This window comes from Gemmobacter aquarius (assembly GCF_003060865.1).
Taxonomy (GTDB): domain Bacteria; phylum Pseudomonadota; class Alphaproteobacteria; order Rhodobacterales; family Rhodobacteraceae; genus Paragemmobacter; species Paragemmobacter aquarius.
Genome location: NZ_CP028918.1, coordinates 461,988 through 517,249 on the forward strand (window position 1 = coordinate 461,988; position 55,262 = coordinate 517,249).

Sequence of the window (55,262 nt, forward strand, 5' to 3'; positions counted from 1 at the left end):
CTTCCGCCCCTTTCAGTGTCACCGGGAAGCGAGCCATCCTTGCGCATCGAACCGATAGCGCTTTTGTAGATCTTGGTCCCGCTGGAAAGGAATTTCTGTTTTCCGGTGATCACGCCATAGGCGGCGCTCAGAGCACCGAACTGGTATTTCTTGTTGTCGGTTTTCCAGCTTCGGATCTTGTCGGTCTTTCCCAGCCTGTCGATAATGCTGCCTGCCCAAATCTCAAAGATGTCTCTTTCCTGTTCGGTGAAAGCCGAACGGTTCTGCCCATAGGCAACGATGGCAGGAAAGAGCGTCTCCATCGTATGATATATAACGCTTGGTGGACGATCACGGCCGCTAGACCAGTTCGATGGCCAAGACAAGGCATTGCTGTTGGCCGCAGTCATCAGCGCAGCGTGAAGTTTCTCCCGGGCATCTGCCGATTGCTTTGCGTTTGAGCCAAGCCGCATCACCGCTTCGGCCCAGGCCTTCATGGCATCGGTAACTGGATCAGGTGTGTTCGCGGTGTACGCATCGGGCACGTTTACCACGACTGGAAGTGTGCCGACGCGCGTCAGGGACAGCGAACAGCCCGATCCGCTTGCCCCTGACAACAACGGCGAGGCGCCCGCAGGCTGTACCAGAAGCAGCGCGACGAAAAGACTGGTTACAGTTTTCTTCATACCCACCCCCACAACTCATACGTGCAACACGGTGCCGGATCGATCCCTTTTTGTCAAGTTGCGTCACAGTTGCTGTGGCGGGCCGTAACCTGCCTTTACTGCGATGAACAATTGGCTGCCCCAGCGTCCTGTCTGGCAATCAACGGCGGGGCGCGGGGAAGAGTGGTTACTGGTGGCGCAGGGCGTCGATCGGGTCGAGGCGGGCGGCGCGGCGGGCGGGGAAGTAGCCGAAGATCACGCCGATCAGCGCGGAAAAGCAGAAGGCGAGGGCGACGACCGAGGCTTGGGGGGCGAAGGGGATGGCCATGAATTGCGAGGCCGCGAAGGCGAGTGCGAGGCCCGCGCCGATGCCGATGACGCCGCCGAGGATGGAGAGGACCACGGCCTCGACGAGGAACTGGGTCAGGACTTGCGCCGAGGTGGCGCCGACGGCGAGGCGGATCCCGATCTCGCGCGTGCGTTCGGTGACGGAGACCAGCATGATGTTCATGATGCCGATCCCGCCGACCAGCAGCGACACGGCGGCGACCGAGGAGAGGAGCCCCGTCAGCACCGAGTTGATCGAGGTGAGCATCGAGGCGATTTCCGCCATGTTGGTCACGCTGAAATTGTCATCCCGCCCGATGGCGATGCGGCGGCGTTCGCGCATCAGGTTTTCGATCTCGCGGATGCCACGGTCGGAGGTGACGGATTTCCTGAGCGCCACGGTGATGCGTTCGACGTCGTCGCTGCCTTCGAGCCGTTTTTGCACGGTGCGGATCGGCATGAGGACGATGTCATCCTGATCCTGACCGAAGGAGCCTGCGCCCTTGGGGGCGAGAAGGCCGATCACGGTGCAGGAGACGGATTTGACGCGGAGTGTCTGACCGATGGGGTCGGTCGCGCCGAAGAGCGCCTTGCGGACCGTTTCGCCAAGGATGCAGACCGGCGAGCCGCCGCGTTCTTCGGCTTCGGTGAAGCTGCGGCCCCGGGTGAGGGGCCAGTTGCCGGCGGCGAGGTAACCGGCGGTCGAGCCCGTGACCTGGGTCGAATGGTTGGCGCTGCCGAAGACGACGGTTGCCGTGGTGGTGGTCGTGGGGGCGACCGCTGCGGCGACGGTCAGGGCTTCTAGCGCCTCGGCATCGCGCAGGGTGAACTGGGGGGCAGGCTCGCGCGGGCCGGGGCCCATGGTCTGGCGGCCCGGGCGCAGGACGAGGACATTGGTGCCGAGGCTGGCGACATTGGCCGAGACCTGCGCCGAGGAGCCTTGGCCCACGGTGACCATGGCGATGACGGCGGCGACGCCGATCACGACGCCCAGCACGGTGAGGAACGAGCGCAGCTTGTTGCGGGTGATGGCGCGGGCGGCGAGGCGGACGGTTTCCCACAGCATCAGGCGTGCTCGCGTTTCGATGGGGCGACGGGTTCGTCGCGGGTTATGCGGCCATCGGTAAAGACGATCAGGCGGCGGGCATAGGCGGCGATGTCGTCTTCGTGTGTGACCATGACGATGGTGATGCCTTCGTCGCGGTTCAGGGTCTGGAGAAGCTGCATGATCTCGTGGCTGCGGTGGCTGTCGAGGTTGCCTGTGGGTTCATCGGCAAGGATCACGCTGGGGTTTGCCGCAAGCGCGCGGGCGATGGCGACACGCTGTTGCTGGCCACCGGAAAGCTGGCTGGGGTCGTGGTGGTCGCGGCCCGTAAGGCCGACCTTTGCCAGCGCGGCATGGGCAAGCGGCAGGCGCTGTGCGGGAGGCAGGCCCTTGTAGATGAGCGGGAGTTCGACATTTTCCAAGGCGGTGGTGCGGGGCAGCAGGTTGAAGCCCTGAAACACGAAGCCGAGGTAATTGCGCCGGATCAGGGCGCGCTGGTCGTTGTCGAGGTGCTGGAGTTCGGTGCCCTTGAAGCGGAAGGTGCCGGTGGTGGGGCGGTCGAGGCAGCCGATGATGTTCATGGCGGTGGATTTGCCCGAGCCGGACGGGCCCATGATGGCGACGAATTCGCCCTTGGCTATCGAAAGGTCGACGCCGTTCAGGGCGCGGACTTCGGCCTCGCCTTTGCCATAGCTGCGGGTGACGCCGGAAAGCTGGATCAGCGGGGTCATTCGGCGGCACTTTGGTCGGTGATTGCGGCGTCGCCTTCGGCAAGCCCTTCGCCGGTCACCGCTGTCTGGCGGCCATCGCTTTCGCCGGGGATGACGGGCATGGCGACCGGCGCGCCGTTTCGCAAGACCCACACCGTTTTGCCGTCGGCCGTGACCGAGGGGCCGGACGGACCGCGGCGCGGCATGATGAGGCCAAGCAGCCCGCTGCCGCCGCGGCTTTCGCGGGCAGCTTGTGGCGGGGCATAGCGCAGGGCGGCGTTGGGGACGATCAGGCTGTCGGCCACCTTTGCGACGGTGATCGTGGCGGTGGCGGTCATGCCGGGGCGAAGAGCGCCGTCGGGGTTTTCAACCGTCAGCACGGCCTTGTAGGTCACCACGTTGTCGGTGGTTTCGGGGGCGTAGCGCACCTGCGCGATGCGGGCGGGAAAGCTGCGGCCGGGGAAGGCGTCGACGGTGAAGGTGGCCTCGTTTCCCGGTGCGATGCGGCCGATGTCGGCTTCGTCGATGTCGACTTGCAGGTCCATCTTGGACAGGTCGCCCGCGAGGGTGAAAAGGACGGGCGCGTTCAGCGACGAGGCGACGATCTGGCCCACCTCGGCGGTGCGCGACAGCACGATGCCGTCGATGGGTGCGCGGATGACCGAGTTTTCGAGATCGGCCTTGGCCAGTTCGAGGTTGGCCTCGGCCACGGTCAGGTCGGCGCGGGCGATTTCTACGGCGGCCTGACTGCGCTGGAACTCGGCGTCGGTCGAGATGAAGTCGCGGCGCGCGGTGATGCCACGCTTTTCGAGCTGCTGTTGCAGCTTGTAGGTTTCGGCGGTTTCGGTCGCGGTTGCTTCGGCCTGGCGCAGGCGGGCGCGGGCGGCTGTCACGCTGGCTGTGGCATTGGCGACCTGCGCGCGGGTCTTGGTGTCGTCGAGGCGGGCGAGGGTCTGGCCCGTGGTGACGCGGTCGTTGAAATCGGCATCGACTGCGACGAGCGTGCCCGACAGTTCGGAGGACAGATCGACCTTGGTCGTGGGCTGCACGGTTCCGGTGGCGGTGACGGTCACGGTCAGCGCGCCGCGAATGACGGGTTGGCTGTCATAGGTGACGGTGGGACCGGCGTCTTGCCTGCCTATCCACCAAGCGGCACCTGCAAGCAGGATGAACGCCGCGACCGCGATCCGGACCCAGGGCCTGCGTCCTGTGCCCGATCCGGCGATCAGGCGGGAGATGTCGGTGGAATCGTCGGTCATCGGGGTCCGTTCCTGAGGCGAGGCGGTAGGTTTTACGCAGCGATCCATATCATTCCGTCGCGACATGGGGTGTTTTTTCGCGGCGACAAAGGCAGGGGCCGCAAAAGGCGGGGTTCTCGCAGGGTTGTGAGGGGCGATTCTGCCGTTTGCCAAGGGGTGCGGGGGACGAAGTTCGCTTCGCGCGGGAGCCGCGCGGGAGCCGCGCGGGAGTCGCGCGGGAGTCGCGCGGGCGTGCAGGGGGCGTGCAGGCAGGATGCGGGCAGGGGCAAGGCGAAGATTTTCAGGATAAAAATCTTCGGATTGCGGGGCGGGATGGTTCGCAACAAAACTGTCATAAATCTATTACGCAAGCGACATAGACCGCGCCTAGACATGCTGCAAAGTGCCCAGTGCGCTGCGCCGGACCTTTGTGGAGTGAACCATGACCGCATTGAAGCATACCCTCTCGGCGCTGGCTGTTCTGGCTGCTGCGGGGGCGGCTGTGGCAGACGAAACGGTCATGGGGCCGCTGGAATAACAACCTTGCAGGGGGTGGCGATGCGCCGCGCCCTGTTCCCTTTAAGCAGGACGTGACATGACGGTCGGTCTTTTATCGCTGGTTTTGCTGGGGCTTGCTGCCCTTGGTTTCATTATGGGACGCCAGAGGGCGGTTCTTTCGGTCAAGGGTGACACGCGCGAATTGCATTCGCTGCCCACCTATTACGGGGCGACTGTCGCCTTGTTCACCGCTGTTCCGGCCTTTGCGCTTATGCTGGTCTGGCTGCTGGTCCAGCCCGTGCTGATCGAGGCGCATGTGACCGGGATGATCCTGCCCGAGGATATCGGGGCCGGATCGACGCGCGATCTTGTCATGTCGGACGTGCGGCGTATCGCCGGGGGCGTCGATGTGCTGGTGGCGCGTGGTACGCCCGAGGACGAGGTGGCGCGGCTGGTGGCCGATCCGGCGGCGCTGAAGACGCGCCTTGCGGATGCGGGCGTGGCGCTTGCCGCAGACGTCAGCCCGCATGTGGCCGAGGCCGCCGCGGTTTACCGGGCCGAGGTGGCGACGGGGCGCGGCTGGCTGTCGGTTTCTGCGCTGGGGTTGGCGGTTGCGGGGTTCCTGCTTGCCGCGATGCGGGTGACGCCCGCGTTCCGGGCGCGCAATGTCGTCGAGGGTTTCGTAAAGGTGCTGTTGATCGGTGCGTCTTCGGTCGCGATCCTGACGACCTTGGGCATCATTCTGAGCCTTGTGTTCGAAAGCTGGCACTTCTTCCGGCTTTATCCGGCCAAGGATTTCTTCTTTTCGCTGACATGGGCACCGAAATTCGGGGGCGGGTCCGATCTGGGGATCTGGCCGCTGCTTTGGGGCACGCTTTACGTGTCTTTCATCGCGCTTGTCGTGGCGGTGCCTGTCGGGCTGATGGCGGCGATCTACCTGTCGGAATATGCCAGCGGCCGGGTGCGGAGTGTCGCAAAGCCCGCGCTGGAAATCCTCGCCGGTATTCCGTCGATCGTTTACGGATTGTTCGCGCTGATGACGGTGGGGCCGTTCCTGCGCGACTGGTTCGCGCAGCCCTTGGGTCTGGGCGAGTCGTCGTCGAGCGTGATGACGGCGGGCGTGGTGATGGGGATCATGCTGATCCCTTATGTGTCTTCGTTGTCCGATGACATCATCAACGCGGTGCCGCAGGCGCTGCGCGACGGGTCTTATGCGATCGGTGCCACGCAGTCGGAAACGGTCAAGCAGGTGGTTTTCCCCGCCGCTTTGCCGGGGATCGTGGGGGCTGTGCTGATGGCGGCAAGCCGTGCGATCGGCGAGACGATGATCGTGGTTCTGGGGGCGGGGGCGGCTGCGAAGCTGAGCCTGAACCCGTTCGAGGCGATGACCACGGTGACGGTGAAGATCGTCAGCCAGTTGACCGGCGACACCGAGTTTGCCAGCCCCGAGACGCTGGTGGCTTTTGCGCTGGGCTTGACCTTGTTCGTCTTTACGCTGGGGCTGAACGTACTGGCGCTGGCGATCGTGCGGAAATATCGGGAGCAATACGAATGACCGCTGTGGATTTCGAGGGGCGCAAGCCGTCACTGCTGGAGCCGGACGCCCGCACCAAGGCGCGCAACGCGGCCGAGAAGCGGTTCCGTATGCTGGGTGTCGCCGCTGTCGGCTTGGGGATGCTGGCGCTTGTCTTCCTGCTGGCCTCGGTTCTGGGGAACGGGTTGTCGTCGTTCCGGCAGACGCATATCGAAATGGCGATCCCGCTGGACGAGGCCAAGCTCGACAAGTCGGGGGCGCGCGATCTTGCGGCGATGGCGAAGGTTACGACGGTCGGCTATGGCAAGCTGATCGAAGGTGCGCTGCAGAAGATGCTGGAAGACCGCGGGGTCGATACCGGCGGGATGAAGCCCAAGGATTTGATGGGCCTGCTGTCGAAGGAAGCCGCCGCCGACCTGCGCGATACGGTGCTGGCAAACCCCGATCTTATCGGCACCACGCTGACCTTCAACGCCATGGCGAACGGTCGGGTAGACGGCTATTTCAAGGGCCGCGTCACGATGGAAAGTGCGGCGCGCGACAGCAACATCAGCCCCGAGCAGTTGGTGGTCGCGCAGCGCATGGCAGATGCGGGTGTGATCAAGACGGGGTTCAACTGGAAGTTCCTGACCAATCCGGATGCGTCCGAGTTGCGGCCGGAAAGCGCGGGGCTGGGTGTCGCGATCCTTGGGTCGGCCTATATGATGATGATCGTGCTGGTGCTTTCGTTGCCCATCGGGGTGGCCGCGTCGATCTATCTGGAAGAACTCGCGCCGAAGAACCGCTGGACCGATCTTATCGAGATCAACATAGCCAATCTGGCCGCCGTGCCGTCTATCGTGTTCGGCATCCTTGCGCTGGCCTTGTTCATCAACTTCCTTGGCCTGCCGCAATCGGCGCCTATCGTGGGGGGGCTTGTGCTGACGCTGATGACGCTGCCCACCATCATCATCGCCACGCGGGCCAGCCTGAAGGCCGTGCCGCCCAGTATCCGCGATGCGGCGCTGGGGGTGGGGGCGTCGAAGATGCAGTCGATTTTCCATCACGTCCTGCCGCTTGCCATGCCGGGGATCTTGACGGGGACCATTCTGGGCCTTGCTCGGGCGCTGGGCGAGAGTGCGCCGCTTTTGCTGATCGGGATGGTGGCTTTCGTGAAGGACTATCCTTCGTCGCCGCCGGAAGGGTTCTTCGATCCGGCAAGCGCCTTGCCGGTGCAGGTGTATAGCTGGACACAACGGGCCGATCCGGCCTTTGCGGAACGGGCATCGGGTGCGATCATCGTGCTTTTGGTGTTCCTTTTGACGATGAATGCCGTGGCGATCATCCTGCGTCGCCGTTTCGAGCGCCGCTGGTAAGGGGATATGATATGAACGACATGCGATTGACGGAGAGAGCCGTGAGTGAAAAATCCAAGATGTCGGCCCGCGCAGTGGACGTCTATTACGGGACCAACCATGCGTTGAAGAATGTCGATGTCGAGATCCTCGACAAGACCGTGACGGCGTTCATCGGGCCTTCGGGCTGCGGAAAGTCGACGTTCTTGCGTTGCCTGAACCGGATGAACGACACCGTGGCAAGCGCGCGGGTCGAGGGGTTGATCGAGATGGACGGGCAGGACATCTATGATGCCCGCGTGGACCCGGTGCAGTTGCGCGCCAAGGTGGGGATGGTGTTTCAAAAGCCGAACCCGTTCCCCAAATCGATCTACGACAACGTGGCTTACGGGCCGAAGATTCACGGCCTGACGCGGACCAAGGCCGAGTTGGACGAGGTTGTCGAAAGCTCGCTTCGCAAGGCGGCGCTGTGGAACGAGGTCAAGGACCGTCTGACGGCGGCCGGCACCGGGCTTTCGGGCGGGCAGCAGCAGCGTTTGTGCATCGCGCGGGCGGTTGCGACCAGCCCTGAGGTGCTTTTGATGGACGAGCCGTGTTCGGCGCTTGACCCGATCGCCACGGCGCAGGTCGAGGAGTTGATCAGCGAGTTGCGGTCGCAGTTTTCGGTGGTGATCGTGACGCACTCGATGCAGCAGGCCGCTCGGGTCAGCCAGCGGACGGCGTTCTTCCACCTCGGGTCGCTGGTCGAATATGGCGAGACGGGGACGATCTTTACCGCGCCGAAAGATCCGCGCACGGAATCATATATCAGCGGCCGGATCGGCTGAGGGGAAAAGACATGGCGAACACTCATATCCTTTCGGCATTCGACCGTGATCTGGAAGCAGTGCAGGCGCATGTGATGCGGATGGGCGGACTGGTCGAGGCGGCGCTGCTGGATGCGGCGGATGCGCTGGACAACCGCGACGAGGAACTGGCGCAGCGGGTGCGCGCCGGTGACAAGGCGATCGACGCGCTGGAGCAGGATATCCAGACCGAATGTGCGCGGCTGATCGCGCTGCGCGCGCCGATTGCGGGCGATTTGCGGACCGTGCTGACGGTGATGCGGATCGCCGCAGCCTTGGAGCGGGCGGGCGATTATGCTAAGAACCTTGCCAAGCGGGCGGCGGTCCTGTCGCAGATGTCGCCGCTTGGCGCGTCGACCGGATCGGTCAAGCGGATGGCGCGGGCGGTGGTGGTGCTGCTGAAGGATGCGCTGGACGCGTATATCGCGCGCGATGCGGTGGTGGCCGAGGATATCCGCCAGCGCGACCACGAGATCGACCAGATGTATAACGCGCTGTTCCGCGAATTGCTGACGCATATGATGGAAGATCCGCGCAATATCACGGCGGCGATGCATCTGCATTTCATCGCCAAGAACATAGAACGCGTGGGCGACCATGCCACCGGCATCGCCGAGCAGGTGATCTATCTGGTGTCGGGCGCGATGCCCGGAGACGAGCGGCCCAAGGCCGAGGCCGTTCAAGGCATGGGGGCGCGCGGCTGATGGCTGCGCCCTCGGTGACGCATCCGCGGGTGCTGCTGGTCGAGGATGAACCGGCGCAACGCGAGGTGCTGGCCTATAACCTCGAGGCCGAGGGTTTCGACGTGACGCAGGCCGACAATGGCGAGGATGCGCTTTTGCTGGTCGAAGAGGACGCGCCCGACATGATCATCCTGGACTGGATGATGCCGAAGGTTTCGGGGATAGAGGTGTGCCGCCGCCTGAAGCTGCGCCCCGAGACGCGGGGGATACCGATCATCATCCTGTCGGCTCGGGCCGAAGAGGTGGACCGTGTGCGCGGGTTGGAAACGGGGGCGGATGACTATGTGATCAAGCCCTATTCCATGGTCGAGCTGATGGCACGGGCACGGGCGCAGATAAGGCGGGTGCGGCCTTCGACCGTTGGGGTGGTGCTGGAGTTCGGCGACATCCGGCTGGACGCCGAGACGCATCGGGTGTTCCGGGGCGATACCGTGCTGAAGCTGGGGCCGACCGAGTTCAGGCTGCTGGCGGCATTCATGGAAAAAGCGGGCAAGGTCTGGACGCGCGAGCAGTTGCTCGACCGGGTCTGGGGGCGCGACATCTATGTCGATACGCGCACGGTCGACGTGCATGTGGGCCGCCTGCGCAAGGCGCTGGTGGCGAACGGGGCAAGCGATCCTATCCGCACGGTGCGCGGGGCAGGCTATGCACTGGGCTAGGGCTGTGCGCTGGGCTAGGGCTGTGAGCGCAGGTTGACCGAAAGCAAGTTCGGGCGCGTCTGTTCGGCGGGGGCCTGCCGAAAGGAAATCGCTGACACCTATGACGCAAGTCGGAAGGGGTGCGGGCTGTTGACCGCAGGCTTGGCCGGGCCTTAACGTATAAAGGTTGTGCGGGCCTGTGTGGTTCGCCTGTGATGGGCCAGCTTGCCCGATTTCTTGCCTGTCAGTTTTCTTCCGTTGGTTGATCCGGTCCAGAGCGACCCGAAACTTTATCGCATCGCAAGGGTATCCCGCCGTGCAGAGAGCAACGCGCGACGAGAGACGTGCATTTTTGGCAACGCGTATCGGCAGCATTGTGTTGCCGCTTCTTGCGGCTGTCATCTGGGGCGTCATCGCCTATCGTGCAGAGGTCGACACGACGCGGCGCCATGCGGTCGACAATGCCGTGCTGGTCGGCCAGTACCTCGAACGGATGATCCAGACCCAGACCGTTATCCACTCAGCCGTGCGGGTGCGGGCCGAGACCGAGGATTTCGGGTTTTTGCGGAGCCGGCGATTTCACGAGTTTCTGGCGGGCCTCGAAAAGAACAACGTGTCGATGCGCGGGGTGGCGGTGATCGGGACCGACGGGACATTCGTCTCGACCAGCAGGGCCTTTCCGATCGACGGGCGTTTCGGGCCACGGGCCTATCTGGATGCGATTGCGGGCGGGTCCGAATTGTTCATCGACCGGATCAAGCTGGAGCTACGCAAGGAGGATGCTTTCGTCGTGGCTTCGCCTTTGCAGATGCCGGACGGGCGGGTGCTGGTGATCGTCTCGGCGGTGGACAGCAAGCTGATCGGGGATTTCCTGAAAGGGATCGCGACACGGACGGGCGACATCGCTTCGGTGATGCGCGAGGACGGGTTGCTGATGATCCGCAATGTGCCGTCCGAGCCGATGATGCTGCCGCCTGACGCAGGCGTGCGAAAGGCGATCAAGGTCGATCCGGTGCGGGGCTGGATGACGACCGTGGCGGCGACGGACGGGATCGAACGGCTTTACGCCTATCACAAGATGGGCGATCTGCCGCTTTATGCCAATTTCGGCACGCCGACTGCGGCGGTGACGACGACATGGCTCAAGCGGGCGCTGCCGGTCTGGGTGCTGTTCGCCGCCATCGGGCTGTTTGCCGCGCTGACCGCGAACCGCCTGCGCCAGCGCATGGCGCAGCGGTTCGAACTGGAAACCGCGCATCGGCGGGTGGAGGCGGCGGAGAAACTGGCGGACGAGCGGATCAGGCTGATGCGCGAGACGAACCATCGGGTGAAGAACAATCTGTCGCTGATCGTTTCGTTGATCAACATGCAGATGCGCGGCAAGGCCGGGATCGACGGCAACGAATTGAAGGCGCGGATCGGAGCGATCAGCCGCGTGCATGACCTGATGTATCAGGCGGCCGACGGGGTGCATGTGGATTTTTCCGAAACGCTGCGCGAGATTGCCTACAGCCCCGCCATCGTGCCGCGCGAGCATGGAATTTCGGTGATCTGCGAGACCGAGACGGGGATCGTGCTGGGGCCGGAGACGACGACTCCGCTGGCGATCATCGCGGCCGAATTGCTGACCAACGCGGTAAAACACGCGTTTCAGGGGCGCAGTGCCGGAACCATCCGTGTGCGGCTGAACCGCAAGGGCGAGACGGGACTGATGGAGGTCAGCGACGATGGCGTGGGCCTGCCCGAGGTGGCGCCGCGCCGGTCGGGGGCTGCGATCATCGACGCGCTGGTGCAACAGATCGGGGGAGAGATTTCGCGCGATAGCGGGGCCGAGGATATGAGCGGCGAGGGACGCGGCACCTTTGGCTTGCGGATGCGCGTGAGTTTTCCTCTGCCCGCCGCGTAACGCGTGTCTAGGGGGCGGGTTTCGGCTGGGGGGCTTTGACCTTGGCCGGTGAAACTGGCATGTCGGCAGCAATGGAAATTCGTTGCGGAGGGCTTGGGCCATGCTGACCGGAAAACATCTTATCGCCGGAGACTGGGTTTCGGGGCCGGGACGGTTCAAGTCCTCGCCCGCAGCGGGCGAGGGGTTCGAGTTCTCGAGCGCGTCGGTCGCCGAGGTGGACCGTGCGGTGAAGGCGGCGGAAGAGGCCTATTGGTCCTATTCCGCGCTGACGCGGGAAGAGCGGGCGGTGTTTCTGGAACGCATCGCCGACGAGATCGAGGCGCGGGGCGCCGATCTGACCGCCACGGGAAGCGCCGAGACGGGCCTGCCCACCGCGCGGCTGGATGGCGAGCGCGGGCGCACGACGGGGCAGTTGCGGCTGTTTGCCAGCCATATCCGCAAGGACGATTTCCTTGACCTGCGCCATGACGCAGCACTTCCCGACCGTAAGCCGCTGCCGCGCCCCGACATCCGCATGATGCAGCGGCCCGTGGGGCCGGTGGCGGTGTTCGGCGCGTCGAACTTCCCGCTCGCGTTTTCGACGGCGGGCGGCGATACGGCGTCGGCTTTGGCGGCGGGTTGCCCTGTGGTGGTCAAGGGCCATCCGGCGCATCCGGGAACCGGCGAGATCGTAGCGCAAGCCATCGACGCGGCGATCAGGGCCTTGGGCCTGCATCCGGGGGTGTTCTCGCTGGTGCAGGGGGTTGGCAACGATCTGGGGGCGGCGCTGGTGCAGCATCCGCTGATTACGGCGGTCGGGTTCACCGGGTCGCTGGGTGGCGGGCGGGCGCTGTTCGATCTGTGCGCGCAGCGTGCGGTGCCGATCCCGTTCTATGGCGAGTTGGGGTCGGTCAACCCGATGTTCGTGCTGCCCGCCGCTGCGGCGGCGCGGGGGGCTGCGATCGCTGCCGGCTGGGCCGGTTCGCTGACCATGGGGGCGGGACAGTTCTGCACCAATCCGGGGTTGGTTCTGGTGATGGAGGGGGCCGAGGGCGATGCCTTCGTCGCTGCTGCCAAGGATGCGGTCGCGGCCATCGGCCCGCAGGTGATGCTGACCGAAGGGATCGCCACGGCCTACCGCCAAGGGGCCGAGCGGATCGGGGCTGCCAAGGGGGTGCGGGCCGTGCTGACCAGCATGTGCGACCGCCGCAACGCCTCGCCTTATGTGTTCGAGGTGTCGGGTGACGATTGGCTGGCCGACCATACGCTGGGCCATGAGGTGTTCGGCCCCTTGGGCGTGATCGTGCGGTTGCGCGACGAGGCGCAACTGTTCGCGGTGGCGCGCGGGCTTGAGGGGCAGTTGACCTGCACCTTGCAGATGGACGAACCCGACACGGGCCTTGCGCGGCGACTGATGCCGGTTCTGGAGCGCAAGGCCGGGCGTATCCTTGCCAACGGCTTTCCGACGGGGGTCGAAGTGAGCGAGGCGATGGTGCATGGCGGGCCCTATCCGGCATCGACCAACTTTGGCGCGACAAGCGTGGGGACGATGGCGATCCGGCGCTGGCTGCGGCCTGTCGCCTTCCAGAACCTGCCCGAGGCGCTGTTGCCCGACGCGTTGCGGTGAGAGCGCGGCTTACAGCGCTATACGAAGGCGAGAGCCGCGCTGCGGTGCGGTTCCGCTACGGGTTGTTGCTGTTCGATCTGGCGACGGTGGTCTTCATCGTCGCCACATCATTCATGGCGCGCAGCTTCTGGATCGAGGTGGTCGATGTCGCGCTGGGCGTGCTGATCGCCGTCGAGTTCGCGTCGCGGATCCTTGCGGCGCGCGACCGGCGGGGCGAGGTCTTGTCGGTGGCAGGGATTGCCGATCTGGTGGTCATCATCTCGCTTCTGGCACCGCTGGCAGGCGAGGGGTTGGCCTTTCTGCGGGTGGCGCGGATGTTCCGGTTGACGCGCTCGCCCTTGGTCTTGCGGCGGTTGCGGCAGGATTGGGGGTTTTTCCGCCAGAACGAGCAATCGGTCGTGGCGGGGGTGAACCTTGCCATCTTCGTTTTCGTGATGACGGGGCTGGTCTATGAGACTCAGGTCGCCCGCAATCCCGATGTTCGCAACTATGCCGATGCGCTTTACTTTACCGTGACCACGCTGACGACGACGGGGTTTGGCGACATCACCCTGACCGGCACGGACGGGCGGCTGTTGTCGGTGCTGGTGATGATCTTCGGCGTGTCTTTGTTCATCCGCCTGATACAGGTTCTGGTGCGCCCGCCCAAGGTCGAGCACAAATGCCCGACCTGCGGCTTGCTGCGCCACGATTACGACGCGGTGCATTGCAAGGCCTGCGGCACGGTCCTGAACATCGAGGACGAGGGCGCGGTGTAGACCACCCCGATTTTTCTGCGAAAAATCACGCCCGTGCCTGACGGTCCGGTGCGGGTGTCGGCGCAAGAAAAGGGGGCCGTCTGCCCAGCCCTTACAGGTAAATATTGACGCGTAGATATGTCGTCCGGTAGGCGAAATGAGGGTTGGCAACGGCGCGTCGGACCCTCTTGGCGCACACAATAGGTAGCGCAAGTGCCGCATCTTGTTGACAGCACCCTAGGGAACGACCGCTCGCAGTTTTGTGCGACGCCATTCGAAGCAAAGGCCCGGTTCAATCAGCCAGCACGACCGCAGGTGCCGCTCTGGACAGAAAACGGTTGTTCAACGGACAGAGAACAGGCGATCCTGTCTTCAGACGTCTGGCCACTTGGGGAATGTCAGATACCTTTTGGTCTGCTGTTTATTGGCGAGGTAGGCTTTGGCTATCAGAGACAGCGAGCGACGCCGCCTTTTCTTTATCGGTGTGCTGCATATGTTTGCAGCGATTCTGATCCTCGTGATCTGTCTGCTTTTGTTTAGAGTCGAAGCGTTCCACTCATCGATGGGCGCGAAGATATTTCCTCCGCTCCTTTTTCTGAGCGGGTTATTCTTCTACAGAGCTTATGGAAGAATAAGGCGCTTTCTTCACATATCGGAACAAAAACAGACTGAACACAACACGTGAACTAGGCCGATCTCAACCGTAACGCTGGAGCGAATCTTTGTGTATTGGCTTGCTTCCGTTAGCGAGCGTCAAGTTGGATCATGGTGGGACAATGAAAATGTTGACACCCCCCAGACGTAGGCTGGCATCAACATTTATCGCAGTGGGCTTGGCCGTCTGCCTCCCTCTTGGCCGTGCCGGCCAATTCACCCCCCGAAGATATTTGGGCAAGCGTGAAAAGGAATGGGGCCTGCTTTCATGCTCGTTCAAATATCCTCGGGGGGAGGGCCGCTTGCGGCCCGTGGGGGCCAGACAGCCCCCTGCGCCGTTGTCAGTGTTCGTCTTTCAGCAGCAGGAAAAGCGCGAGGATGGACAGGGCGATCCCGATCAGGATCGTCGCGGGGGGTGCCGCGCGGCCCAGCGCGATTTCCCACAGGATGACCCAGCTGGGCACGAGGTAGGTATAGGCCATGACCTTGGCTGCGGGCAGGCGCATCGTGGCGTATTGCACAAGGACGAAGGTGGCAGCACTTGCCGCGATGGCGATATAGACCAGCGTGATCCAGACGATGGCGGGCAGGCCTGCCCAATCCGTCACGGTCAGGTCGTGCCAGCCGAGCAGGGTCAACAGCGCCCAGCCCGCCACCATCATGCCGAAGGTGAAGGTGACGGCAGCCTCGCCCCGGTTCAGTTTACGCACGAGCGCGGCGTAAAGCGCATGGGCCATGCAGCCCCAGAAGAAGATGAATTCGCCCCTGCCGATGTGAAAATTCAGCAGCGCGTGCAGGTCGGCGCGGAAGATGACCCAGAGCGCGCCTGCCCCGCCTATGGCGAGGGCGAGTGCCATGCGGGGCGTGACGCGCTGGCGCAGCGTGAACCAGCCGAAGCCTGCTGCCATGGCGGGGGTCAGGGTGAAGACGGCGGCCGAAGACACTGGCGCCGCCGTCTTCAACCCTTCGAACATCGCGACGAAATAGGTCGCCATCAATCCGCCAAGGACAAGGTAGCGCCAGGGTGCCTGCAAGGCCTGACGGTTCAGGCGGCGCAAGGCTGCGGCTGCCGCGCCCACGATTGCGCCCGCCAGCAGGAAACGCACCGAGGTGAGGGCAAGGGGCGAGATGAAAGGTGCAGCCATCGAGCCGAGGCTGAAGGAGCCTGCGACAAGGGCCGAGAAGCTGAGCATGGCCAGATGGCCGCGCTGCGGGTCGGTCAGGATCAAAACGGATGGCCTTGGTTCAGGGTCACAGGGTCCAGCTTTTGGCGGCGTCTTTCAGGACGGTGAGGAAGGCCTGGACCTTGCGGGTGCGGTGCAGATCGACATGGGTGACGATCCAGAGTGGCGCGTCCCATTCCGGTCGGGGGGGCAGGACCTCGACCAGATCGGGGTCCTTCTGGGCCTTGAAGGCCGACAGGAACCCGATGCCGAGGCCTGAACGGATCGCCGATTCGAGAGCTGCCGGTTCGGTGGCGCGGTAGGTCAGGGATTCGGGCGGGGTGATGCCGCGCAGCCAGCGATAGAAGGGGGCGCGGCTTTCGGCCGAATCCGTCACGACGAAATGATGGGCGGAAAACTCGGCCTCGGACTGCGGCAGGCCATAGCGTTCGGCATAGCTGCGGGTGGCGTATAGGCCGGTCCTGATGCGGGCGAGCGGTTGGGCGACGTTGTCGGGTTCTTCCGGCGCGGCACCGGCGCGGATGGCCACATGCGCTTCGCCGTAGTCGAGGCGGAAGACACGCATGTCGGTCAGGAAGCGCAGGATGACATTGGGATGCAGCGTCTGGAACTGGCCCATGACCGGCATCAAAAGGTCCGAGAGGCCGACGATCGATGTCACGACCAATTCGCCCGCGACGGTTTCGCCGTGCCCTTTGATACGGTTGGCAAGCTGGGCAAATTGCTCGTCGGTGGTTTGGGCGACGGTAAGCAGGTCATTGCCTGCCTCGGTCGGGGTATAGCCGCGGGCGTGGCGCTGGAAGAGGCGTGTGCCCAATCGCTTTTCCAGCGCGTCGATATGGCGGATCACGGTGGCGTGGTGAACCCCCAGCACATCCGCCGCGCCCGAGACGGTACCGAGACGGGCGACCTGAAAGGCGGTGCGGATTTCATCCCATGTGTCGATGGTCATCACTTGTGCGCCTGTGAACATGTCCGACGCTATCTGGCCATAAGGCGCGCGGGCTTGCAAGTGCGGCTGCGGCTGGTTTGCGGACTTCCGGCGGTGCGGCAGGGGGGCTGTCTGCCCCCCACGGCGCGTGCCGCGCCTCCCCCCGAGAGTATTTCCTGCCAAGTGTGAAAGGCATGACCGGCTGCTGTTTCACCCTTGCCGAAATACTCGTCTTTACAGCGGCGGGCGCGACGGAACAGGACGGGCGGCCTGTTCGGTTTTATGAAACGGGCAGGGGTCGGGCGCGATTTTTCGCAGAAAAATCGGAGTGGGCGTGGGGGTGACGCTTGCGGGCGGGGGGCTTGGCTTGACACGCGCGGGGGATGGGCGTAGGGGCTGGCGGTAATTCCCGGGGGCATGTTCGCTTCCGGTCCCTTGGCTTTTGCCGGGATCGCCATCTGCCAGCGCGTTGCGCCCGCAGGTGCCTTTTCCTATTTGCCTTGGGTTCACTGTCTGCCGGTCCCATAGCGGGCCATCCCGAAATGCCCCTTGGAGGTGCGCCGATGTTCGAAAGCCTGTCAGAACGCCTTGGTGGCGTATTCGACCGTCTGACCAAGGCGGGCGCGCTGACCGAGGCCGATGTCGTCACCGCGCTGCGCGAGGTGCGGACGGCGCTTTTGGAAGCCGACGTTTCGCTGCCTGTCGCGCGCGATTTCATCAAGCGGGTGCAGGACAAGGCGACGGGCGCTGCGGTCACCAAATCGGTCACGCCGGGGCAGATGGTCGTAAAGATCGTGCATGACGAGCTGATCCGCGTGCTGGCTGGCGATGGCGAGCCGGATGCGCTGAAGATCGACAACCCGCCTGCGACGATCCTGATGGTCGGTTTGCAGGGGTCGGGCAAGACAACCACCACGGCCAAACTGGCCAAGCGGTTGAAGGACCGGGGCGGCAAGCGGGTGCTTCTGGCTTCGCTCGACACCAACCGTCCGGCAGCGATGGAGCAGTTGGCGATCCTCGGCGCGCAGATCGGGGTGGACAGCCTGCCCATCGTCAAGGGCGAGACGGCGGTACAGATCGCCAAGCGGGCCAAGACCCAAGCCAGCCTTGGCGGCTATGATGTACTTTTCCTCGATACCGCGGGCCGGTTGCATATCGACGAAGTGCTGATGGACGAGGTGCAGGCGGTGCGCGACATCGCCGCCCCGCGCGAGACGCTGCTGGTCGTCGACGGTCTGACGGGTCAGGACGCGGTGAACGTGGCCGCCGAATTCGACGGCAAGGTGGGCATCACCGGCGTCGTGCTGACGCGGATGGATGGCGACGGGCGCGGCGGTGCGGCGCTGTCGATGCGGGCGGTGACCGGCAAGCCGATCCGCTTTGTCGGTCTGGGCGAGAAGATGGACGCGCTCGAGACATTCGAGGCCGAGCGGGTCGCGGGGCGTATCCTCGGCATGGGCGACATCGTCGCGCTTGTCGAAAAGGCGCAAGAGACGTTCGAGGCCGAGCAGGCCGAGCGCATGGCCAAGCGCTTTGCCAAGGGTCTGTTCAATATGAACGATCTGAAGATGCAGCTCGAGCAGATGATCAAGATGGGGGGCATGCAGGGGTTGATGGGCATGTTGCCCGGCATGGGCAAGATGCAGGCCGCCGCTGCGGAAGCGGGCATCGACGACAAGATGCTGAAACGGCAGATCGCGCTGATCCAGTCGATGACCAAGCGCGAACGTGCGAACCCTGACCTGTTGCAGGCGTCCCGCAAGAAGCGGATCGCGGCAGGGGCCGGAATGGACGTGTCGGACCTGAACCGCCTGCTCAAGCAGCACAAGCAGATGGCCGACATGATGAAGAAGATGGGCAAGGGGGGCATGATGAAACAGGCCCTCAAGCAGATGATGGGCAAGGGCGGCTTGCCCGACCCGTCGAAGATGTCGCCCGAGCAGTTGGAAGAGGCCGCACGCGGCATGAAGCAGAGCATGGGCCAAGGCGGCGGTTTCCCCGGAATGCCGCGCCAGGGGCTTTCGCTGCCGCCGAGCCTGTCGGGGCTGATGAAGAAGAAATGATCTCGCTTTCGGGTGTTCCTGTGGTGACGACCGAACGTCTGGTGCTGCGTGCGCCGGAGGCGGAAGACTGGCCGGCGTTCGATGCCATGCTGGCATCGGAGCGGGGGCAGTTCATCCGGACGGGCGATTATGACCTGTCGAACACATGGCGCGGGTTCTGCCATCTGATCGGCCATTGGGTGGCACGCGGCTTTGGCATGTTCGTGTTCCATGCCAAGGGCGATGCGACGCCGCTTGGCATGACCGGCCCGTGGTTTCCCGAGACATGGCCCGAGCGCGAAATCGGCTGGTCGGTCTGGAACCCTGCCGCCGAGGGCAAGGGGCTGGCCTTCGAGGCGGCGGTAGCGGCGCGTGACTATGCGTATCGCACACTCGGCTGGACCACGGCTGTCTCTTATGTGGCCGAGGGCAATGCCCGCTCGCGGGCGTTGGCTTTGCGGTTGGGTGCCGTGGTCGATCCCGGGGCGCAGTCGATCGGCGTGCCGCCCTGTCTTGTGTTTCGCCATCCGGCGTCGGAGGTATTGCGATGACTGACCCATTGACCGACGCCACGCAGCGCGCAGCCGAACTGTTGCGCGACCACCGCGACAGCATCGACCGGCTGGATGCGATCCTTGTCTATACGCTTGCCGAGCGTTTCAAGCGCACGCAGGCGGTCGGGCGGCTGAAGGCAGAACATGCCCTGCCCCCCAGCGACCCCGCGCGCGAGGAACGCCAGATCGCGCGGCTGGAACGGCTGGCGGCGGAAGCCGACCTCGACGCTGAATTCGCCAAGAAATTCCTGACCTTCATCATCGGCGAAGTCATCAGGCATCACGAGAAACTGCAGAAATGACCCGAAGGTGCGCGGCGACCGCGCACCCTACGGAAAAACCCCAAGCCGCAGGGATGCGGCCCAAGTAAACCCAAGGAGACTATATCATGGCAATGAAAATCCGTCTGGCCCGTGGCGGCAGCAAGAAGCGCCCGTTCTATTCGATCGTCGCTTCCGACAGCCGCATGCCGCGCGATGGCCGCTTCCTCGAGAAGCTGGGCACCTACAACCCGCTGCTCGCCAAGGATGACGAGAACCGTATCAAGATGGACCTCGACCGGATCAAGCATTGGCTGGGTCAGGGCGCGCAGCCGACCGACCGTGTGAGCCGTATGCTCGAAGCGGCCGGCGTGGTGGAAAAGAAGGTCCGCGCGAACCCGAAAGCCGCCGTTCCGGGCAAGATGATGACCGAGCGTGCCGCCAAAAAGGCCGCCCGTGCTGCCGCTCCGGCGGAAGAGTGACCGGCGGGCGGGGGGCTTTTGTCCCCCGCCATTTTACAAGGGGGACCCCATGACACCTGACCGCATCTGCGTCGGCGCCATCGCCGGGTCTTTCGGCGTCTCGGGCGAGGTGCGGCTGAAAAGCTTTTGCGCCGCGCCCGAGGATGTTGCCGCATACGGGCCGCTCTGGACCGAGGACGGGTCGCGGTCGTTTACGGTGAAGCTGACCCGCGCTTCGGTATCGGGCGGTCTGGGCGCGCGGCTTTCTGGCGTGGCGACCAAGGAACAGGCGGATGCGCTGAAGGGGACAAGCCTTTATGCCGACCGCGACCGGCTGCCATCGCTGCCGGATGACGAATTCTACCATGCCGACCTGATCGGGCTTGCGGTGCAGGATACCGGCGGCGCGGTGATCGGGACGGTGCAGGCGGTGCACAACCACGGGGCGGGCGATCTGCTCGAGGTGATGGGGCCGGGGATGAAGACGGCCCTGCTGCTGCCATTCACGCAGGCCTTGGTGCCGACCGTCGACATCAAGGCCGGAAAGATCGTGGCCGACATTCCCGAAGGTCTGGAATGAGCGTCGACGACGACCTGCCGCCGCCGCGGGCCTTGCGCTCGCACGGGCGGATCGGCGTTTCGACGAGCTTGAAGCCGCGTGACCTGATGGAGGAGCCGCTGGTTGCCAAGGGGGCGTGGCGGGCGAAGATCATCACGCTTTTCCCCGATGCCTTTCCCGGCACGCTGGGGCTTTCGCTGACCGGCAAGGCGCTGGACATGGGGCTTTGGGCGCTGGATGCGCTCGATTTGCGGACATTCGGGATCGGCAAGCATCGCAATGTCGATGACACCCCTGCAGGCGGCGGTGCGGGCATGGTGCTTCGGGCCGATGTGGTCGATGCGGCGCTGCGGCAGGCGGCCATCGGCGCGCCGATGGATCGGGCGCGCTGGCCGGTCGTCTATCTTTCCCCGCGCGGCAAGCCGTTCGATCAGGCCATGGCACGCGACTGGTCGGCGGCCGAGGGGATGACGCTGCTGTGCGGGCGGTTCGAAGGCGTGGACCAGCGGGTGCTGGACCATTGGGACGTGCAAGAGGTGAGCCTGGGTGATTTCGTGCTGACTGGCGGCGAGATCGCGGCGCAGGCGATGATCGACGCCACGGTGCGGCTTATTCCCGGCGTGCTGGGCAACCATGCCTCGACCGAGGAAGAGAGTTTTTCGGACGGATTGCTGGAACACCCGCAATTCACCCGCCCCGCCGAATGGGAAGGGCGCGAGATTCCGCCCGTGCTGATGTCGGGCAACCATGGCGAGATTGCCAGGTGGCGCAAGGCCGAGGCGTTGAAGCTGACCGAGGCGCGCAGGCCGGACCTTTTGGCGAAATAGGTCCGGCTGCTTTCACATTCGTCCAAATATCCCACGGGGGTCCGGGGGTGTGAAACCCCGGCCTTGGCTACAAGGACACCGCTGGCACGGCTTGACCCACCCTGCGATCCCGCCTATACGCCCGCAGTCCGGGGCGGTTTCGTCATCCGGACCCGATTCCCTTTGTTCTCTGCTTCCTTCGGCAGGTTCAAGGACTGGGAGGCGGCACCGAAAGAAGCAGGCCTTATCTCCGGCGGGCGCGGATGCGGACCCGATCAAGGACCGGAAGCTCTGGGGCGGCATCACATGCCACGGGACAACCCGTGCAAGTTGGAAAGGAATGCGCATGAACCTTATCGCGCAGATCGAGGCCGAGCAGATCGCCGCCCTCGGCAAGACCATCCCGGATTTCAAGGCCGGCGACACCGTTCGCGTCGGCTACAAAGTGACCGAAGGCACGCGTTCGCGCGTGCAGGCTTACGAAGGCGTCGTGATCGGCCGCAAGGGCGGCATGACCATCTCGGCCTCGTTCACGGTCCGCAAGATTTCGTTCGGCGAAGGCGTGGAACGCGTGTTCCCGCTCTACTCGACCAACATCGACTCGATCGAGGTCGTGCGTCGCGGCCGCGTCCGTCGCGCCAAGCTGTATTACCTGCGCACCCGTCGTGGCAAATCGGCCCGTATCGCCGAAGTCACGAACTACAAAGAAAAAGCCGAGTGAGGGTTGGACAGATGAAAAACGGAATTCACCCCGAATATCACGTCATCAACATCAAGATGACCGATGGCACCGTGTTCCAGACCAAATCGACCTGGGGCAAAGAGGGCGACCAGATGGCGCTCGACATCGACCCGCTGGCACACCCCGCCTGGACCGGACAATCGGCCAAGCTGATGGACACCGGCGGCCGCGTGTCGAAGTTCAAGAACAAATACGCCGGTCTGGGTTTCTGATCCACGACCACCGCGAGACAGGAAAGGGCGTGCCGCAGGGCGCGCCCTTTTCCTTTTCGGCTGTGGAAGCGAAGTTTGACGCAAACTTCGCGGCGGAATTTGACGCAAATTCCGGGTTGCTCGGGTGGATGTGTCGCGCATCGCCGGCAAAGGGCGCTTGCGGAGTTTGCGTCAAACTCCGGCGCGTTTTCTGCGTCAGAAAACGCGAGGTCGAGGCAACGCTGCGGGAAAATCGGGCTGCCCCCCTTTCCCTTTTGCGCGGGTCTTGCCAGAACGGCGGTAACGCTGCCGCGTGGGGGAAGTTCTGGTCATGGCGCATATCATCGTCGTCGGTAACGAAAAGGGCGGGTCGGGTAAGTCGACCACCTGCATGCATGTGGCCACGGCGCTGGTGCGGCTGGGGTTTCGCGTGGGCGCGCTTGACCTCGACCTGCGGCAAAAGACGTTCGGGCGCTATGTCGAGAACCGGCGCGCCTATCTGGACAGGATGACCCTGACCCTGCCGACGCCGGATTACCGCGAGTTGCCCGAGGTGGCGGCAGACGGCTTGCAGCCCGGCGAGAATGCCTTTGACGCGCGGCTGTCGGCGGCGATTGCCGAGTTGGAGCCGGTTTCGGATTTCATCATCATCGACTGCCCCGGGTCGCATACGCGACTGTCACAGGTGGCGCATTCGCTGGCCGACACGCTGGTGACGCCGATGAACGACAGTTTCGTCGATTTCGACCTGCTCGCGCGGATCGACCCCGAGACCAACCGGGTAAAGGGGCCTTCGATCTATTCCGAAATGGTCTGGAACGCGCGGCAATTGCGGGCGCAGGCGGGGCTGAAGCCTATCGACTGGATCGTCGTCCGTAACCGTCTGGGCGCGCAGCAGATGCACAACAAGAAGAAGGTGGGTGCCGCGCTTGAGGAACTGGCCAAGCGGATCGGCTTTCGCGTGGCGCCCGGTTTTTCCGAGCGGGTGATATTCCGCGAGCTGTTCCCGCGCGGGCTGACGCTTTTGGACCTGCGCGAGACGGGGGTAGACCAGCTGAACCTTTCCAATATCGCAGCACGCCAAGAGGTGCGCGATCTGGTGACCGAACTCAGGCTTCCGGGGGTGCGGGCCGAGTTCTGAACGGGCCTGACTGGGCTGCGCGCAGTCCTTCGCGGGTGCCGAGCCGTTGCAGGCGCTGGTCGAAATGCGGATCGACCTGTTCGCGCTTGTGCCGGAACAGTGCCAGTTGCGCGAGGCGTTTGAGATCGAGTTTCATCCAGCGTCGCTCCCGCCGACTATGGTTCCGCAGGGCAGTTTTGCCGGAAAGGGCGGCGTGATTGCGGCGCAATGGCGGTCATTCTGCGTGGGCTTGTGTTAAATCGTGTCGGGTTCTGGCGGTTGCGGGGGCATGTGGCGCTGTGGCAGCGTTGCGCGATGAAGGGGAGGGGGAGATATGGCGAACCTGGTGTTCGACCGGCTGTTCGCGCCGCTACGCGGGCGGCAGGGGGCGGTTCTGCTGTTGGCGGACGGGCGCGAGGTTTCGGGCGATGCGCTTTACCGGATGATCGCGCGGCAGGCCAATGCGCTGGCCGGTCTGGGTGTCGTCAAGGGCGACCGGATCGCGGTTCAGGTGGCCAAATCGCCCGAGGCGCTGGCGCTGTATGGCGCGGCGGTGGCTTTGGGGGCGGTGTTCCTGCCGCTGAACACGGCCTATACTGCGGCGGAAGTGGGCTATTTTCTGGACGACGCGCAGCCGCGGGTGTTCGTGTGTGACGGTGGCAGGGCGCTGGGTCTGGCCGGGGTGGCGGGCCTGCATGGTGCCGAGGTGCTGACGCTGGACGCGGACGGGTCGGGGACTTTGCGCGATCTGGCCGAGGGGGCGGCCGAGGCGGTTACTTTGGCAGGTTGCGGGGCGGGCGACCTTGCGGCGTTGCTTTACACGTCAGGCACCACGGGCCGGTCCAAGGGCGCGATGCTGAGCCATGGCAATCTTTTGTCCAACGCCGAGGTGCTGGTTCACGAGTGGCGGTTCACGCAGAGGGACGTGCTGTTGCATGCCTTGCCGGTCTTTCACACCCACGGGCTGTTCGTCGCGACCAATGTCGCGTTGCTGTCGGGGGCGCGGATGATCTGGCTGGCCGGGTTCGACGCGGGGCAGGTGATGGCGCATCTGCCTGCCGCGACGGTGCTGATGGGGGTGCCGACCTTTTACACGCGGCTGCTGGACGATGCGGGGCTGTCGCGCGGGGCGGCGGCGCATATGCGGCTGTTCGTTTCAGGTTCGGCGCCGCTTCTGGCCGAGACCCATATGGAATGGGAGGCGCGGACCGGGCATCGCATTCTGGAACGCTACGGCATGACCGAGACGAACATGAACACCTCGAACCCCTATGACGGGGAACGGCGGGCGGGGACGGTGGGCTTGCCGTTGCCGGGGGTGGAGCTGCGGATCATGGCGGATGGCGCCGAGGTATCCGTGGGCGAGGTCGGCGTGATCGAGGTGCGCGGGCCGAACGTGTTCCAAGGCTATTGGCGGATGCCGGAAAAGACCGCCGAGGAGTTGCGCCCCGATGGCTGGTTCATCACCGGCGATCTGGGGATGCGCGACGGTGAGGGGTATGTCAGCATCGTCGGGCGGGCGAAGGATCTGGTGATCACGGGGGGCTACAACGTCTATCCCAAAGAGGTGGAATTGCTGCTCGACGCGGTGCCCGGCGTGCTGGAAAGCGCGGTGATCGGGGTGCCGCATCGCGATTTCGGCGAGGCGGTGTTTGCGGTGCTGGTGGCGCAAAAGGGTGTGGCGCTGGAGGCGGGCGCGGTGCTGGCTGCGGTGGCGGGCGATCTGGCGCGGTTCAAGCAGCCCAAGGCGGCGGCGGTGGTGGACAGCCTGCCGCGCAATACCATGGGGAAGGTACAGAAGAATATACTGCGCGAGACGTATCGGGGTTGGTTCGGTTGAAACGGCCGGGGGGCCTCGGCCCCCGGACCCCCGAGGATATTTGAGCGAGTGTGAAACGGGCGAGGAAGGCTTTGCCTTTCGCGCTGGTCTAGATATCCCGGGGGGGTGCGGGGGGCTGGCCCCCCGTCGGTTTCCGGGTCGAGCTCGGTTTCGAGAAAACGCTCGAAGGCGTCGAGGTCGAGCGGGTCGAACTGGCCGAAACCGCGCATCCAGACCGAGGCTGCGCGCAGGGCATCAGGTTCCAGCTTGCACCATTTCACGCGGCCGCGCTTTTCCTGCGTGATCAGCCCCGCCTCGGCCAGCACGGTCAGGTGTTTCGAGATGGCGGCCAGCGACATGTGGAAAGGTTCGGCGACATCGGTCACGGCCATGTCGTCTTCGAGCAGCATCGTCAGGATCGACCGGCGCGTGGGGTCGGCGAGGGCGGCGAATATGGCATCGAGGCTTGGGGGCATGGGCCGGACATTGGCGGGCCGTCGTGCAATCGTCAACCGGATGGTTGAATATGCCGATCGGAGCGTGCTGCCGCACCGTGTTGCGGCGAATGGGTGCGCCGAATCTGTCCATCTAATTTTTCGTCATATATTTCAAACGATTAAACGCGTTCTTGGGGAGGGATTCGCGGCTTGACTTGCAGGGGTGCGCTTCGTAACTAGGGCGCGACCGATCTGGAGGCTGCGCCGTGGCTGACGAACCCGATCAAGAGCGTCTCGATGCGCTTGCGAAGCGGATTGCTGCGGCGAAGGAGGCGGCCGAGGGGCCGCGCCGGAGCCACCAGAAGGAGGACTATTCGCAGGCGCAACTGGCGTGGCGGATGGTCGTCGAGCTTGTGGCCGGTCTCGCGATCGGCTTCGGCATCGGATACGGGCTGGATACCCTGCTGGGGACCATGCCGGTGTTTCTGGTGCTGTTCATATTCGCAGGGTTTGCGGCGGGGGTGAAAACCATGCTGCGCTCGGCGCGAGAAGTGCAGGAACGGACGGTGGCGGCGGCCGCCAAGCGAGAGGAAGACTGACGTGGCGAGCGAAGCACACAGCGAAGGCGGTCTGGTGTTCCACCCGATGGACCAGTTCATCGTGAAGCCGCTGTTCGGCGGCGGCTCGGTCGAATGGTATACCGTGACGAACGTGACGCTCTGGATGGCGCTTGCCGCTCTGGCAGCCTTTGCGCTGTTCGTTCTGGGCACGCGTGGCCGGTCGGTCATTCCGTCGCGCGTGCAGTCGGTCGCCGAGTTGGCCTATGGTTTCATCTACAAGATGGTCGAAGACATCGCCGGACCTGACGGGGTGAAATACTTCCCCAAGATTTTCACCCTGTTCGTGTTCATCATCTTCTCGAACTACCTGAGCCTGATCCCCAAGTCGTTCAGCCCCACGTCGCATATCGCGGTGACGGCGGTTCTCGGCTTTGGCGTTTTCATCGCGCTGACCATCCTTGGCTTCGTCAAGAACGGCACGCATTTCCTCGGGCTGTTCTGGATGTCGGATGCGCCGCTGGTCTTGCGTCCGGTCATTGCGATCATTGAGGTAATCTCGTATTTCGTGCGGCCCGTGAGCCACTCGATCCGTCTTGCAGGCAACATCATGGCTGGCCACACGGTCATCAAGGTCTTCGCGGCCTTTGCCGGTGTCGCCGCGCTGTCGCCGGTGTCGGTCTTTGCGATCACCGCGATCTACGGTCTGGAAGTGCTGGTGGCATTCATCCAGGCCTATGTCTTTACCATCCTCACTTGCGTCTATCTTCGCGATGCCCTGCATCCCGGACATTGACGCGACGGTCTACTCGTAATCTCAAGCATTCCATCTAAGGAGAAAATCATGGAAGGCGATCTCGCAAGCATGGGTCAGTTCATCGGTGCCGGCCTCGCCGCTATCGGTTCGGGCATCGCTGCTGTCGGTGTGGGCAACGTGGCGGCGAACTTCCTGGCCGGTGCGCTTCGCAACCCGTCGGCAGCCGGTTCGCAGACTGCGACCCTGTTCATCGGTCTGGCATTCGCAGAAGCTCTGGGGATCTTCTCGTTCCTCGTCGCTCTGCTGTTGATGTTCGCAGTCTGATCATCCTTCGAATCCTTGCATAAGGGGGTGTGCCGTAGCCACGGCACCCCCTCCAAGTTCAAAGGGTCCGGCGGAGGACAAGATGGCGACTGAAACTACCGAAGCTGCCGGCCACGCTGCCGCTGAACTGGGTGCCTGCGTCAATGACGTCGGCGGTGCCATCGGCATGCCCCAGCTTTGCGCCGACTGGATGCCGAACCAGATATTCTGGCTCGTCGTCACGCTTGGCGTAATCTATTTCGTGCTGTCGCGCGTTGCCCTGCCCCGGATCGGCGGCGTTCTGGCAGAGCGTAAGGGTCTGATCACCAACGATCTGACCGCGGCAGAAGAGTTGAAGGCCAAGTCGGTAGAGGCAGAGAAAGCCTATCTCGACGCATTGGCGCGGGCCCGTGTTGAAGCGGCGCGGATCGTTGCCGAGGCGCGGGTCGATATCCAGAAAGATCTGGATGCGGCGACTGCCAAGGCCGACGTCGCGATTTCGGCGATGTCCGCCGAGTCGGAAAAGCGCATCCTCGAAATCCGTGCCGGTGCGATGGAGGCTGTGACCGCAGTCGCCAAAGACACGGCCAAGGAACTGGTCGCGGCTTTGGGCGGCAAGGTCGATGCTGCGGGCGTGAACGCGGCGGTCTCCGCCCGTCTGAAAGGGTAAGCGATGAAAAAGCTGATTGCAGTGCTGGCTTTGACGGCTTCGCCCGCTCTGGCGGCTTCGGGTCCGTTCTTTTCGCTGCGGAATACCGACTTTATCGTGACGCTGGCCTTTATCGTCTTCATCGGCATCCTGCTTTACGCAAAGGTGCCGGCCAAGATCGCCGCTATGCTCGACGGGCGTGCGGTGCAGATCAAGGCCGAGCTTGACGAGGCGCGTGCGCTTCGGGAAGAGGCCAAGGTTTTGTTGGCGTCCTATGAGCGCAAGCAGAAGGATGTGATCGAGCAGGCGAACCGTATCGTGGCTTCGGCCAAGGAAGAAGCGATGGCGGCTGCGGCACAGGCAAAGGCGGATCTTCAGGTGTCGATCGCGCGGCGGGTTGCAGCGGCGGAAGACCAGATTGCATCGGCCGAGCAATCGGCGATCCGTGCGGTCAAGGATCAGGCGATTTCGGTCGCCGTGGCTGCGGCGGGTGACGTTCTGGCCAAGCAGATGACAGCCGAGGGCGCTGCTGCGTCGATCGATGCGGCCATCGCGCAGGTTGATGCCAAGCTGCACTGAGGCTTGGTGGATTGAATTGAAGCGGCCCGCAGAGCAATCTGCGGGCCGTTTTCGTTTGGGAAGGGCGAAATCTGACGCAGATTTCGCGACGATTTTTGACGCAAAAATCGGGGCGCGCGGGTGGCGGCCGGAACTTGCGTCAAAATTCCGGCGCGGGATCAGAGGTCAGAAAACGCTTCAGAGGCTGGCAGCGTCGTAGAGCGGGGCGAGGCTGCGCTTCCATGCGCCATTGTAAAGGTCAAGCCAGCGGTCGGCTTGGGTCATGCCTGTCTTGACCGTTTCGACCAAGGGCGCGAGGTGGCGTTCTTCGCCTTGGCCGCGGGCTGAAAGGCCTGCGTGCGACAGGCCCACGGCGGCGCGGGCGAGGTCGTGCAGTTTGACGCCACCCGCTTCGCCTTGCAGGCCGTCGACCGAGGCTGCGACGCGCAACCCTTCGCGGGTCTCGGCATCGAAGCCTTTGACCAGATCCCATGCGGCGTCGAGGGCGGTCTGGTCATACATCAGGCCGACCCAGAAGGCGGGAAGTGCGTTGATATGGGCCTGATCGCCGCAATCGGCGCCGCGCATTTCGATGTATTTCTTGACGCGGGCCTCGGGGAACACTGTCGTCATATGGTCGGCCCAATCTGACAACGTGGGCTTTTCGCCCGGCATGGCGGGAAGCTCGCCGCGCAGGAAAGCGCGGAAGGATTGGCCCAGCGCACTGATGTATTTGCCGTCGCGGTAGACGAAATACATCGGCACATCGAGCACCCAATCGACGTATTGCTGGAAGCCGAAGCCTTCGTCGAAGGCGAAGGGGAGCATTCCGGTGCGGCTGTCGTCCAAGCCCCGCCAGATGCGCGAACGCCATGATTTGTGGCCGTTGGGTTTGCCGTCAAAGAAGGGCGACGAGGCGAAAAGGGCGGTGGCCACGGGTTGCAGCGCCAGCGAGACGCGCAGCTTTTTCACCATGTCGGCTTCGGACGCATAGTCGAGGTTCACCTGCACGGTCGAGGTGCGATACATCATCTGCGTGCCATGGGTGCCGACGCGGCCCATGTAATCGGTCATCAGCCGGTAGCGGCCCTTGGGCATGACGGGCATGTCTTCGTGGCGCCATTCGGGGGCTGCGCCGATCCCCATGAATTTGATGCCGAGCGGGTCTGCGATGCTTGCGACCTCGTCAAGGTGGTTTTGCAATTCGGCTGCGGTTTCGTGGATCGTTTCCACGGCGGCGCCCGAGAGTTCGAATTGTCCGCCCGGTTCGAGGCTGACGTTCGCGCCGTTGCGGGTGAGGCCGATGATGTTTTCGCCTTCGCGCACCGGTTCCCAGCCGAAGCGTGCGGAAAGATCGCGAAATAGCGTGCTGATCGAGGCGGGACCGTCATAGGGAAGCGGTTGGCGGGTGGCGGTGAGCCAGCCGAATTTTTCGTGTTCGGTCCCGATGCGCCAATCGGATTTGGGTTTGTTGCCGGATTCCATCATCTCGGCGAGTTGTTCGAAGCGTTCGATCACTCCGCCGCCGGATTGGGGTATCGACATGAAAGGCGCTCCGGGAAATTTCTGTCAGGGCATGACGTGCTTTGCGGGACAGGCGAAGTCAAGGGTGGTTCGCGGCGGCAAGCCCCTTGCCGGGGCGTTGCCAGATGATGCGCGACAGGCCGTCGAGGGCGGGCTGGCCGGCGGTCGCAGTGGCGGTGGGGGCGAGGGCCGCGACGAGCGCGCCGGTGTCGAGGCCGGGCAGGGTGGAGAAGGCGTCGAAAAGCGCGTCGGAACCTGCGGCATCGACGGGGATGGGGAGGGCAGTGCCATCGGTCTGGCGCAGGTGCCAGAAGCGGTGGCCGCGGCGGGTGACGAGGCGGATTTCCGACAGTTCGCGCAACGAGACCGCGCCGCCGCCGAGGGCGGAAAGGTAGGTGATCTGGGCCTCGTCCACTTCGATCACGCCGGGGCCAGAGGGGTCACGGGCGAAGCGAAGGCGGCGGAGGGCTTGCAGGCCGAGTGCGGCGGCGAGCGCGGTGAGGGCAAAGCCGATGGGGATCAGGACGAGGCCGCCGAGAGTCGCGATGTAAAGGCCGACAAGGCCGAGGGCTGCGGTGGCGATCACCTCGCGCCAGCGGTGGAGGGTGGCGGCTGTCTCGGGGCGGATCAACGCCAGTCTCCCAGCGTTGATTGCCACAGCGTGAGGGCGGCGACGGCGGCGGTATCGGCGCGCAGGATGCGGGGGCCGAGGCTGACGGGGGTGACCTGCGGCATGGCGCGGAGGCGCTTTTGTTCATCGGCCGAAAAGCCGCCTTCGGGGCCGATCAGGATGGCCCAAGGCGCGGGTGGGCTGGTGGCGAGGGCGGAGCGGGCAGAAGTCAGGGTTTCGTCGCACCACAGGATGCGGCGGTCGGCGGGCCATTGGCCAAGCAGGCGGTCGAGGGGTTGGAGATCGGCCACTTCGGGCACATAGGTGCCGCCGCATTGTTCGGCGGCCTCGGTCGCGTGGGCTTGCAGGCGGTCTTGGCGGATGCGGTCGGAATTGGTGTGGCGGGTCTGCACCGGGATGATGCGGGAGGCGCCGAGTTCGGCGGCCTTTTCAACGATGAAATCGGTGCGGGCCTTTTTGATCGGGGCGAAGACAAGCCAGAGGTCGGGCGGCAGGTGCAGAGGTTTCGTCTGGTCGGAGCAGGACAGGAGGCCGCCGCGTTTGCCGGATTGTTGGACCGTGGCGCGCCATTCGCCATCGCGTCCGTTGAACAAAAGCACCGCGTCGCCCGTGGCGAGGCGCATCACGGAAAACAGATAGTGCGCCTGATCGGCGTTGAGGGGCACGGCTTGCCCATGGGCCAAGGGGTGCTCTACATAGAGGCGGATTTTTGCATCGGACATGAGCGGCACCCTATGGTTACACCGACCGAAATGCCAGAGGCCGGAACGGTGGCCGATGCGCCGCGCGGCAACTGGGTGGATGCCTATGCGCCTGCGTGGACGCGGGGGTATCTGCGGCTGAGCAGGGCGGACCGGCCGATCGGGACGTGGCTGTTGCTTTTGCCCTGCTGGTGGGCGGTGGCACTGGCTGCGGCGCAATCGGGCGGGTTAACGGCTTGGGACGGGTGGCTGCTGGTATCTACCGCGCTGGGAGCGTTTTTGATGCGGGGGGCGGGGTGCACGTGGAACGACATCACCGACCGCGATTTCGATGCCGCCGTGGCGCGCACGAAAAGCCGGCCGATCCCTTCGGGTCAGGTGACGGTGCCGGGGGCGTTGGTGTGGATGGTGGTGCAGGCGCTGGCGGCGGCGCTGATCCTGTTCAGCTATAACTGGCTGGCCATCGGGCTGGGGGTGGCCTCGCTTGCCTTGGTTGCGGTCTATCCCTTTGCCAAGCGGTTTACGTGGTGGCCGCAGGTTTTTCTGGGGCTGGCCTTCAATTGGGGCGCGGTGCTGCTTTGGGCGGCGCATTCAGGGCGGGTCGGCTGGGCTGCCGTGCTGCTGTACGGCGCGGGGATCGCGTGGACGCTGTTTTACGACACGATCTATGCCCATCAGGACAAGGAGGATGACGCGCTGATCGGGGTGAAATCGACGGCGCGGTTGTTCGGTGCAGCCACGGCAAAGTGGCTGGCGGGGTTTCTTGTGGTGGCGGTTACGGCTTTGGCAGGGGCGGTTCTGGTGGCGCTGCTGCCTGCGGGGTCGCCCGTGGCGCTGGGGCTGGCGCTGTGCGGGGTTTGGGCGTTCGGCTGGCATTTGGTCTGGCAGATGCGGCGGCTGGATGTGGACGATCCGGCGGCTTGCATGGTGATCTTTCGGTCGAACCGGGATGCGGGGCTGATCGTTGCGCTGTTTTTTGCCGCCGCCGCGCTGGTTTGATTGATCCGGTGGACCCTTGGCGTTACGCATCGCGGGGCTACGGGATTCGTGGCCCAGTGCAATAGCGAAAGCCGGTAGATGTCCCCAGTCATGACGCGCAAGACGAAGCTGTCGCAAGGGCTGCTGGCGGGGCTTGCCTTTGGCGGGGCGGCGCTTTTGTCGGTTCTGGTGGCATGGGCTGCGGCGATGGCGGTGGAATACCTGTCGCATCGCGCGCTCACCGAGCGGATCGCCGCCGAACGGCTGGATTGGGCGCGGGTCGAGGCGGACGGGATGCTGGTGCAGGTTTACGGAACGGCCCCGACCGAGGCGTCGCGGTTCCGGCTGTTGAATGTGATCAGCAGCCAGATCGATTCCAGCCGCATCCGCGACCGGATGTCCGTGACCCCCGCGCGTGAATTGGAAGCGCCGCGCTTTTCGGTCGAGGTGCTGCGGAACGATGACGGTATCCAGTTGATCGGGCTGTTGCCTGCGGGCGGGTCGGAAGAGGCTTTGGCGGCGCTGGCCGCCGAGATTTCCGGAGGCGTCCCGGTGTCGGACATGCTGGAGACGTCATCCTTTGCCGCGCCCGAGACGTGGCAGCGGGCGTTCGATTTCGGGAATGCCGCGCTGCGGCTGCTGCCGCGGTCGAAGATATCGGTCGCGGCGGACAGTGTTTCTGTCACGGCGATTGCGGCGAGCGAGGCCGAGAAGCGGGCCTTCGAGGCCGAACTGGGGCGTCTGAAGCCTGCGGGGCTGGCGACGAAGATCGACGTGTCGGCACCGCGTCCGGTGCTGACACCGTTCACGCTGCGCTTTGTCAAGGATGCCGAAGGGGCGCGGTTCGATGCCTGTTCGGCTGATACCGAGCCTGCGCGGAACCGGATTCTGTCGGCTGCCGCTGCGGCGGGGCTGGCGGGGCGGGGCAATTGCGTGATCGGGCTCGGGGTGCCTTCGCCAAGCTGGGGGCAGGCGGTCGAGGCCGGGATCAACGCGGTGGCGGCGCTGGGGGCGGGCACGGTGACATTCTCGGATGCCGATGTGTCGCTGGTCGCGGTCGAGGAGACGCGGCAGGATGTGTTCGACCGCGTGGTCGGGGAATTGCAGACGGCGCTGCCGGATGTGTTCTCGCTGGATGCGAAGCTGCCGAAAAAGCCGGATGCGACGCCTACGGGTCCGGCAGAGTTTACCGCATCGCTCGCCGAAAGCGGCAAGGTCGAGCTGCGCGGGCGGCTGACCGATGCGATGCAGCGCAAGGCGGTGGACAATTTCGCCAAGGCGCAGTTCGGGTCGGATATGGTTTATATCGCGGCGCGGATCGATCCCGATCTGCCCATCGGCTGGCCCGTGCGGGTGCTTGCGGGGCTGGAGGCGCTGTCGCAACTGCACGAGGGCAAGCTGGTCGTCCGGGGCGATCTGGTGGATGTGTCGGGGGTTGCCGGATCGCTTTCGGCCAAGGACCGGATCAGCCAGATCCTGTCGAACAAGCTGGGCAAGGGTCAGACCTTCAAGGTCGCGGTGAAATATGACGAAAAGCTTGACCCCTTGGCGGCGCTGCCCACGCCCGAGGAATGTGTCGGGCGGGTGAATGCGCTGGTGGCCCAGCAGAAGATCAGCTTTCCGCCCGGATCGGCCGAGATCGACGGGACGGCGGCGGGGCTGATGACGGCGATGGCGGATGCGCTGGAGCAGTGCAAGGCGCTGCCCCTGGAGATTTCAGGCCACACCGATGCCCAAGGCAGCGAAGAGGGCAACAAGGCGCTGAGCCAGGCGCGGGCCGAGGCGGTTCTGGTCGCACTTCAGGGCCGCCGGGTCGATGTGTCTGAGATGACCGCCATCGGCTACGGTGAAGAGCGTCCGATTGCCGACAATGGCACCGAGGAGGGCCGCGAGGCAAACCGGCGGATCGAGTTCAACCTGATCGGGCAAGCGCCCGTGGTGGCGGCGGTCGAGGGCGGCGCGGTGGATGCGACAAGCGGGCCGGTCATTCGCGGAACGCTGGTGCAGGCGCGGGGAATACCGTCATCGGCGGCGGCCTGTGTGGGCGATATCCAGACGCTGCTGACCAAGCAGAAGATCATCTTCGATCCCGGCAAGGCGTCGATCACCGACGAATCGGGCGGGCTGATCTCGGCCCTTGGGGTGATGCTGAAGCAATGCCCTGGCGTGCCGATCGAGGTGGGCGGGCATACCGACAGCCAAGGGTCCGAAGGCGGCAACAAGACGCTGTCGGAGGACCGCGCAAAGGCGGTGCTGGTGGCGCTGAAGCAGGAAGGCGTCGATGTGTCGACGATGAAGGCGGTCGGTTACGGCGAGGAAAAGCCGGTTGGCGACAACGCGTCCGATGATGGGCGCGAGGCAAACCGCCGGATCGAGTTTACGCTGCTCGAAGCGCCGGTTTCTGTCGCTGTAGCGCAGGATGCCCCCGCTGCGGTGGCGGGTGCTGCTGCGGCTGGCCCCGATTTCAGCGCCGATACCAGCCCGTCGATTGCGCCGCAGGAAAAGACCTTGCGCCCGAAGCCGCGTCCCGCGAATAACTGATTTGACCAGTAGAGTGGCCCCATGAACCGTACCGAATTCATCGCAGCGACCGCCGTGATCCTGCTGGCCGCTTTCGCGCTTGGCTGGTTTGCCTATTGGCTTTTGCATCGCTTTACGCGGGTGGCAGGCGGTGATGTGGCCGAGATGGACCATCTGGCGCAATCTTTGCATGAGGCGGAAGAGACGCGGGATCAGGCGCTGATGTATCTTGAGCAGCGCGAGGCAGAGCTGATGAACCAGATCGCCCAGACCGAGGCCGAATTGCGGGCCGCGATGGAGGGCCTGCGCGACGCGCGCCACGAGGCGGAAGAGATGCGCGCCTATATCGAGCGGATGCACGCGGCGTCGTAGGGTGCGCGTTTACCGCGCGCCGAAAGGGGTGGGTGCGCGATAAACGCGCAGGCTAGGCTAGACCTCCAAGACAGGCCTCCATCAGGGGTGACGCCGGGTCGGTCAGGCCGTCGATCACGTCGAAGTGGTGGCGCGTTGGCTCGGGCGTCCATGGGCAGTTCCAGCGTTCCGAAAGCAGGCGGGCGTGCCACAGGAAGGCCGGGCGCTCCTGCGCGCCGACCCAGACATGCGCCGTTGTATCGGGGCGCAGGGTCAGGCGGGCGGGCGATTCGGCGGCACATTCGGCAGCGTCGAGGCGGAGTTTGTCGTTCATGGCGGTTTGCATGAGCGGGGCGAGGTCGGCCAGCGGGGCGATGGGGACGACGCGGGCGACATCGGCCGCGATATCGCTGCATCCCATGCGGGCGGCGAGATGTCCCCCTGCGGAATGGCCGGTGACGACCACGGGACCTGCGACGAGGCTGGCAGCATGGGTGGTGGCGGCGGCGATTTCGGTTGTCATGTCGTGGATGCGGGCTTCGGGGGCGAGGGTGTAGGAGGGCAGGGCGCAGGCCCAGCCGCGCGTGACAGCCCCTGCGGCAAGGTGGGACCACAACTCGCGGTGGCCTTCGATCCAGTAGCCGCCATGGACAAAGACCATCAGCCCCTTGGGCGTGCTGTCGGGCAGGAAGAGGTCGAGCGCCTGCCGCTCGCCCGGTCCGTAGGCGAGGCCAAGGCGCGCGCGGGGGACCATGACCTGACGGAAGGCCCCGGCCTGTCGCTGCCAGCGGGCAAGGTAGGCGTCGCCGCCCTTGATATAGGCGCCGTTGGCGTAATCATCGTCGAGGGAAGCGGTGGAGGGCATGGCGACACCGGAATTTTGATCAAATAATTGCCGCAGCCGAGGTTGCGGGCAACGCTGCAACTGGACAAGCCGTGGCTGCGGTGCAATCCATCCTTAACCCGAAATGCTGGAGGCCCACATGCTCGATTCCGTCACGAACCTGTCTTCGCTGCTGAAAGATCCCTCGCTTTTGTGCACCAAGGCCTATGTGGCGGGGCAGTGGGTCGGGGCAGATGACGGCACGACCTTTCCGGTCACGAACCCTGCGCGGGGCGATGTGATCTGCGAAGTGCCGAACCTTGGCCGCGCCGAGGTGGCCCGTGCCATTGCCGCCGCCGAAGTGGCGATGAAGGAATGGGCCGCCCGCACCGGCAAGGAGCGCGCAGGCGTGCTGCGGAAATGGTTCGATCTGATGATGGCCAATCAGGACGATCTGGGCAAGATCCTGACCGCCGAGATGGGCAAGCCGCTGGCCGAGGCCAAGGGCGAGGTGGCTTACGGCGCGTCTTACGTCGAATGGTTCGCCGAAGAGGCCAAGCGCGTCTATGGCGAGACGATTCCCGGCCACCAGCGCGACAAGCGGATCACGGTGATCAAGCAGCCCATCGGGGTGGTAGGGTCGATCACGCCGTGGAATTTCCCCAATGCCATGATCGCGCGCAAGGTCGCGCCCGCGCTGGCGGCGGGCTGCGGTTTCGTGGCGCGTCCGGCTTCGGAAACGCCTTTGTCGGCGCTGGCCATGGCGGTGCTGGCGGAACGGGCGGGCGTGCCCGGCGGTCTGTTCAGCGTGTGCACGTCGAAGCGGGCGTCCGACATCGGCAAGGAGTTCTGCGAGAACCATGCCGTCAAGAAACTTACCTTTACCGGATCGACGGAAGTCGGACGCATCCTGCTGCGGCAGGCGGCGGAGCAGGTGATGAAATGCAGCATGGAGCTGGGCGGGAACGCGCCCTTCATCGTGTTCGACGATGCCGATCTGGATGCCGCCGTGGCGGGCGCGATGGTGTCGAAGTTCCGCAACAACGGCCAGACCTGTGTCTGCGCCAACCGCATCTATGTGCAAGCGGGGGTCTATGACGCCTTTTCCAAGAAGCTGGCCGAGGCGGTCGCCAAGACCACGGTGGGCGATGGCCTGTCGGAAGAGGTGAACTTTGGCCCGCTGATCAGCGAAGATGCGGTGGAGAAGGTCGAAGAGCACATTGCCGACGCGCTGAAGAAGGGCGCCAAGATCGAGATGGGCGGCAAGCGGCACGCGCTTGGCGGCACCTTCTTCGAGCCGACGATCATGACCGGAATCACGCCTGAAATGGTGATCTCGCATGAAGAGACGTTCGGCCCGCTCGCACCGCTGTTCAAGTTCGAGACTGAAGAAGAAGTGATCGCGCTGGCGAACAATACGATCTTCGGCCTCGCGTCCTATTTCTATGCCCGTGACATCGGCCGCATCACCCGCGTGCAAGAGGCGCTGGAATACGGGATGGTGGGCGTCAACACCGGCCTGATCTCGACCGAGGTCGCGCCCTTCGGCGGGGTCAAGCAATCGGGTCTGGGCCGTGAAGGCAGCCGCCACGGGATGGAGGATTACCTCGAGATGAAATACATCTGCCTGTCGGTCTGAGGCTTCTGCCAATGGTTCAGGGGCGGGATCGGTATGGCCCGGTGCCGTGACTGACGGGTGAACAGATTTGGTCCGAGGCGACGCCGGTCCTGACGGATGCGCGCCCCCGCGGGGAACTGCGGGGGGTATTTCCTCTAATTGATCCGGCCTTTGGGGGGCGCAGCCAGCCAAGGCGTCGCCTGTACGGCTGCGGTCGGGGCGATGGCTGGTTCATTCATCGATACTCCCCGGATGCCCCGACCGGCGGCTTGGACGGAGCGATGTTTGCGAAGCGAAGGGGACGAAGCCGTCACTGCGCTTCACCGCCCTTGACCGCCGCAAATTCCGCCAGCCCTTCATCGGTGCCATCGGTGAAGCTCGCCACAGTAAGGGGCGTCGACCGGTCCGGGAAATGATACACTGCGTTTACGCTGAAAGGGCCTCCGCCAGAATGGCCGATCGCTCTTCCCGCTACTCCCATCCTGCCGATCATGATGCCAAGGCCATAGCCGCATTCTGTCCACGGTCGTCCTTCAATCGCACCGCCCACTGGAACGGCGGTCAGCATTTGTTGAAGCGATGTCGTTTGCAAAAGCTGCCCTGCGAACAAAGCCTGTAGCAGCCGCGCGGCATCACCGGGGGTCCCGATCAGGCACCCGTGGTAAACCCACCCCGGATGATACCGCTGTGCGGCCTTCCAATGCAGGCGCGAGAACTGCTTTCGGTCACTGGCAAGCTTCAGACTTTCAAGTCCAAGCGGGACGCTGATCATGTCCCGGACCAGCTCTGCAAAAGATTGACCTGCGGCTTCTTCCACCAGCTCGCGCGCCAGCATGTAGCCTACATTCGAGTAGGACCAGCCACAGCCGGGCGCAAAGCGCATTCCCTGAGCCATGGCTGCCTGAAAAAGATCCGCGGGTGGCCAAGGCTCCTCATCGTTTTGAACAGCCTGATGATAGGCGCGAAGCGTGCCATAGTCCGGTAGCCCAGCTGTGTGGTTAAGGAGCTGGCGCAGGGTGAAAAGCTTTTCCCTTGCGGGCTCATCCAGACCCAACTTGCCGTTCTCTGCGAGCTTCAGGGCGATGATCGCGATGACCGTTTTGGTGAAGCTCCAGTAGGGAAAGAGCAGGGCACTATCATCGTCTGCCACCTCGGCTCCGAGAGGAGGAAGCATGCATGAAAAGATGCGTCTGCCTTGGGTCATGGTGTCAGCATAATTCCCTTGCGACCGTCTGCAACGGTCAGTTTGCGTCGAGCGCGACGGTCAGCCATGGTTTGCGGCGGTGTGTCCGAATGGCCTATTTCCCTGCGCCTCGGGTGGATTCCGATGCAACCATCTCTCCGCCCGGCGCTTGCGCATTCTGCCACCGGGCTGTCCAGGTTGCGGTCGATAGACCGTTGTCTGCCGGAAAAGACCCAGCATTCCGATCATGGCCCATCTGCCGCAGGATGCGGAAGGCATGTTTTCGGTCATCGTGCGTCTTGAGGGGGCCTGACCTCTTTGCACACAACAAGGCTATCGCCGACGTTCGGTGTCTTTTCGAGCTGCGGTTCCTGCAAGGGGTGGTCACGCCGGATGTCCCCCTGTTCGATCCGTTCGATCAGGCCTTTGGTGTGAACGACGTGATCGTGGACATGGCGATGGTCTGGTTCGGGGAAGTTTGGGCTGCCTTTGGCGGGATGGGTCGGCGTCTGCCTGTGACCATGGCCGGAGAAGACGGGTTTGGTTTGACGCCGCCACTGTCCCCGGGCGACTGACGGTCCGCGACAGGCCGAATGCGGCACGGCATCCATCACCCCGAAGCGGGCTGTTATCGGATAACAACGGCCTGATTTTGCCTAGCGCGGCGGCAGCGCCCATGTTCGGGGCAAGGCGAAATTGACCGCCCCCAACATGAATAGGAGTTTGACATGCTGCCCACTGTCAAGAACACCGCAATCACCGCGCTGACCGCTTTGTCGCTGGCGCTTGGCGCAGCACTTCCGGCGCAAGCCTGGGACCAGCGCGAGCAGGATGTGCTCAAAGGCGTTGTCGGCACGATCGTCGCGCAATCGGTGCTGCAACAATACGGCATCCTGCAACCGCGCCAGCCGCGCCAGCCGCGCCAGCCGGTGTATCGTGAACCGGTATACCGTGAACCTGTCTACCAGCAGCCCCGCGTCATCTACCGCGATCCGCCGCCGGTGGTGTATCAGCAGCCGCGCTATGTCGAGCCGGTCTACGCACCGCGCCCGACCCATACGACCAGCGTCTACCGCACGGCTGCGGCGCAGGCGTTCAACAGCTACAGCCTGACCGAGCGGCGTGCCATCCAGCGCCGTCTGGCGGCGCAGGGCTATTACTACGGCGGGATCGACGGGTCGTTCGGTCCGGGCACCTATAGCGCGGTCGCCTCTTACGCGGCCGATCTGGGTGTGTCGCAGCGGCTTTCGTCGCGCGAGGGGGCCTTTGGCATCTATGACGGGCTGATCTTTTAAGCCCGTGCAACGGTGCAGGAGGGGCGGGAATTTTCGCAGAAAATTCGTCCCCCCGCCAAATCAACAAAAAAGGGGCGCAGGTTGCGCCCCTTTTCCTTTGCCTGAGCTTCGGATCAGTTCGCCTTTGCTTCGAGCGCCGGTGCGCTGGTGGCGCTGGCAATCTCGATCCGGCGGGGTTTCAGTGCTTCGGGCGTTTCGCGCACAAGGTCGATGTGCAGCATGCCAAGGTCATGGCTCGCCCCCGTCACGCGGACGTGGTCGGCCAGTGCGAAGCGGCGTTCGAAGGCGCGGGTGGCGATGCCGCGGTGCAGGTAGGTCTTGCCCTCGGACTCGTCCCCCTTGCGGGCGGCGACGAGAAGGGTGCCGTCCTTGACCTCGACGTTCAACTCTTCCGGGCTGAAGCCTGCCACGGCGATCGAGATGCGGTAGCCGTCATCTGCGGTCTTTTCGATGTTGTAGGGTGGGTAGGTCGGCTGCGCGACATCGGTGGTCAGCGCGCGGTCCATCAGGTCGGCGATCCGGTCGAAGCCGACGGTGGCACGGTAAAGCGGGGCGAAATCAAGGTTCCGCATGGGGTCATCCTCCGTTTGAAGCGATGCTATGTGAAGCCTTCCGGTCAGGGACAGGCGGTTGATGCCGCCGGACCCGTTGTGGCATCCGGCGGCATCCTTCACTTGGGAAGCGGAAAAAGCCGTTTCAAGGGGGCGCTCAGGGAGAGACGCGCAGGAATTTCGCGCCGCCCGTGCCGGTCGACAGCACGCGCACACCGGGGGTGTTTGCGGTGCCCTTGGCCATTTCGCTTTGCAGCCGTGCCAAGGCTGCTGCGAGGGGAACGGCGAGCGAGACGGGCTTGCCCTCGACTTCGGCCTTGGCCGAGACGACCGAGACGATGGCAACCGCGCCATCGGTTATTGTGAAGACGGGCGCGCCCGATGCGCCGAAATCCACCGCGCAAGACAGGACCATCATGTCGGGCCGTTCGGCCATGATGGTGCAGACCTCTTGCAACGAGGGCGCTTCAGAGCGGTCCTGCGCGTAAGAGACGATGCCCACTTCCTCGCCCGCTGCGGGGGTGTTGTCGGTGGCGATGGGTTGCACCTGCGGCAGGCGGATCGGGTGGTCGAGTTTCAAGAGCGCCAGATCGTTGCCCACGCTTTCCAGCGGTTTGCCGCCGTAACGGTAGTCTGGGTGGGCAATGGCGCGCGAGACGTTGCGGTATGCTTCCGCCCGCCCGTTGCGCCATCCCGCAAGGAAGGTGATGTCGGTGTCGGCCACACGCGCGCCTGTCTGCTTGTCATTAAGGCAATGCGCGGCGGTCAGGACCAGATCATCGGCGATCAGCGTGCCGGTGCAAAAGCCGAAAGCCCCGATGTTGATGCGCCCGACCGCATCCCAGCCGCGCCCCTGATCCGCACTGGCGAGCGAGCGTATGGATTGCGCGGCCACGGGGGTGACGGCGGCGAGGGTCAGAAAGAGGGCGATGCGCCGGATCATCGCGCTTGGGTAGAAACGGAATAAGGCGGAAATGTGGCGATCACCGCAGGGCTGCGGGCTTTGGCCCGCCTGTCGCCCAGTCGAGAAGTTCGACGGTATGGACGACCGGCGTGGCCGTGCCGGACCCGATCTGCATCATGCAGCCGAGGTTTCCGGCCGCGATCACGTCAGGGCTGCGGGCGGTCAGGGTCTGGACCTTGCGGGCCTTCAATTGCGCCGAAATCCCGGGTTGCAGCAGGTTGTAGGTGCCTGCCGAGCCGCAGCACAGGTGGCTGTCGGCGGGTTCGACCACCTCGAAGCCCGCGCGTCTGAGCAGGTCTTTCGGGGTGGTCTTGATCTGCTGGCCGTGTTGCAGCGAACAGGCTGCGTGATAGGCGACGCGCAAGCGTTGCGCGGGCAGGGCGGGCAGGTCGAGTTTGGCCAGAAGTTCGGTGACATCGACGGCGAGGGCGGCCACCCTGGCCGCATCGGCGGCTAGGGGGCCGTTGCGGAACATATGGCCGTAATCCTTGACCGTGGTACCACAGCCGCTGGTGTTGATCACGATGGCATCAAGGTCGCCTGCCGCCATGAAGGCGCGGATGTTGGCGGCGGCGAAGCTGTGTGCCTCGGCCTCGCGGCCCATGTGATGGGTGAGAGCGCCGCAGCAACCCATGGCTTGCGGGATGACGATCTCGCAGCCCAAGCGGCGCAGAAGGCGGATGGTGGCATCGTTGATGTTGGTGTTGAGCGCCTTTTGCGCGCAGCCGGTCATGAGGGCCACGCGCATCTTGCGCGCTGCGGTCGGCGCAAAGGTCTGCGCGTCATCGTTGCGGCTGACGGGGGGGATGGTCTTTGGCACCATGGCGAGCATCGCCTTGATGCGGGCATCGGGGATCAGTGCGGCGATGGGCTTGCCCAGCTTTGCCAGCGCCAGCGCAAGGCGGAAGCGCATCGGATATGGCAGGATCTTGGCCAGCGTCCAGCGCAGCAGGCGGTCGGTCAGGTGGCGTTTGTAGGTCGCCTCGATATGGGCGCGGGCGTGGTCGACAAGGTGCATGTAATGCACGCCCGAGGGGCAGGTGGTCATGCATGACAGGCACGACAGGCAGCGGTCGATATGCTTGACGGTGCGTTCGTCGGCGGGACGACCGGATTCCAGCATGTCCTTGATCAGGTAGATGCGGCCGCGCGGGCTGTCGAGTTCATCGCCCAGCACCTGATAGGTGGGGCAGGTGGCGGTGCAAAAGCCGCAATGCACGCAGGCGCGCAGGATCTCGTTCGATCGCGCGGTGGCGGGGTCGGCCAGTTGCTCGGGCGTGAAAAGAGTCTGCATCACAAGGCTCCGGCAAAAAGGCCGCGCGGGTCGAATTTGGCGCGCAAGCCACGGGTGAGGGCGGCGATGGGGGCGGGTTCGGGGTGGAAAGTGGGGAGGGCGCTGTGCGAGCGGATCAGCGTGGCATGGCCTGCGAAGGGGCCGAGGGCGGCGCGCAGGTCGAAGCCTTCGTCGGTGAGCAGCCAGACCAGCCCCCCGCCCCAGTCGTAAAGTGCCTGACGCGGTGCCAGACGGGCAACAAGGGCGGGAGCCTGCGAAGGCGTGGTCGAGAGGCGCCAGACATCGCCCGCCGCGCCGTGGAAGGGGGCGACATCGCGGATCGCGGGCCATGGGTCGTCAGCTGCGGCGTCGACCGTGCCGAAGCCCGCGAGCCTGCGCTGCAATTCGGCGCTGCGGTAGGCGACGGATGTAGCAAAGCCCTCGATCCGGATGAAAGTACCATGGCCCGGCCAATGCGCGGCCCCCGAAACGTCAAAGGGCGAGGTGAGCGCAGAGGACAGGGCGGTGATGGCGGTGGCGTCATCCAAGCCGTGCAAGACCAGCGTGGCGGCGGTTTCCGGCACGGGCAGCAACTTGAAGGCCACCTCTGTCAGCACGCCCAACCGGCCCTGCGATCCGGCCATCAACTTGACGAGGTCGATGCCTGTGACGTTCTTCATTACCCGCCCGCCGTTCTTGACCACGGTTCCGGTGCCGTCGACGAAGCGTACCCCGATCAGGCTGTCGCGGCAGGCCCCCGCCTGTATCCGGCGCGGGCCGCTGGCATTTGCGGCAACGGTGCCGCCGATGGTGGAATTGCCGGACCGCCCCAGAAGCCCGCGCAGATCGGGCACCTCGAAGGGCAGGCGCTGGTTTTCGGTGGTGAGTGTGGTCTCGATCACATCAAGGGGTGTGCCCGCCTGCACGACCAGCGTCAGCGCGCCGGGTTCGTAAAGCGTGATGCCTGTCAGACCGGCGGTCGAAAGCGGCTCGCCAGCGACGGCATCCAGCCGCCGCGTTCCCCCGCCGGTGACCGCGATCTTGCCGCTCGCCCCGGCTATCAGGCTGGCCAGCGCGGCCTCGGTATCGGGTTGCATCCCGCCCCTCTTCATTTTCTGTCCTTAAATATCCCGCGGGGGTCCGGGGGCGCGAAGCCCCCGGTCCTGCCGGTTCAGGCAACGCGGCGGCTGGCAGTCACGTCGAGCGGAAACACCTTGGCCGGATTGAGCAGCCAATCGGGGTCGAACACATCCTTGACGCGCAACTGCGCCTCCATGTCGTCGCGCGTAAACTGAACATGCATCAGGTCGCGCTTTTCCACGCCCACGCCATGCTCTCCGGTCAGGCAGCCGCCCACCTCGACGCAAAGGCGCAGGATGTCGGCCCCCAGTGCCTCGGCCAGTTCCAGATCGCCGGGTTTGTTGGCGTCGAATATGATCAGGGGGTGCATGTTGCCATCGCCCGCATGGAACACATTGGCCACCCGCAAGCCGTAGCTTGCCGTCAACTCGCCGATCCGCCGCAGCACATGCGCCAGTTCCGACACCGGAATGGTGCCGTCCAGACAGATATAGTCGCCCATCTGCCCCATCGCGCCAAAAGCCGATTTGCGCCCCAACCAAATACGTTTGGCCTCTTCCTCCGACCGGCTTTCGCGGTAGGCGACGGGGTTGTGACGCTGGGCGATGGTCTTGATGCGGGCAAGCTGGTCGTCGATTTCGGCGGGGCTGCCCTCGACTTCGATGATCAGAAGCGCCTCGCAATCGGGGTAGCCGGCGTGGGCAAAGGCTTCGGTCGCCTCGATGCAGGGGCGGTCCATGAATTCGATGGCGACGGGCAGCAGCCCGCCCTTGATGATGTCGGACACGCAGGCACCCGCGACCTCGTTGCTGGCAAAGCCCATCAGCACGGGGCGCGCGCCTTCGGGTTTGGGCAGGATGCGAAGCCAGGCCTCGGTGACCACGCCAAGCTGGCCTTCCGATCCACAGATGACGCCCAAAAGGTCAAGCCCGCCCGCATCGAGGAAGGGGCCGCCGATCTGCAATATGTCGCCTTGCATCGTTACCATCGTGACGCCCAGAAGGTTATTCGTCGTCACCCCGTATTTCAGGCAATGCGCCCCGCCCGAATTCATGCCGATATTGCCCGCGATGGCACAAGCAAGCTGGCTGGACGGGTCGGGTGCGTAGAAAAAACCGTCCGCCTCGACCGCGCCGGTGACCGACAGGTTGGTGCGGCCCGATTGCACGCGGATGAAGCGGTTGGGGTAATCGGTCTCCAGCACGGCGTTCATCCGGGCCACGCCCAGCACCACGGCATCGGCGGTGGGCAGCGACCCGCCCGCAAGCGAGGTGCCAGCGCCGCGCGGGATGACCTTGACGCCTTCCTCATGGCAAAGGCGCAGGATCGTCGCCACCTCGGTTGTGGTGCGCGGCAGGGTGACGGCCAGCGGCAGGCAGCGATAGGCGGTCAGCGCGTCGCATTCATAGGCCCGCGTCTCGACCGGATCGGAAATCAGCGCGTCGGCTGGCAGGGCTGCGGCAAGACGCGCAAGGATGCGGCTGCGGCGGGCAATCACGGACGCATCGGGAAGGGGCATGTCCATGTGGAGGCCTCCGGTTTCTGGCAGGATTGGTAAGTTCATATAACCAATTTCACCAGATGACAAGGCGCGGTCGCTTGCCTTAGCTTTGGGCCATGGAAACTTTGCTGCGCCTTGGACCTTTTTCCCCCGCCGATGCCACAGCACTCGCGACACTGTTCGCGCTGTTTTTGTTCAGCGGTTGGCTCAGCGAGCACCCGCCCGCGTCGCGCCCCTCGGTTTCGGTGCTGATGGAGCGGTTCCGGCGCGACTGGATGCGGGAATTCGTCACCCGACAGCCGCGCATCTTCGATGCCACGATCCTCGATTCGCTGCGGCAGGGAACGGCATTCTTCGCCTCGGCCAGCATGATCGCCATAGGGGGCGGGGTTGCGCTGATCGGCAATACGCAAAGGCTGCAGACATTGGCGTCAGACCTTTCACTTCAGGCCGAAGGGGTGCTGCTTGAAGTCAAGATCATCCTGATCATCGGCTTCCTGTCCAATGCCCTGCTCAAATTCATCTGGTCGCATCGCCTGTTCGGCTATTGCTCGATTCTGATGGCGGCGGTGCCCAACGATGTGAACGACCCGCTTGCCATGACCCGTGCGGCACAGGCGGGCGAAATCAACATCACCGCGGCGCGCAGCTTCAACCGTGGCCTGCGGTCGATCTATTTCGCGCTGGGCGCCCTGGGCTGGCTTTTGGGCCCATGGGTGCTGATGGGCACTGCGGTCGCGGCGGCAGGTGTCTTGCTGCGCCGGGAATTCTGGTCGCAGTCGCGCAAGGTGATGCTCGGTCTCTGACCCTTTTCACGCTTGTCCAAATATCCTCGGGGGAGGGGCGCGGCAGGCGCCCCGCTGGGGGCGGAACGCCCCCTCAGGCTGTTTCGGGCGCGGATGCGCCTGAAACAGCGTATGGCTTGCGGCGGCACGCCGCTCCGTTTGGTCAGGAAATGAGGCGCGGCGTGCCCTTGCGGCCTTCGACCAGCCATGCGGACAGCGCGAGGGTGGCTGCGAGGATCAGCCACAGCCATGCGGGCATAAGGGGGCCACGGTGATGTCTTGGGTGACATAGGCGCCGCGCGGGGTGATGCCGATCCAGCCGCGGCCAGAAGCGGGGCGGCCTTCGCGGACCGTGCGGATGTCGGGGATGCCCGTTTCCAGCCGCTGGATACCGCCGTTGGTGGGGGTGATGACCGGTTCCAGCGTCTCGCCGCTGGCGATGGTTTGTTCGAATTCCTTGGGGGCCGAGGGGCCGACGGCGATCACGCGGGTCAGGTCGCCCTGGGCAAGGCGGTAAAGGCCCATCGTGGGGGCTTTCCAATCGGTCTGGTAGCGGCCGGGTCCGGCTTCCGGCATCTGCAGGGTTGCGGTCGCACCATCGGGTCCGGTGATCGTCAAATCGCCGGGCGGATTCGGGGCGATGGAGCGGCGGGTGATGGTCAGCGTCTCGCCCTGCACGGTGGCGGTGAGAGCTTCTTCCTCAAGCTCGGGTTCCTTCAGCATCCAGTGGGCAAGGCGGCGCAAAAGTTCGAGTTGCGGGCCGCCGCCTTCGTAGCCACGGCCCCAGAGCCATGCCTGATCGGATGCCAGCACGGCGACGCGGCCTTGGCCCACGCGGTCCAGCACCAGAAGCGGGCGGTCGCCGGGCCCGGACATGACGACTTGGCCTGCGATGGGGGTCACTTCGACCAGCCGGAACCAGCGGCCCCAGCCGCCTTGGGGGGCGAGGGCTTCGAGCCCTTCGGTCACTGGGTGCTTCTTGCCAAGCTCGGTCAGTTTGGGGCGGAAGCCTTCCTCGATCACGCGGGCGGTGGGTTCGACGGGCAGAACCTCGGCCAAGGGTGAGCGCCACAGGCTGTCGACCGCGCCGAATTCGGGGCCTGCGGCGACGAGGACGGTGCCGCCTTCGCGCACATAATTGGCCACGTTTTCAAGGTAGGACATCGGCAGGATGCCCCGCATCGAATAGCGGTCGAAGATGATCAGGTCGAATTCCTTGATCTTTTCGACGAACAATTCGCGCGTCGGAAAGGCGATGAGTGAAAGTTCCGTGACGGGGATGCCGTCCTGTTTTTCGGGCGGGCGCAGGATGGTGAAATGGACGAGGTCCACGCTTGCGTCGGATTTCAACAAGTTGCGCCAGACGCGTTCGCCCGCATGCGGCTCGCCCGAGACCAGAAGCACGCGCAAGCGGTCGCGCACGCCGTTGATCTGCACCACGGCGGCGTTGTTGCGGTCGGTCAACTCGCCGTCCTGCGCGGGGGTCGAAAATTGCAGCACGTTCATGCCGCCGTGGGGCAGGCGCACGGGCAGGTCGATGTCTTGTCCCACAGGGATGCGGTAGGTTTGCGGGGCGGCATCGTCGACGGCGATGGTCAGATCGGCCTCGGTCGCGCCGGGGGGGGCGCCTTCGTCCTCGATCCGCAGGGTCAGGGTCACTTCTTCGTTCAGGATGGCGAAGGCGGGGGCGTTCTTGACGATCAGGCGGCGGTCCCAGTCGTCGCTTCGCCCCGTGAGCAGCAGGTGCAGGGGGGCAGGCAGCGCGGGGGCGAGGTCAAGGTCATGGATGCGGCCGTCGCTGAGCAGGATCGCCCCTGCGATGCGGGCGCGGGGTTCTTCGGCCAAGGCTTCGGCCAGCGCGGTCATCGCCAGCGATCCGGCATCTTCGGCGCCGTCCTGAAAGCGGATGATGCGAAGTTCGGTGTTGGGGATTTCGGCCACGCTTTGCGTCACACGCGCGATGGCTTCTGCGGTTTGCGCGGCGCGGTCGGACAGGGTCTGGCTGGCGCTTTCGTCGACGACGAGCAGAACGATATCGGACAGTGGCGCGCGGTCTTCGCGTTGCAGGGACGGGTTGGCAATGGCGGTCAGCAGGACCAGAGCAGTCAGGACACGCAGCCACGCACCCGACAGCCCGCGCCAGAAGCCTATCGCAAGGCCAAGGGCTGCGAGGGCGGCAAGTGCGTAAAGCACGGGCCATGCGACCAGCGGATCGAGCAGCAGCGAGGCGGCACCGGACATCATTGTCCCAACCTTTCCAGAAGGGCGGGGACGTGGACCTGATCGGATTTATAGTTGCCGGTCAGCACATGCATGATCAGGTTGATGCCGAAACGGTTGGCCATCTCGCGCTGGCGTTCGCCTGCAAAGCCGCGCCCCACGGGGAACATCGGCACGCCCATGTCATCGACGGCCCATGCGGCGGCCCAATCGTTTCCGCCGATCACCACGGGGGTGACGCCATCGTTGAGGTTGCGGAAGGGCATGCCTTCGACCTGTTCGGCATCGGGGGGGGCGGCTTCGACCCAGACGGTCGCGCCGTCATAGCGGCCGGGGAAATCTTGCAGCAGGTAAAAGGTGCGGGTCAGGACGTGGTCTTTTGGCAAGGGTTCAAGGGCGGGGATGTCGAGGCCTGCTGCGATGCGCTGAAGCTGTTCGCCCTCGGGCGAGGTGCCGCCTGCGCGGGTCAGGTCGGCATCGCGGGTGTCGAACAGGATCATGCCGCCGGTGCGGAGATAGTCGTTCAGGCGGGCGTAGGCGTCGGCCGTGGGTAGCGGCTGGCTGGTCGAGACGGGCCAGTAGAGGAAGGGGTAAAATGCCAGTTCGTCGGTTTCGATATTCACGCCGACGGGGGCTTCGGGTTCGACCGAGGTCCGTTCCCACAGCCGCTGGCCAAGGCCGGTCAGGCCCGCTTCGGCGATGTCGTCAAGCTGCGCGTCGCCGGTGATGACATGGGCCAGCACCACGGCTTCGGTGGCGCGGATCGCCGTGGCGTCGGCGCTGTCTTGCGCGCGGGCTTGGGGTGGGAGCATGAGGAGGGCGAGCAGAACGGCTGCGGCGCGGGTGCCGCGGTTCAGGCGGCCCGAAAGGGCGAGGGCGGCGATGATGTCGAGAAGGAGCATGAGAAGGGCTGCGGAGAGGAAGCTGCCCTTGAGCGCCTGTTCCTGCGCGGCTTCCAACCCCTCGATGGCGGTGCCTGCGGGCCATGTCGCGGGGGCGAGCGTGGTTTGCGGTGTCACGGCGTTCAGGGCGACGCGGCGGTCGGCGCCGGCGTAAAGGCCGGGGCGCAGGTCGGGGCCGGGGCCGGTGTCGAGGGCGGCGGCGAGGGTTTCGCCAGCGGTGCCTGCGCTCACGGTGGCGTCGGTCTTTTGGCCGTAGGCGTCGAGCAGGGTTTCCGCAACCCATGTCTGGCCTGCCAGATCGGCGGCGTCGGGGGTGGCGGGGCGGGTCGAGACCGCGAGACGTTCGAGCATCTGGACGAACAGTCCCGAGAGCGGGAGCGTGGACCATTCGGCGTTGGCGGTGACGTGGAACAGGACAACCTGACCTTGGCCTATGGCCTTGCGGGTGACGAGGGGGGTGCCATCGGCGAGGGCGGCGATGGTGCGGGCGGCAAGGTCGGGGTCGGGCTGGGCGAGGACTTGGGCCGTCACGTTCACATCCGCTGGCACGGGCAAGCCGTGGAAGGGCGAGGTTTCGGGGAAGGGGGCGAGGGTTTTGGGTTCGCCCCAGCTCATCGCGCCGCCGACGGTGCGGCCGCCTTCGCGCAGGCGGACGGGCAAAAGCGGGTCTTCGGCGCTGCGGCTGATGTCGGATGCGGCAAGGCCGGGACCGGCGAAGCGCAAGAGCATCCCGCCCTTGTCGAGCCAGTCGAGCACGGCGTCCTGCTCGGTTTGCGTGAGCTTGGCCACATCTGCAAGGATCACCACATCGGGGCTGGCCAGAAGCGCATCGGTCAGGCTGCCTTCGATCAGGTCGGCCACGGGTTCGAGGGCTTGGCGCAGGTAATGGGTGGGTGACAGCAGGCGCAGGCCCTCGCGGTCTTCGCGGCCCCCGATCAGGGCGATCTTGCGGCGTTTCAAGCTGTCGTCGGTCAGGCTGACGGCGCCGGCGGAGCGGATGCCTGCCAGTTCGAAGCGGTTGACGCGGTTGCGGAGTTCCGGGGGCAACGACAGCGCGACTTCGGCGCGACTGGCGCCAAGGCCGAAGGACAGCGTGGCGCGGGCGAGTTCGCGGTCGATGCCCGAAGGGTCGGGGCCACGGGCGATAACTTCGACCTCGACGGGGTCGGAGGCGGGCAGGCGGGTGGCGGCAAGCTGGATCGTGCCGTCGCCAAAACTGGCGGGGGCGAGGGCGAAGACGGGGCGGGGGCTTTGGAACACCGTGACCGCGCCGCGTGTCGCGAGTTCGGCGAAAAGGGCAGAGCGGTCGGGATGCTCGATGCCGTCGGAGAGCCAGAAGCTGTCGAAGTTGCCTTGCGGCAGTTTGTCGGCCCAGCCCGTGGCGGTGGGGAGCCACGGGTTCGGGGACAGGGCGGCGAGGCGGCCTGTCCATGCGTCGGCGGATTGGAAATCGATGTCGGCTGGCGTATCGGTCAGGCGGATCACGGCGGTGGGGCGGCCCTGACGGGCGGCTTCGTCCAAGAGGGTGGTTGCGCGGTCGATGCGGCGGGGCCAGTCGCGGGCGTCGGCCCATGAGGCGTCGAAGACGACAAGCAGGGGGCCGGTGCCGGGCTGGCGCTGTTCGGGGTTCAGGACAGGGCCAGCAAAGGCGATGATCGCGGCGGCGATGGCGGCCATGCGGAGGAGAAGCAGCCACCACGGCGTGCGGTCGGTTTCGGCCTTGTCATCGGTCAGGCCCAGAAGCAGCGCCACGCCGGGAAAGCGGCGGCGGATCGGGGCGGGCGGGACAGCGCGCAAGAGGAACCACAGGATCGGCAGGGCGATCAGGCCGATCAGCAGAAGGGGCGCGGTGAAACCGACGGGGCCGAGCATCCACATGGGTCAGCGGCCCCCTTCGATTGCGCGGTAAAGCCAGAGCAGCGCGGGCAGGGGCGCATCGCCGGTGTGGTGGGTGGTAAAGTGCCAGCCCACGGCGCGGGCGAGGGTTTGCAGCCGGTCCTTGCGCTCGGCCAGACGGTCGAGGTAGCGGGCGCGGAGGTCGCCTGCGCGGAGAGTTTCGTGGCGGAGCGATCCGCCCATGGATTCGAAGATGGTCCGGCCGTCGAAGGGGAAATCCTCTTCCGCGGCGTCTAGGATTTGCAGCAGGACGCCGCGTGCGCCGCGGTCGGAGGCGCGGGCGAGGGCGGTTTCCACTCCGGCGAGGTCGCCGAGGAAGTCGGAGACAAAGACGGCGCGGCCATGGGCGCTGATGCCTGTGGCATCGGGTGCGCCGTAATCGGCGGCGGCATCTGGCGCGGTCAGGGCGCGGGTGAGCGACAGGAGTTGCGACTTGCCCGCACGGGGGGGCGTATCGTGGCCCGAAAGGCCGACGCGTTCACCGCCGCGCAGCAGCAGGACTGCGGTGGCGAGTGCCAGAAGGCGGGCGCGGTCGGCTTTTGTCGGCCCATGGCTGGAAAAGCCCATGGCGCGGGAGGTGTCGACCCAGAGGGTGACGGATTGCGCGGCCTGCCATTCGCGTTCGCGCACGAAGGTGGTGTCGGAGCGGGCCGAGCGGCGCCAATCGATCATGCGGGCAGAATCGCCTGCATGGGCGGGGCGGTATTGCCAGAATTCGTCGCCCATGCCTGCCCGCCTGCGTCCATGTTCGCCCAGCATGATGGTGGATGCGAGCAGTTCGGCCTCGGCCAGCAGGGGCGGCAGGGATTGGCCGAGGGTTTCGGCCTGTTCGCGAAGGTCGGGCAGGGCTGTCACGCGGCAGCCTCGAGCCCCAGCGTGCGGGTGGCGGTGCGGTCGATGAGGCTGGCGAGGCTGTCGCCACGGGCGCGGGCGGCAAAGGACAGCGCCATGCGGTGCGACAGGACCGGGCGGGCGAGGGCGGCCACATCCGCGACCGAGGGGGCGAGGCGTCCGTCGAGCAGGGCGCGGGCGCGGGTGGTGAGCATGAGCGCCTGTGCGGCGCGCGGGCCGGGGCCCCACGAGAGGCTGCCTGCAAGGTCGCGGCCTTCGGGTTCACCGGGGCGGCAGGCGCGGACGAGGTCGAGGATGGCTTCGACCACCTTGTCGCCAACGGGCATGCGGCGGAGTATGCTTTGGGCGTCGAGCAATTCTTCGGTGGCGAAGACCTGATGGGCGTCAGCCTCGGTCGCGCCCGTGGTGGCGATCAGGATGTCGCGTTCGGTCGCACGGGTGGGGTATTCGACATCGACCTGCACGAGGAAGCGGTCAAGCTGGGCTTCGGGCAGGGGATAGGTGCCTTCCTGTTCGATGGGGTTTTGCGTGGCCAGAACGTGGAAGGGGCGGCCAAGCGGGCGGTGCTGGCCTGCGATCGTCACCTCGCGTTCCTGCATGGCTTGCAAGAGGGCGGATTGGGTGCGGGGGCTGGCGCGGTTGATTTCATCGGCCATGAGAAGCTGGCAGAAGATCGGCCCTTCGATGAAGCGGAAGGCGCGGGACCCGTCGGGCGCGGTTTCCAGAACCTCGGAGCCGAGGATGTCGGCGGGCATCAGGTCGGGGGTGAACTGGATGCGGCTGCCCTTGAGGCCCATGACGGTGGAGAGCGTGTCGACAAGGCGGGTCTTGCCGAGGCCGGGCAGGCCGACGAGGAGCGCGTGGCCGCCGCAGAGCATGGAGGCGAGGACCAGATCGACCACCTTTTCCTGCCCGATGAAGCGCCGGTTGATCGACGCCTTGGCGAGGGCGAGGCGGTCGCCCAAGGCTTCGATGCGCGGGACGAGGTCGGCTGCGTCGGACATGGGGTCGCTCCGGTCAAGCTGGGGTCATGGACATTAGACCGAAGTATGGCGCGGGAAACAAATGGCAAAACGGTGATGGGCACAAATGATCGTGAGAGCGACGGAAGATGTGCGTTTCAGCGCCTGCCCCGACGATCAGTCGCCATAGCTGATCTCGATCTCGATGCGGCGGTTCTTGGCGCGGCCTTCTTCGGTGGCATTGTCGGCGAGGGGGGCGAATTCGCCTTTGCTGACGGCGGATATGCGGGCCGGATCGACCTTTTCGGTATCGACGAGTTCGCGCACCACGGCGGCGGCGCGGGCTGCGGCGAGGTCGAAATTGTCGGCGAATTCGCCGCTGACGGGCACGTTGTCGGTGTGGCCGGTCACGATGATGCTGCGGTTGGGGCGGTTCGTGGCGCTGGCGATGCGGGCCATGATGTCGCGCGCCTCGTCCGAGAGGTCGGCTGAACCCGAGGTGAACGACCCGCCCGTGCCGAGGGTGACGAGAACCTTGCCGTCGCGGGGTTCGACCGAAAGCGAGCCGTCGGCGATTTCCTGACTGAACAGGGATTGCAGGACCATGGTGCTGAGCTTGGTGCGGATTCCGGCGGTCTGGGCGGTGGTTTCCGTGCCGCTGGAGGATGCGGGTTGGCCTGCGTCGGCGGTTTGCTGCGGCGTCGGTGTGGCGCGGAGGGCGGGGTCTTGGCCCGGAAGGGGCTGGCCAACCGTGTCGGTGCGCTCGACGCTGCCGCCTGCGGCGGCGGCTATGGCATCGGCAAGTGCGATTGCGGCTTCGGGGCCTTGCACATCGGGCAGGCGGACGGTGACGGTGCCCGAGCCGGTATCGACCTGAAGGCTGCCTTTGGCGAGTGCGTCGCGCAGGGCTTCGGCCACGGCGCGGGCGCTGTCGTCCGAGGGACCGGCGTTTGCGCCGTCACCGGGGGCGGACTGGTCGAATTCGCTGTCATCGGCGGTGTCGGGCGCGGGAAACGGTGCGACGTTGATGATCGTGTCACCGCTTTTGCCGTCGAATCCGCCGGGACTGAACTGTTCGCGCATGGCGCCGGCGAATTTCTCGAAAGAGGGTTCGTCGAAATTCGCGAAGCCGAGGATCAGCACGAAGAAGGCCATCAGGTTGGTGGCGATATCGGCAAAGGTCGCGAGCCATGCCGGCGCGCCGACGGGGGGCATTTGGGGCAGTCGCAATCGTCGTCCGAATCGTCGACAGGCGGCTGGAAGGGGATGACTTTGGCCTTGGTCATGTCAGGCGGCCTTGCGCTTTTGCTGCGCCTTGGTGTCAAGCGCGCAGATCAGCTGGTCTTCGATGGCGCGGGGGGCTTCGCCCTTGGCGATGCCGCGCAGGCCCTCGATCACCAACTCGCGGTAGGTGGCCTCATCCTCGGAATAGCCTTCGAGCTTGTTCAGGATCGGGCCGAAGATGACATTGGCGACGAGCGCGCCGTAAAGTGTGGTGAGAAGGGCGACGGCCATGGCGGGGCCGATGGATTTGGGGTCGGACATGTTGCCGAGCATGAGCACGAGGCCGATCAGCGTGCCGACCATGCCCATGGCGGGGCCGATATCGACCCAAGCCTTTATCGCGCCCTGATAGGCGGCGTGGCGGGCCTTCATCGCCTTGATCTCGTATTTGAGCTGCTTGACGAGTTTGGCTTCGTCGACCCCGTCGACCAGCATCTGCAGGCCCTTGGTCAGAAAGGCCTCGCCCGGGGTCTTGCTTTCGAGCGCCATCATGCCCTCTTTGCGGGCGGTGGCCGAGAGGTCGACCATCAGGGTGATCAGCGCGTCGGTGTCATAGTTGCCGGGCCGGAAGGCTATGCCCATGGCTTTGAAATGGCCCAGAAAGACCGGCATCGGCTTCATCGACATGACGACGAAAAGGGTTCCGCCGAAGACGATGAAAAGCGAAGGTATGTCGATGAAGGGCGAAACGCCGCCAGCATAGATCATCGAGCCGATGATCATGACGATCGCGCCGATCAAGCCTACGAGCGTTGCTATGTCCACGACGGGCCCCTTTTTTGACCGAAACGGCCGGAAATATTCATACGCGACACGGTTGCGTTGCGCTTGGCATGAAGCGAAACGGCAGGCGTCTGCGTTGATAACGGCGGGAATGGCGCGACCTGTAGGGTTGTCAGGGTTGGCTTTGCAGGATTTGCGCCCTAGACAGACGCGAGAGCGACCGAAAGGGTCACGATGACGGACGGCAAAGACGGGA

54 protein-coding genes and 2 pseudogenes (2 of these 56 cut by a window edge) are annotated in these 55,262 nt (G+C 64.9%); 32 read left to right on the top strand and 24 right to left on the bottom strand.

What is annotated here, in order from left to right:
- The 4 genes from HYN69_RS02250 to HYN69_RS02265 all read right to left on the bottom strand — a co-directional run.
- Positions 1 to 665: the 5' portion of an alginate lyase family protein gene (locus HYN69_RS02250; RefSeq protein WP_159082329.1), read on the bottom strand. Its footprint begins 400 nt before the window's first position; the window shows 665 of its 1,065 coding nt (coding positions 1-665); the start codon lies at positions 663 to 665; its stop codon lies beyond the left edge, outside the window.
- Between the two features lie 166 nt (positions 666 to 831).
- A complete protein-coding gene (locus tag HYN69_RS02255; protein ID WP_108434314.1) occupies positions 832 to 2,037 on the bottom strand; it encodes an ABC transporter permease in 1,206 nt (401 codons plus the stop codon).
- Positions 2,037 to 2,747, bottom strand: a complete 711-nt coding sequence (locus tag HYN69_RS02260; protein ID WP_108434315.1) for an ABC transporter ATP-binding protein — start codon at positions 2,745 to 2,747, stop codon at positions 2,037 to 2,039. Before HYN69_RS02260 ends, HYN69_RS02255 begins: the two co-directional genes overlap by 1 nt.
- Positions 2,744 to 3,985 carry an efflux RND transporter periplasmic adaptor subunit gene (locus HYN69_RS02265; RefSeq protein ID WP_108434316.1) on the bottom strand — a complete coding sequence of 414 codons (1,242 nt, stop codon included), beginning with the start codon at positions 3,983 to 3,985 and terminating at the stop codon, positions 2,744 to 2,746. The genes HYN69_RS02260 and HYN69_RS02265 overlap by 4 nt, the downstream gene beginning before the upstream one ends.
- 574 nt (positions 3,986 to 4,559) lie before the next feature.
- Between HYN69_RS02265 and pstC the strand changes: the two genes are divergently transcribed.
- From pstC to HYN69_RS02305, 8 genes are all read left to right on the top strand, one after another.
- Complete coding sequence (gene pstC, locus HYN69_RS02270) at positions 4,560 to 6,017, top strand: phosphate ABC transporter permease subunit PstC (RefSeq protein ID WP_108434317.1); 1,458 nt, start codon at positions 4,560 to 4,562, stop codon at positions 6,015 to 6,017.
- Positions 6,014 to 7,351 (top strand): phosphate ABC transporter permease PstA, encoded by a 1,338-nt coding sequence (gene pstA, locus HYN69_RS02275; RefSeq protein WP_108434318.1) that lies wholly within the window; start codon positions 6,014 to 6,016, stop codon positions 7,349 to 7,351. Before pstC ends, pstA begins: the two co-directional genes overlap by 4 nt.
- An 11-nt stretch (positions 7,352 to 7,362) precedes the next feature.
- Complete coding sequence (gene pstB, locus HYN69_RS02280) at positions 7,363 to 8,157, top strand: phosphate ABC transporter ATP-binding protein PstB (RefSeq protein WP_108434319.1); 795 nt, start codon at positions 7,363 to 7,365, stop codon at positions 8,155 to 8,157.
- A gap of 11 nt (positions 8,158 to 8,168) precedes the next feature.
- A complete protein-coding gene (phoU, locus tag HYN69_RS02285) occupies positions 8,169 to 8,879 on the top strand; it encodes a phosphate signaling complex protein PhoU (RefSeq protein ID WP_108434320.1) in 711 nt (236 codons plus the stop codon).
- The gene (gene phoB, locus HYN69_RS02290) at positions 8,879 to 9,577 is read left to right on the top strand and encodes a phosphate regulon transcriptional regulator PhoB (RefSeq protein ID WP_108434321.1); all 699 of its coding nucleotides are present in this window, start codon (positions 8,879 to 8,881) and stop codon (positions 9,575 to 9,577) included. The genes phoU and phoB overlap by 1 nt, the downstream gene beginning before the upstream one ends.
- 355 nt (positions 9,578 to 9,932) lie before the next feature.
- Entirely contained in the window at positions 9,933 to 11,462 is a 1,530-nt protein-coding gene (locus HYN69_RS02295; RefSeq protein ID WP_216824636.1) for a sensor histidine kinase, read from the top strand.
- Positions 11,463 to 11,562: 100 nt separating this feature from the next.
- Positions 11,563 to 13,068 (top strand): aldehyde dehydrogenase (NADP(+)), encoded by a 1,506-nt coding sequence (locus HYN69_RS02300; protein ID WP_108434323.1) that lies wholly within the window; start codon positions 11,563 to 11,565, stop codon positions 13,066 to 13,068.
- A complete protein-coding gene (locus tag HYN69_RS02305; protein ID WP_108434324.1) occupies positions 13,065 to 13,826 on the top strand; it encodes an ion channel in 762 nt (253 codons plus the stop codon). Before HYN69_RS02300 ends, HYN69_RS02305 begins: the two co-directional genes overlap by 4 nt.
- A gap of 974 nt (positions 13,827 to 14,800) precedes the next feature.
- Here HYN69_RS02305 and HYN69_RS02310 read toward each other — a convergent pair.
- Both HYN69_RS02310 and HYN69_RS02315 read right to left on the bottom strand, forming a co-directional pair.
- Positions 14,801 to 15,652, bottom strand: a complete 852-nt coding sequence (locus HYN69_RS02310; RefSeq protein WP_108436988.1) for a DMT family transporter — start codon at positions 15,650 to 15,652, stop codon at positions 14,801 to 14,803.
- A 58-nt stretch (positions 15,653 to 15,710) separates the two neighbouring features.
- Complete coding sequence (locus HYN69_RS02315; RefSeq protein WP_108436989.1) at positions 15,711 to 16,595, bottom strand: LysR family transcriptional regulator; 885 nt, start codon at positions 16,593 to 16,595, stop codon at positions 15,711 to 15,713.
- A 542-nt stretch (positions 16,596 to 17,137) separates the two neighbouring features.
- Between HYN69_RS02315 and ffh the strand changes: the two genes are divergently transcribed.
- The 9 genes from ffh (at position 17,138) to HYN69_RS02360 (ending at position 23,330) form a co-directional block, all read left to right on the top strand.
- Complete coding sequence (gene ffh / locus HYN69_RS02320) at positions 17,138 to 18,637, top strand: signal recognition particle protein (protein WP_108434325.1); 1,500 nt, start codon at positions 17,138 to 17,140, stop codon at positions 18,635 to 18,637.
- Complete coding sequence (locus HYN69_RS02325; RefSeq protein ID WP_108434326.1) at positions 18,634 to 19,167, top strand: GNAT family N-acetyltransferase; 534 nt, start codon at positions 18,634 to 18,636, stop codon at positions 19,165 to 19,167. Before ffh ends, HYN69_RS02325 begins: the two co-directional genes overlap by 4 nt.
- Entirely contained in the window at positions 19,164 to 19,472 is a 309-nt protein-coding gene (locus HYN69_RS02330; RefSeq protein ID WP_230426463.1) for a chorismate mutase, read from the top strand. The genes HYN69_RS02325 and HYN69_RS02330 overlap by 4 nt, the downstream gene beginning before the upstream one ends.
- A gap of 86 nt (positions 19,473 to 19,558) precedes the next feature.
- Positions 19,559 to 19,912: a 30S ribosomal protein S16 gene (gene rpsP, locus HYN69_RS02335; RefSeq protein ID WP_108434328.1), complete on the top strand. Its 354-nt coding sequence runs from the start codon at positions 19,559 to 19,561 to the stop codon at positions 19,910 to 19,912.
- 49 nt (positions 19,913 to 19,961) lie between these two features.
- Positions 19,962 to 20,471, top strand: coding sequence for a ribosome maturation factor RimM (rimM, locus tag HYN69_RS02340; protein WP_108434329.1), 510 nt, complete (start codon positions 19,962 to 19,964; stop codon positions 20,469 to 20,471).
- Positions 20,468 to 21,277 carry a tRNA (guanosine(37)-N1)-methyltransferase TrmD gene (trmD, locus tag HYN69_RS02345; RefSeq protein ID WP_174213591.1) on the top strand — a complete coding sequence of 270 codons (810 nt, stop codon included), beginning with the start codon at positions 20,468 to 20,470 and terminating at the stop codon, positions 21,275 to 21,277. The genes rimM and trmD overlap by 4 nt, the downstream gene beginning before the upstream one ends.
- 325 nt (positions 21,278 to 21,602) lie before the next feature.
- Complete coding sequence (rplS, locus tag HYN69_RS02350) at positions 21,603 to 21,977, top strand: 50S ribosomal protein L19 (protein ID WP_108434330.1); 375 nt, start codon at positions 21,603 to 21,605, stop codon at positions 21,975 to 21,977.
- Positions 21,978 to 21,988: 11 nt separating this feature from the next.
- Entirely contained in the window at positions 21,989 to 22,210 is a 222-nt protein-coding gene (gene rpmE / locus HYN69_RS02355) for a 50S ribosomal protein L31 (protein WP_108434331.1), read from the top strand.
- Between the two features lie 310 nt (positions 22,211 to 22,520).
- Positions 22,521 to 23,330 (top strand): division plane positioning ATPase MipZ, encoded by an 810-nt coding sequence (locus HYN69_RS02360; protein WP_108434332.1) that lies wholly within the window; start codon positions 22,521 to 22,523, stop codon positions 23,328 to 23,330.
- Here the strand turns inward: HYN69_RS02360 and HYN69_RS20430 are convergent.
- Positions 23,299 to 23,466, bottom strand: coding sequence for a hypothetical protein (locus tag HYN69_RS20430; protein WP_159082330.1), 168 nt, complete (start codon positions 23,464 to 23,466; stop codon positions 23,299 to 23,301). The two genes, HYN69_RS02360 and HYN69_RS20430, sit on opposite strands and share 32 nt — an antisense overlap.
- Before the next feature lie 177 nt (positions 23,467 to 23,643).
- Here HYN69_RS20430 and HYN69_RS02370 point away from each other — a divergent pair, with 177 nt between their 5' ends.
- Positions 23,644 to 25,149 (top strand): malonate--CoA ligase, encoded by a 1,506-nt coding sequence (locus tag HYN69_RS02370; RefSeq protein ID WP_108434334.1) that lies wholly within the window; start codon positions 23,644 to 23,646, stop codon positions 25,147 to 25,149.
- A 137-nt stretch (positions 25,150 to 25,286) separates the two neighbouring features.
- On the opposite strand, the pseudogene HYN69_RS02375 reads toward HYN69_RS02370, so the two are convergent.
- A pseudogene (locus tag HYN69_RS02375) lies at positions 25,287 to 25,583 on the bottom strand (ArsR/SmtB family transcription factor); the annotation flags it as partial.
- Here HYN69_RS02375 and HYN69_RS21295 point away from each other — a divergent pair.
- The 6 genes from HYN69_RS21295 to HYN69_RS02400 all read left to right on the top strand — a co-directional run bounded on the left by HYN69_RS21295 (position 25,471) and on the right by HYN69_RS02400 (position 28,410).
- On the top strand, positions 25,471 to 25,779 hold the full coding sequence (locus HYN69_RS21295; RefSeq protein ID WP_230426578.1) for a hypothetical protein: 309 nt from the start codon (positions 25,471 to 25,473) through the stop codon (positions 25,777 to 25,779). The pseudogene HYN69_RS02375 and the gene HYN69_RS21295 overlap by 113 nt on opposite strands.
- Before the next feature lie 52 nt (positions 25,780 to 25,831).
- Positions 25,832 to 26,164, top strand: coding sequence for an AtpZ/AtpI family protein (locus tag HYN69_RS02380; RefSeq protein WP_108434335.1), 333 nt, complete (start codon positions 25,832 to 25,834; stop codon positions 26,162 to 26,164).
- Positions 26,165 to 26,210: 46 nt separating this feature from the next.
- Positions 26,211 to 26,918: a F0F1 ATP synthase subunit A gene (locus tag HYN69_RS02385; protein ID WP_108436991.1), complete on the top strand. Its 708-nt coding sequence runs from the start codon at positions 26,211 to 26,213 to the stop codon at positions 26,916 to 26,918.
- Positions 26,919 to 26,966: 48 nt separating this feature from the next.
- On the top strand, positions 26,967 to 27,203 hold the full coding sequence (locus HYN69_RS02390) for a F0F1 ATP synthase subunit C (RefSeq protein WP_108434336.1): 237 nt from the start codon (positions 26,967 to 26,969) through the stop codon (positions 27,201 to 27,203).
- A gap of 82 nt (positions 27,204 to 27,285) precedes the next feature.
- Positions 27,286 to 27,852 carry a F0F1 ATP synthase subunit B' gene (locus HYN69_RS02395; RefSeq protein ID WP_108434337.1) on the top strand — a complete coding sequence of 189 codons (567 nt, stop codon included), beginning with the start codon at positions 27,286 to 27,288 and terminating at the stop codon, positions 27,850 to 27,852.
- 3 nt (positions 27,853 to 27,855) lie between these two features.
- The gene (locus HYN69_RS02400) at positions 27,856 to 28,410 is read left to right on the top strand and encodes a F0F1 ATP synthase subunit B (protein WP_108434338.1); all 555 of its coding nucleotides are present in this window, start codon (positions 27,856 to 27,858) and stop codon (positions 28,408 to 28,410) included.
- Positions 28,411 to 28,587: 177 nt separating this feature from the next.
- On the opposite strand, the gene HYN69_RS02405 is transcribed toward HYN69_RS02400, so the two are convergent.
- The 3 genes from HYN69_RS02405 to HYN69_RS02415 are packed head-to-tail and all read right to left on the bottom strand — an operon-like array spanning position 28,588 to position 31,266.
- Entirely contained in the window at positions 28,588 to 29,934 is a 1,347-nt protein-coding gene (locus HYN69_RS02405; protein ID WP_108434339.1) for a glutamate--cysteine ligase, read from the bottom strand.
- A gap of 58 nt (positions 29,935 to 29,992) precedes the next feature.
- Positions 29,993 to 30,544: a hypothetical protein gene (locus HYN69_RS02410; RefSeq protein ID WP_216824637.1), complete on the bottom strand. Its 552-nt coding sequence runs from the start codon at positions 30,542 to 30,544 to the stop codon at positions 29,993 to 29,995.
- The gene (locus HYN69_RS02415; protein WP_108434340.1) at positions 30,541 to 31,266 is read right to left on the bottom strand and encodes a 16S rRNA (uracil(1498)-N(3))-methyltransferase; all 726 of its coding nucleotides are present in this window, start codon (positions 31,264 to 31,266) and stop codon (positions 30,541 to 30,543) included. The genes HYN69_RS02410 and HYN69_RS02415 overlap by 4 nt, the downstream gene beginning before the upstream one ends.
- A gap of 12 nt (positions 31,267 to 31,278) precedes the next feature.
- On the opposite strand from HYN69_RS02415, the gene ubiA reads away from it, so the two are divergent.
- The 3 genes from ubiA (at position 31,279) to HYN69_RS02430 (ending at position 35,115) form a co-directional block, all read left to right on the top strand.
- The gene (gene ubiA / locus HYN69_RS02420; RefSeq protein WP_108434341.1) at positions 31,279 to 32,244 is read left to right on the top strand and encodes a 4-hydroxybenzoate octaprenyltransferase; all 966 of its coding nucleotides are present in this window, start codon (positions 31,279 to 31,281) and stop codon (positions 32,242 to 32,244) included.
- A 90-nt stretch (positions 32,245 to 32,334) separates the two neighbouring features.
- Positions 32,335 to 34,764 carry an OmpA family protein gene (locus HYN69_RS02425; protein ID WP_159082331.1) on the top strand — a complete coding sequence of 810 codons (2,430 nt, stop codon included), beginning with the start codon at positions 32,335 to 32,337 and terminating at the stop codon, positions 34,762 to 34,764.
- A 21-nt stretch (positions 34,765 to 34,785) separates the two neighbouring features.
- Positions 34,786 to 35,115, top strand: a complete 330-nt coding sequence (locus HYN69_RS02430; protein ID WP_108434342.1) for a hypothetical protein — start codon at positions 34,786 to 34,788, stop codon at positions 35,113 to 35,115.
- A gap of 52 nt (positions 35,116 to 35,167) precedes the next feature.
- Here the strand turns inward: HYN69_RS02430 and HYN69_RS02435 are convergent, their stop codons facing one another.
- Positions 35,168 to 35,959: an alpha/beta hydrolase gene (locus HYN69_RS02435; protein ID WP_108434343.1), complete on the bottom strand. Its 792-nt coding sequence runs from the start codon at positions 35,957 to 35,959 to the stop codon at positions 35,168 to 35,170.
- Positions 35,960 to 36,077: 118 nt separating this feature from the next.
- On the opposite strand from HYN69_RS02435, the gene HYN69_RS02440 reads away from it, so the two are divergent.
- Positions 36,078 to 37,556: an NAD-dependent succinate-semialdehyde dehydrogenase gene (locus tag HYN69_RS02440; RefSeq protein WP_108434344.1), complete on the top strand. Its 1,479-nt coding sequence runs from the start codon at positions 36,078 to 36,080 to the stop codon at positions 37,554 to 37,556.
- Between the two features lie 289 nt (positions 37,557 to 37,845).
- Here the strand turns inward: HYN69_RS02440 and HYN69_RS02445 are convergent, their stop codons facing one another.
- Entirely contained in the window at positions 37,846 to 38,685 is an 840-nt protein-coding gene (locus HYN69_RS02445) for a serine hydrolase domain-containing protein (protein ID WP_230426464.1), read from the bottom strand.
- A gap of 332 nt (positions 38,686 to 39,017) precedes the next feature.
- On the opposite strand from HYN69_RS02445, the gene HYN69_RS02450 reads away from it, so the two are divergent.
- A complete protein-coding gene (locus HYN69_RS02450) occupies positions 39,018 to 39,293 on the top strand; it encodes a DUF6389 family protein (protein WP_108434346.1) in 276 nt (91 codons plus the stop codon).
- 153 nt (positions 39,294 to 39,446) lie between these two features.
- A complete protein-coding gene (locus HYN69_RS20435) occupies positions 39,447 to 40,013 on the top strand; it encodes a peptidoglycan-binding protein (protein ID WP_159082333.1) in 567 nt (188 codons plus the stop codon).
- A gap of 113 nt (positions 40,014 to 40,126) precedes the next feature.
- Here the strand turns inward: HYN69_RS20435 and HYN69_RS02460 are convergent, their stop codons facing one another.
- The 5 genes from HYN69_RS02460 to HYN69_RS02480 form a co-directional block, all read right to left on the bottom strand.
- Entirely contained in the window at positions 40,127 to 40,585 is a 459-nt protein-coding gene (locus HYN69_RS02460; protein ID WP_108436993.1) for an Hsp20 family protein, read from the bottom strand.
- A gap of 136 nt (positions 40,586 to 40,721) precedes the next feature.
- Positions 40,722 to 41,507, bottom strand: a complete 786-nt coding sequence (locus HYN69_RS02465) for a trypsin-like serine peptidase (RefSeq protein ID WP_108434347.1) — start codon at positions 41,505 to 41,507, stop codon at positions 40,722 to 40,724.
- Between the two features lie 40 nt (positions 41,508 to 41,547).
- Entirely contained in the window at positions 41,548 to 42,822 is a 1,275-nt protein-coding gene (gene glcF / locus HYN69_RS02470; protein ID WP_108434348.1) for a glycolate oxidase subunit GlcF, read from the bottom strand.
- The gene (locus tag HYN69_RS02475; RefSeq protein ID WP_108434349.1) at positions 42,822 to 43,898 is read right to left on the bottom strand and encodes an FAD-binding protein; all 1,077 of its coding nucleotides are present in this window, start codon (positions 43,896 to 43,898) and stop codon (positions 42,822 to 42,824) included. The genes glcF and HYN69_RS02475 overlap by 1 nt, the downstream gene beginning before the upstream one ends.
- Positions 43,899 to 43,972: 74 nt before the next feature.
- Complete coding sequence (locus tag HYN69_RS02480; protein WP_108434350.1) at positions 43,973 to 45,406, bottom strand: FAD-linked oxidase C-terminal domain-containing protein; 1,434 nt, start codon at positions 45,404 to 45,406, stop codon at positions 43,973 to 43,975.
- A 92-nt stretch (positions 45,407 to 45,498) separates the two neighbouring features.
- Between HYN69_RS02480 and HYN69_RS02485 the strand changes: the two genes are divergently transcribed.
- Positions 45,499 to 46,188, top strand: a complete 690-nt coding sequence (locus HYN69_RS02485) for a DUF599 domain-containing protein (RefSeq protein WP_108434351.1) — start codon at positions 45,499 to 45,501, stop codon at positions 46,186 to 46,188.
- A gap of 142 nt (positions 46,189 to 46,330) precedes the next feature.
- Here HYN69_RS02485 and HYN69_RS02490 read toward each other — a convergent pair.
- The 6 genes and pseudogenes from HYN69_RS02490 to HYN69_RS02515 form a co-directional block, all read right to left on the bottom strand.
- Positions 46,331 to 48,408 (bottom strand): annotated as a pseudogene (locus tag HYN69_RS02490) (glutamine amidotransferase).
- On the bottom strand, positions 48,408 to 51,167 hold the full coding sequence (locus HYN69_RS02495; protein ID WP_108434352.1) for a DUF4159 domain-containing protein: 2,760 nt from the start codon (positions 51,165 to 51,167) through the stop codon (positions 48,408 to 48,410). Before HYN69_RS02495 ends, HYN69_RS02490 begins: the two are co-directional and overlap by 1 nt.
- 3 nt (positions 51,168 to 51,170) lie before the next feature.
- On the bottom strand, positions 51,171 to 52,040 hold the full coding sequence (locus tag HYN69_RS02500; RefSeq protein WP_108434353.1) for a DUF58 domain-containing protein: 870 nt from the start codon (positions 52,038 to 52,040) through the stop codon (positions 51,171 to 51,173).
- Positions 52,037 to 53,041: an AAA family ATPase gene (locus HYN69_RS02505; protein WP_108434354.1), complete on the bottom strand. Its 1,005-nt coding sequence runs from the start codon at positions 53,039 to 53,041 to the stop codon at positions 52,037 to 52,039. Before HYN69_RS02505 ends, HYN69_RS02500 begins: the two co-directional genes overlap by 4 nt.
- A 135-nt stretch (positions 53,042 to 53,176) precedes the next feature.
- A complete protein-coding gene (locus tag HYN69_RS02510; RefSeq protein ID WP_230426465.1) occupies positions 53,177 to 54,214 on the bottom strand; it encodes an OmpA family protein in 1,038 nt (345 codons plus the stop codon).
- Between the two features lie 72 nt (positions 54,215 to 54,286).
- Positions 54,287 to 55,048 carry a motility protein A gene (locus HYN69_RS02515; protein WP_108434355.1) on the bottom strand — a complete coding sequence of 254 codons (762 nt, stop codon included), beginning with the start codon at positions 55,046 to 55,048 and terminating at the stop codon, positions 54,287 to 54,289.
- Positions 55,049 to 55,240: 192 nt separating this feature from the next.
- On the opposite strand from HYN69_RS02515, the gene HYN69_RS02520 reads away from it, so the two are divergent.
- Positions 55,241 to 55,262, top strand: the start of a protein-coding gene (locus HYN69_RS02520; RefSeq protein ID WP_108434356.1) for a DUF1285 domain-containing protein. The gene runs 602 nt beyond the window's last position; 22 of the gene's 624 nt are visible here — the first part of the coding sequence; its start codon is at positions 55,241 to 55,243; its stop codon lies beyond the right edge, outside the window.

Excerpts from the sequence above, each read along its gene's own strand:
- HYN69_RS21295 (WP_230426578.1), top strand. The coding sequence starts at position 25,471 with ATGGCGGCCAGCGACATGTGGAAAGGTTCGGCGACATCGGTCACGGCC.
- HYN69_RS02390 (WP_108434336.1), top strand. The coding sequence starts at position 26,967 with ATGGAAGGCGATCTCGCAAGCATGGGTCAGTTCATCGGTGCCGGCCTC.
- HYN69_RS02255 (WP_108434314.1), bottom strand. The coding sequence starts at position 2,037 with ATGCTGTGGGAAACCGTCCGCCTCGCCGCCCGCGCCATCACCCGCAAC.
- HYN69_RS20435 (WP_159082333.1), top strand. The coding sequence starts at position 39,447 with ATGCTGCCCACTGTCAAGAACACCGCAATCACCGCGCTGACCGCTTTG.
- HYN69_RS02325 (WP_108434326.1), top strand. The coding sequence starts at position 18,634 with ATGATCTCGCTTTCGGGTGTTCCTGTGGTGACGACCGAACGTCTGGTG.
- ffh (WP_108434325.1), top strand. The coding sequence starts at position 17,138 with ATGTTCGAAAGCCTGTCAGAACGCCTTGGTGGCGTATTCGACCGTCTG.
- HYN69_RS02440 (WP_108434344.1), top strand. The coding sequence starts at position 36,078 with ATGCTCGATTCCGTCACGAACCTGTCTTCGCTGCTGAAAGATCCCTCG.
- HYN69_RS02265 (WP_108434316.1), bottom strand. The coding sequence starts at position 3,985 with ATGACCGACGATTCCACCGACATCTCCCGCCTGATCGCCGGATCGGGC.
- ubiA (WP_108434341.1), top strand. The coding sequence starts at position 31,279 with ATGGTTACACCGACCGAAATGCCAGAGGCCGGAACGGTGGCCGATGCG.
- HYN69_RS02370 (WP_108434334.1), top strand. The coding sequence starts at position 23,644 with ATGGCGAACCTGGTGTTCGACCGGCTGTTCGCGCCGCTACGCGGGCGG.
- HYN69_RS02310 (WP_108436988.1), bottom strand. The coding sequence starts at position 15,652 with ATGCTCAGCTTCTCGGCCCTTGTCGCAGGCTCCTTCAGCCTCGGCTCG.
- HYN69_RS02425 (WP_159082331.1), top strand. The coding sequence starts at position 32,335 with ATGACGCGCAAGACGAAGCTGTCGCAAGGGCTGCTGGCGGGGCTTGCC.
- glcF (WP_108434348.1), bottom strand. The coding sequence starts at position 42,822 with ATGCAGACTCTTTTCACGCCCGAGCAACTGGCCGACCCCGCCACCGCG.
- pstA (WP_108434318.1), top strand. The coding sequence starts at position 6,014 with ATGACCGCTGTGGATTTCGAGGGGCGCAAGCCGTCACTGCTGGAGCCG.
- HYN69_RS02330 (WP_230426463.1), top strand. The coding sequence starts at position 19,164 with ATGACTGACCCATTGACCGACGCCACGCAGCGCGCAGCCGAACTGTTG.
- HYN69_RS02400 (WP_108434338.1), top strand. The coding sequence starts at position 27,856 with ATGAAAAAGCTGATTGCAGTGCTGGCTTTGACGGCTTCGCCCGCTCTG.
- HYN69_RS02315 (WP_108436989.1), bottom strand. The coding sequence starts at position 16,595 with ATGACCATCGACACATGGGATGAAATCCGCACCGCCTTTCAGGTCGCC.
- HYN69_RS02360 (WP_108434332.1), top strand. The coding sequence starts at position 22,521 with ATGGCGCATATCATCGTCGTCGGTAACGAAAAGGGCGGGTCGGGTAAG.
- HYN69_RS02480 (WP_108434350.1), bottom strand. The coding sequence starts at position 45,406 with ATGGACATGCCCCTTCCCGATGCGTCCGTGATTGCCCGCCGCAGCCGC.
- HYN69_RS20430 (WP_159082330.1), bottom strand. The coding sequence starts at position 23,466 with ATGAAACTCGATCTCAAACGCCTCGCGCAACTGGCACTGTTCCGGCAC.
- HYN69_RS02435 (WP_108434343.1), bottom strand. The coding sequence starts at position 35,959 with ATGCCCTCCACCGCTTCCCTCGACGATGATTACGCCAACGGCGCCTAT.
- pstB (WP_108434319.1), top strand. The coding sequence starts at position 7,363 with ATGAACGACATGCGATTGACGGAGAGAGCCGTGAGTGAAAAATCCAAG.
- HYN69_RS02485 (WP_108434351.1), top strand. The coding sequence starts at position 45,499 with ATGGAAACTTTGCTGCGCCTTGGACCTTTTTCCCCCGCCGATGCCACA.
- phoU (WP_108434320.1), top strand. The coding sequence starts at position 8,169 with ATGGCGAACACTCATATCCTTTCGGCATTCGACCGTGATCTGGAAGCA.
- HYN69_RS02430 (WP_108434342.1), top strand. The coding sequence starts at position 34,786 with ATGAACCGTACCGAATTCATCGCAGCGACCGCCGTGATCCTGCTGGCC.
- rimM (WP_108434329.1), top strand. The coding sequence starts at position 19,962 with ATGACACCTGACCGCATCTGCGTCGGCGCCATCGCCGGGTCTTTCGGC.
- HYN69_RS02505 (WP_108434354.1), bottom strand. The coding sequence starts at position 53,041 with ATGTCCGACGCAGCCGACCTCGTCCCGCGCATCGAAGCCTTGGGCGAC.
- rpmE (WP_108434331.1), top strand. The coding sequence starts at position 21,989 with ATGAAAAACGGAATTCACCCCGAATATCACGTCATCAACATCAAGATG.
- HYN69_RS02405 (WP_108434339.1), bottom strand. The coding sequence starts at position 29,934 with ATGTCGATACCCCAATCCGGCGGCGGAGTGATCGAACGCTTCGAACAA.
- rpsP (WP_108434328.1), top strand. The coding sequence starts at position 19,559 with ATGGCAATGAAAATCCGTCTGGCCCGTGGCGGCAGCAAGAAGCGCCCG.
- pstC (WP_108434317.1), top strand. The coding sequence starts at position 4,560 with ATGACGGTCGGTCTTTTATCGCTGGTTTTGCTGGGGCTTGCTGCCCTT.
- HYN69_RS02300 (WP_108434323.1), top strand. The coding sequence starts at position 11,563 with ATGCTGACCGGAAAACATCTTATCGCCGGAGACTGGGTTTCGGGGCCG.
- phoB (WP_108434321.1), top strand. The coding sequence starts at position 8,879 with ATGGCTGCGCCCTCGGTGACGCATCCGCGGGTGCTGCTGGTCGAGGAT.
- trmD (WP_174213591.1), top strand. The coding sequence starts at position 20,468 with ATGAGCGTCGACGACGACCTGCCGCCGCCGCGGGCCTTGCGCTCGCAC.
- HYN69_RS02260 (WP_108434315.1), bottom strand. The coding sequence starts at position 2,747 with ATGACCCCGCTGATCCAGCTTTCCGGCGTCACCCGCAGCTATGGCAAA.
- HYN69_RS02510 (WP_230426465.1), bottom strand. The coding sequence starts at position 54,214 with ATGCCCCCCGTCGGCGCGCCGGCATGGCTCGCGACCTTTGCCGATATC.
- HYN69_RS02415 (WP_108434340.1), bottom strand. The coding sequence starts at position 31,266 with ATGTCCGATGCAAAAATCCGCCTCTATGTAGAGCACCCCTTGGCCCAT.
- rplS (WP_108434330.1), top strand. The coding sequence starts at position 21,603 with ATGAACCTTATCGCGCAGATCGAGGCCGAGCAGATCGCCGCCCTCGGC.
- HYN69_RS02495 (WP_108434352.1), bottom strand. The coding sequence starts at position 51,167 with ATGTGGATGCTCGGCCCCGTCGGTTTCACCGCGCCCCTTCTGCTGATC.
- HYN69_RS02395 (WP_108434337.1), top strand. The coding sequence starts at position 27,286 with ATGGCGACTGAAACTACCGAAGCTGCCGGCCACGCTGCCGCTGAACTG.
- HYN69_RS02385 (WP_108436991.1), top strand. The coding sequence starts at position 26,211 with ATGGACCAGTTCATCGTGAAGCCGCTGTTCGGCGGCGGCTCGGTCGAA.
- HYN69_RS02475 (WP_108434349.1), bottom strand. The coding sequence starts at position 43,898 with ATGCAACCCGATACCGAGGCCGCGCTGGCCAGCCTGATAGCCGGGGCG.
- HYN69_RS02465 (WP_108434347.1), bottom strand. The coding sequence starts at position 41,507 with ATGATCCGGCGCATCGCCCTCTTTCTGACCCTCGCCGCCGTCACCCCC.
- HYN69_RS02460 (WP_108436993.1), bottom strand. The coding sequence starts at position 40,585 with ATGCGGAACCTTGATTTCGCCCCGCTTTACCGTGCCACCGTCGGCTTC.